48 protein-coding genes and 31 pseudogenes (1 of these 79 only partly in view) are annotated in these 50,937 nt (G+C 72.2%); 36 read left to right on the forward strand and 43 right to left on the reverse strand.

Features of this window, described 5'->3' with window-relative positions:
* Positions 1-47, forward strand: a pseudogene (locus C7T91_RS23050) (TrmO family methyltransferase domain-containing protein); its annotated part reaches 130 nt to the left of the window's first position; the annotation flags it as partial.
* 21 nt (positions 48-68) lie between these two features.
* The gene (locus C7T91_RS23055) at positions 69-614 is read left to right on the forward strand and encodes a substrate-binding domain-containing protein (protein WP_108261751.1); all 546 of its coding nucleotides are present in this window, start codon (positions 69-71) and stop codon (positions 612-614) included.
* Between the two features lie 172 nt (positions 615-786).
* Here C7T91_RS23055 and C7T91_RS38645 read toward each other — a convergent pair.
* Positions 787-1,278 (reverse strand): annotated as a pseudogene (locus C7T91_RS38645) (sulfotransferase); the annotation flags it as partial.
* Here C7T91_RS38645 and C7T91_RS36650 point away from each other — a divergent pair.
* Positions 1,252-1,686: pseudogene (locus tag C7T91_RS36650) on the forward strand (IS5/IS1182 family transposase); the annotation flags it as partial. The pseudogenes C7T91_RS38645 and C7T91_RS36650 overlap by 27 nt on opposite strands.
* Positions 1,687-1,773: 87 nt before the next feature.
* On the opposite strand, the gene C7T91_RS23065 reads toward C7T91_RS36650, so the two are convergent.
* Both C7T91_RS23065 and C7T91_RS23070 read right to left on the reverse strand, forming a co-directional pair.
* Positions 1,774-2,295 (reverse strand): hypothetical protein, encoded by a 522-nt coding sequence (locus tag C7T91_RS23065; RefSeq protein WP_108261489.1) that lies wholly within the window; start codon positions 2,293-2,295, stop codon positions 1,774-1,776.
* A 310-nt stretch (positions 2,296-2,605) separates the two neighbouring features.
* Positions 2,606-3,070, reverse strand: a pseudogene (locus C7T91_RS23070) (4Fe-4S binding protein); the annotation flags it as partial.
* Between C7T91_RS23070 and C7T91_RS36655 the strand changes: the two are divergent.
* Positions 3,048-3,539, forward strand: a pseudogene (locus C7T91_RS36655) (heme/hemin ABC transporter substrate-binding protein); the annotation flags it as partial. The pseudogenes C7T91_RS23070 and C7T91_RS36655 overlap by 23 nt on opposite strands.
* A gap of 56 nt (positions 3,540-3,595) precedes the next feature.
* Here the strand turns inward: C7T91_RS36655 and C7T91_RS39865 are convergent.
* Both C7T91_RS39865 and C7T91_RS32845 read right to left on the reverse strand, forming a co-directional pair.
* A pseudogene (locus tag C7T91_RS39865) lies at positions 3,596-3,907 on the reverse strand (SAM-dependent methyltransferase); the annotation flags it as partial.
* A complete protein-coding gene (locus tag C7T91_RS32845; RefSeq protein WP_161556064.1) occupies positions 3,880-4,086 on the reverse strand; it encodes a hypothetical protein in 207 nt (68 codons plus the stop codon). The gene C7T91_RS32845 and the pseudogene C7T91_RS39865, both read right to left, overlap by 28 nt.
* A 70-nt stretch (positions 4,087-4,156) precedes the next feature.
* Here C7T91_RS32845 and C7T91_RS32850 point away from each other — a divergent pair, with 70 nt between their 5' ends.
* Positions 4,157-5,035, forward strand: coding sequence for a MipA/OmpV family protein (locus C7T91_RS32850; protein WP_161556065.1), 879 nt, complete (start codon positions 4,157-4,159; stop codon positions 5,033-5,035).
* 62 nt (positions 5,036-5,097) lie between these two features.
* On the opposite strand, the gene C7T91_RS23090 is transcribed toward C7T91_RS32850, so the two are convergent.
* On the reverse strand, positions 5,098-5,667 hold the full coding sequence (locus tag C7T91_RS23090) for a GntR family transcriptional regulator (RefSeq protein ID WP_108261493.1): 570 nt from the start codon (positions 5,665-5,667) through the stop codon (positions 5,098-5,100).
* Positions 5,668-5,852: 185 nt separating this feature from the next.
* Here C7T91_RS23090 and C7T91_RS36660 point away from each other — a divergent pair.
* Together C7T91_RS36660 and C7T91_RS36665 are read left to right on the forward strand one after the other, a co-directional pair.
* Positions 5,853-6,317: pseudogene (locus C7T91_RS36660) on the forward strand (hypothetical protein); the annotation flags it as partial.
* A 1,117-nt stretch (positions 6,318-7,434) separates the two neighbouring features.
* A pseudogene (locus C7T91_RS36665) lies at positions 7,435-7,575 on the forward strand (GntR family transcriptional regulator); the annotation flags it as partial.
* 165 nt (positions 7,576-7,740) lie between these two features.
* Here the strand turns inward: C7T91_RS36665 and C7T91_RS36670 are convergent.
* Positions 7,741-8,184 (reverse strand): annotated as a pseudogene (locus C7T91_RS36670) (FAD:protein FMN transferase); the annotation flags it as partial.
* Between the two features lie 8 nt (positions 8,185-8,192).
* Here C7T91_RS36670 and C7T91_RS23105 point away from each other — a divergent pair.
* The 3 genes from C7T91_RS23105 to C7T91_RS23120 all read left to right on the forward strand — a co-directional run bounded on the left by C7T91_RS23105 (position 8,193) and on the right by C7T91_RS23120 (position 10,937).
* On the forward strand, positions 8,193-8,750 hold the full coding sequence (locus C7T91_RS23105) for a molybdopterin cofactor-binding domain-containing protein (protein ID WP_108261499.1): 558 nt from the start codon (positions 8,193-8,195) through the stop codon (positions 8,748-8,750).
* A 425-nt stretch (positions 8,751-9,175) separates the two neighbouring features.
* Positions 9,176-9,808, forward strand: coding sequence for a hypothetical protein (locus C7T91_RS23110; protein ID WP_108261501.1), 633 nt, complete (start codon positions 9,176-9,178; stop codon positions 9,806-9,808).
* A 619-nt stretch (positions 9,809-10,427) separates the two neighbouring features.
* Complete coding sequence (locus C7T91_RS23120; protein WP_108261503.1) at positions 10,428-10,937, forward strand: hypothetical protein; 510 nt, start codon at positions 10,428-10,430, stop codon at positions 10,935-10,937.
* A gap of 20 nt (positions 10,938-10,957) precedes the next feature.
* Here the strand turns inward: C7T91_RS23120 and C7T91_RS23125 are convergent, their stop codons facing one another.
* Complete coding sequence (locus C7T91_RS23125) at positions 10,958-11,446, reverse strand: YeeE/YedE thiosulfate transporter family protein (protein WP_145962990.1); 489 nt, start codon at positions 11,444-11,446, stop codon at positions 10,958-10,960.
* Between the two features lie 287 nt (positions 11,447-11,733).
* Positions 11,734-12,489 carry a pyrroline-5-carboxylate reductase family protein gene (locus C7T91_RS23130; protein ID WP_108261507.1) on the reverse strand — a complete coding sequence of 252 codons (756 nt, stop codon included), beginning with the start codon at positions 12,487-12,489 and terminating at the stop codon, positions 11,734-11,736.
* Between C7T91_RS23130 and C7T91_RS32860 the strand changes: the two genes are divergently transcribed.
* Positions 12,470-12,640, forward strand: coding sequence for an ABC transporter ATP-binding protein (locus tag C7T91_RS32860; protein WP_236638425.1), 171 nt, complete (start codon positions 12,470-12,472; stop codon positions 12,638-12,640). The two genes, C7T91_RS23130 and C7T91_RS32860, sit on opposite strands and share 20 nt — an antisense overlap.
* A gap of 50 nt (positions 12,641-12,690) precedes the next feature.
* Positions 12,691-12,912: pseudogene (locus tag C7T91_RS23135) on the forward strand (amino acid ABC transporter ATP-binding/permease protein); the annotation flags it as partial.
* Between the two features lie 1,038 nt (positions 12,913-13,950).
* On the opposite strand, the gene C7T91_RS23140 reads toward C7T91_RS23135, so the two are convergent.
* From C7T91_RS23140 to C7T91_RS31820, 3 genes and pseudogenes are all read right to left on the reverse strand, one after another.
* On the reverse strand, positions 13,951-14,829 hold the full coding sequence (locus C7T91_RS23140) for an FCD domain-containing protein (RefSeq protein ID WP_108261509.1): 879 nt from the start codon (positions 14,827-14,829) through the stop codon (positions 13,951-13,953).
* A pseudogene (locus tag C7T91_RS23145) lies at positions 14,825-15,241 on the reverse strand (MBL fold metallo-hydrolase); the annotation flags it as partial. The gene C7T91_RS23140 and the pseudogene C7T91_RS23145, both read right to left, overlap by 5 nt.
* Entirely contained in the window at positions 15,238-15,450 is a 213-nt protein-coding gene (locus tag C7T91_RS31820) for a hypothetical protein (RefSeq protein WP_145962991.1), read from the reverse strand. The pseudogene C7T91_RS23145 and the gene C7T91_RS31820, both read right to left, overlap by 4 nt.
* A 150-nt stretch (positions 15,451-15,600) precedes the next feature.
* Between C7T91_RS31820 and C7T91_RS23150 the strand changes: the two genes are divergently transcribed.
* On the forward strand, positions 15,601-16,695 hold the full coding sequence (locus C7T91_RS23150; RefSeq protein ID WP_108261511.1) for a TOBE domain-containing protein: 1,095 nt from the start codon (positions 15,601-15,603) through the stop codon (positions 16,693-16,695).
* On the opposite strand, the gene C7T91_RS23155 is transcribed toward C7T91_RS23150, so the two are convergent.
* The 3 genes from C7T91_RS23155 to C7T91_RS33850 form a co-directional block, all read right to left on the reverse strand.
* The gene (locus C7T91_RS23155) at positions 16,604-17,242 is read right to left on the reverse strand and encodes a chorismate-binding protein (RefSeq protein WP_236638426.1); all 639 of its coding nucleotides are present in this window, start codon (positions 17,240-17,242) and stop codon (positions 16,604-16,606) included. The genes C7T91_RS23150 and C7T91_RS23155 overlap by 92 nt on opposite strands.
* A 381-nt stretch (positions 17,243-17,623) precedes the next feature.
* Positions 17,624-18,016 carry a hypothetical protein gene (locus C7T91_RS23160; RefSeq protein ID WP_108261515.1) on the reverse strand — a complete coding sequence of 131 codons (393 nt, stop codon included), beginning with the start codon at positions 18,014-18,016 and terminating at the stop codon, positions 17,624-17,626.
* 100 nt (positions 18,017-18,116) lie between these two features.
* Positions 18,117-18,572, reverse strand: a complete 456-nt coding sequence (locus C7T91_RS33850) for an efflux RND transporter permease subunit (RefSeq protein ID WP_201742214.1) — start codon at positions 18,570-18,572, stop codon at positions 18,117-18,119.
* A 125-nt stretch (positions 18,573-18,697) separates the two neighbouring features.
* Here C7T91_RS33850 and C7T91_RS23170 point away from each other — a divergent pair, with 125 nt between their 5' ends.
* Complete coding sequence (locus C7T91_RS23170; RefSeq protein ID WP_108261517.1) at positions 18,698-19,297, forward strand: hypothetical protein; 600 nt, start codon at positions 18,698-18,700, stop codon at positions 19,295-19,297.
* Here the strand turns inward: C7T91_RS23170 and C7T91_RS23175 are convergent.
* The 3 genes and pseudogenes from C7T91_RS23175 to C7T91_RS23185 all read right to left on the reverse strand — a co-directional run.
* Positions 19,294-19,704: a DUF2182 domain-containing protein gene (locus tag C7T91_RS23175; protein WP_108261519.1), complete on the reverse strand. Its 411-nt coding sequence runs from the start codon at positions 19,702-19,704 to the stop codon at positions 19,294-19,296. The genes C7T91_RS23170 and C7T91_RS23175 overlap by 4 nt on opposite strands.
* The gene (locus C7T91_RS33855; protein WP_201742215.1) at positions 19,653-19,865 is read right to left on the reverse strand and encodes an aminotransferase class IV; all 213 of its coding nucleotides are present in this window, start codon (positions 19,863-19,865) and stop codon (positions 19,653-19,655) included. Before C7T91_RS33855 ends, C7T91_RS23175 begins: the two co-directional genes overlap by 52 nt.
* Positions 19,849-20,133, reverse strand: a pseudogene (locus C7T91_RS23185) (glutamine amidotransferase-related protein); the annotation flags it as partial. The gene C7T91_RS33855 and the pseudogene C7T91_RS23185, both read right to left, overlap by 17 nt.
* Positions 20,134-21,123: 990 nt before the next feature.
* Here C7T91_RS23185 and C7T91_RS23190 point away from each other — a divergent pair.
* Positions 21,124-21,675, forward strand: a pseudogene (locus tag C7T91_RS23190) (DUF4159 domain-containing protein); the annotation flags it as partial.
* A gap of 259 nt (positions 21,676-21,934) precedes the next feature.
* Here C7T91_RS23190 and C7T91_RS39870 read toward each other — a convergent pair.
* Both C7T91_RS39870 and C7T91_RS23200 read right to left on the reverse strand, forming a co-directional pair.
* Positions 21,935-22,105 (reverse strand): annotated as a pseudogene (locus C7T91_RS39870) (hypothetical protein); the annotation flags it as partial.
* A gap of 38 nt (positions 22,106-22,143) precedes the next feature.
* Positions 22,144-22,599: pseudogene (locus C7T91_RS23200) on the reverse strand (DDE-type integrase/transposase/recombinase); the annotation flags it as partial.
* On the opposite strand from C7T91_RS23200, the pseudogene C7T91_RS23205 reads away from it, so the two are divergent.
* Positions 22,589-22,981, forward strand: a pseudogene (locus C7T91_RS23205) (S49 family peptidase); the annotation flags it as partial. The pseudogenes C7T91_RS23200 and C7T91_RS23205 overlap by 11 nt on opposite strands.
* A 142-nt stretch (positions 22,982-23,123) precedes the next feature.
* Positions 23,124-23,513, forward strand: a complete 390-nt coding sequence (locus tag C7T91_RS23210) for a C-terminal helicase domain-containing protein (RefSeq protein ID WP_236638459.1) — start codon at positions 23,124-23,126, stop codon at positions 23,511-23,513.
* A 68-nt stretch (positions 23,514-23,581) separates the two neighbouring features.
* Here the strand turns inward: C7T91_RS23210 and C7T91_RS36680 are convergent.
* A pseudogene (locus C7T91_RS36680) lies at positions 23,582-24,088 on the reverse strand (heavy metal translocating P-type ATPase); the annotation flags it as partial.
* Positions 24,089-24,126: 38 nt separating this feature from the next.
* On the reverse strand, positions 24,127-24,348 hold the full coding sequence (locus C7T91_RS23220) for a hypothetical protein (protein ID WP_108261525.1): 222 nt from the start codon (positions 24,346-24,348) through the stop codon (positions 24,127-24,129).
* Between the two features lie 777 nt (positions 24,349-25,125).
* Here C7T91_RS23220 and C7T91_RS36685 point away from each other — a divergent pair.
* The gene (locus C7T91_RS36685) at positions 25,126-25,662 is read left to right on the forward strand and encodes a hypothetical protein (protein ID WP_236638463.1); all 537 of its coding nucleotides are present in this window, start codon (positions 25,126-25,128) and stop codon (positions 25,660-25,662) included.
* Here C7T91_RS36685 and C7T91_RS36690 read toward each other — a convergent pair.
* Positions 25,577-25,948 (reverse strand): annotated as a pseudogene (locus C7T91_RS36690) (pseudouridine synthase); the annotation flags it as partial. The gene C7T91_RS36685 and the pseudogene C7T91_RS36690 overlap by 86 nt on opposite strands.
* 517 nt (positions 25,949-26,465) lie before the next feature.
* Between C7T91_RS36690 and C7T91_RS39875 the strand changes: the two are divergent.
* Positions 26,466-27,038, forward strand: a pseudogene (locus C7T91_RS39875) (SDR family NAD(P)-dependent oxidoreductase); the annotation flags it as partial.
* Here C7T91_RS39875 and C7T91_RS39880 read toward each other — a convergent pair.
* Positions 27,029-27,406 carry a transposase gene (locus C7T91_RS39880; protein WP_407943334.1) on the reverse strand — a complete coding sequence of 126 codons (378 nt, stop codon included), beginning with the start codon at positions 27,404-27,406 and terminating at the stop codon, positions 27,029-27,031. The pseudogene C7T91_RS39875 and the gene C7T91_RS39880 overlap by 10 nt on opposite strands.
* A gap of 158 nt (positions 27,407-27,564) precedes the next feature.
* On the opposite strand from C7T91_RS39880, the gene C7T91_RS23240 reads away from it, so the two are divergent.
* Positions 27,565-28,212, forward strand: coding sequence for a MoeA family protein (locus C7T91_RS23240; protein WP_161556068.1), 648 nt, complete (start codon positions 27,565-27,567; stop codon positions 28,210-28,212).
* Here C7T91_RS23240 and C7T91_RS36695 read toward each other — a convergent pair.
* Positions 28,152-28,538, reverse strand: a pseudogene (locus C7T91_RS36695) (lipid-A-disaccharide synthase); the annotation flags it as partial. The gene C7T91_RS23240 and the pseudogene C7T91_RS36695 sit on opposite strands and share 61 nt — an antisense overlap.
* 13 nt (positions 28,539-28,551) lie before the next feature.
* Between C7T91_RS36695 and C7T91_RS23250 the strand changes: the two are divergent.
* Positions 28,552-29,691 (forward strand): MFS transporter, encoded by a 1,140-nt coding sequence (locus C7T91_RS23250; RefSeq protein ID WP_108261531.1) that lies wholly within the window; start codon positions 28,552-28,554, stop codon positions 29,689-29,691.
* Between the two features lie 616 nt (positions 29,692-30,307).
* Here C7T91_RS23250 and C7T91_RS23255 read toward each other — a convergent pair.
* On the reverse strand, positions 30,308-30,625 hold the full coding sequence (locus tag C7T91_RS23255; RefSeq protein ID WP_108261533.1) for a hypothetical protein: 318 nt from the start codon (positions 30,623-30,625) through the stop codon (positions 30,308-30,310).
* Between C7T91_RS23255 and C7T91_RS23260 the strand changes: the two genes are divergently transcribed.
* The 3 genes and pseudogenes from C7T91_RS23260 to C7T91_RS38650 form a co-directional block, all read left to right on the forward strand.
* Complete coding sequence (locus C7T91_RS23260) at positions 30,624-30,923, forward strand: IclR family transcriptional regulator domain-containing protein (RefSeq protein WP_108261535.1); 300 nt, start codon at positions 30,624-30,626, stop codon at positions 30,921-30,923. The two genes, C7T91_RS23255 and C7T91_RS23260, sit on opposite strands and share 2 nt — an antisense overlap.
* A 67-nt stretch (positions 30,924-30,990) precedes the next feature.
* Positions 30,991-31,803 carry a hypothetical protein gene (locus C7T91_RS36700; RefSeq protein WP_236638428.1) on the forward strand — a complete coding sequence of 271 codons (813 nt, stop codon included), beginning with the start codon at positions 30,991-30,993 and terminating at the stop codon, positions 31,801-31,803.
* Positions 31,713-31,967: pseudogene (locus C7T91_RS38650) on the forward strand (MFS transporter); the annotation flags it as partial. The gene C7T91_RS36700 and the pseudogene C7T91_RS38650, both read left to right, overlap by 91 nt.
* Positions 31,968-32,045: 78 nt before the next feature.
* Here C7T91_RS38650 and C7T91_RS33860 read toward each other — a convergent pair.
* Together C7T91_RS33860 and C7T91_RS39885 are read right to left on the reverse strand one after the other, a co-directional pair.
* Positions 32,046-32,657, reverse strand: a complete 612-nt coding sequence (locus C7T91_RS33860; RefSeq protein WP_236638429.1) for a hypothetical protein — start codon at positions 32,655-32,657, stop codon at positions 32,046-32,048.
* A 139-nt stretch (positions 32,658-32,796) separates the two neighbouring features.
* Positions 32,797-33,378: pseudogene (locus tag C7T91_RS39885) on the reverse strand (sulfotransferase family protein); the annotation flags it as partial.
* Between C7T91_RS39885 and C7T91_RS38655 the strand changes: the two are divergent.
* The gene (locus tag C7T91_RS38655) at positions 33,361-33,732 is read left to right on the forward strand and encodes a multicopper oxidase domain-containing protein (RefSeq protein ID WP_330848880.1); all 372 of its coding nucleotides are present in this window, start codon (positions 33,361-33,363) and stop codon (positions 33,730-33,732) included. The pseudogene C7T91_RS39885 and the gene C7T91_RS38655 sit on opposite strands and share 18 nt — an antisense overlap.
* Here C7T91_RS38655 and C7T91_RS38660 read toward each other — a convergent pair.
* A pseudogene (locus C7T91_RS38660) lies at positions 33,725-34,036 on the reverse strand (ABC transporter permease); the annotation flags it as partial. The gene C7T91_RS38655 and the pseudogene C7T91_RS38660 overlap by 8 nt on opposite strands.
* 180 nt (positions 34,037-34,216) lie before the next feature.
* Positions 34,217-34,738: pseudogene (locus tag C7T91_RS33870) on the reverse strand (HAD-IC family P-type ATPase); the annotation flags it as partial.
* A gap of 65 nt (positions 34,739-34,803) precedes the next feature.
* Here C7T91_RS33870 and C7T91_RS23285 point away from each other — a divergent pair.
* A complete protein-coding gene (locus tag C7T91_RS23285) occupies positions 34,804-35,187 on the forward strand; it encodes a hypothetical protein (protein ID WP_108261539.1) in 384 nt (127 codons plus the stop codon).
* 50 nt (positions 35,188-35,237) lie between these two features.
* Here the strand turns inward: C7T91_RS23285 and C7T91_RS23290 are convergent.
* Positions 35,238-35,768, reverse strand: a pseudogene (locus C7T91_RS23290) (tRNA (adenosine(37)-N6)-threonylcarbamoyltransferase complex transferase subunit TsaD); the annotation flags it as partial.
* 15 nt (positions 35,769-35,783) lie between these two features.
* Between C7T91_RS23290 and C7T91_RS23295 the strand changes: the two are divergent.
* A pseudogene (locus C7T91_RS23295) lies at positions 35,784-36,224 on the forward strand (DUF4175 family protein); the annotation flags it as partial.
* A gap of 65 nt (positions 36,225-36,289) precedes the next feature.
* On the opposite strand, the pseudogene C7T91_RS36720 reads toward C7T91_RS23295, so the two are convergent.
* A pseudogene (locus C7T91_RS36720) lies at positions 36,290-36,709 on the reverse strand (hypothetical protein); the annotation flags it as partial.
* Between the two features lie 90 nt (positions 36,710-36,799).
* Positions 36,800-36,964, reverse strand: a complete 165-nt coding sequence (locus C7T91_RS23305) for a hypothetical protein (RefSeq protein WP_201742216.1) — start codon at positions 36,962-36,964, stop codon at positions 36,800-36,802.
* 40 nt (positions 36,965-37,004) lie between these two features.
* On the opposite strand from C7T91_RS23305, the pseudogene C7T91_RS23310 reads away from it, so the two are divergent.
* A pseudogene (locus tag C7T91_RS23310) lies at positions 37,005-37,286 on the forward strand (nicotinate-nucleotide--dimethylbenzimidazole phosphoribosyltransferase); the annotation flags it as partial.
* Here C7T91_RS23310 and cobA read toward each other — a convergent pair.
* Both cobA and C7T91_RS23320 read right to left on the reverse strand, forming a co-directional pair.
* Positions 37,286-37,813, reverse strand: coding sequence for a uroporphyrinogen-III C-methyltransferase (cobA, locus tag C7T91_RS23315; RefSeq protein WP_108261541.1), 528 nt, complete (start codon positions 37,811-37,813; stop codon positions 37,286-37,288). The pseudogene C7T91_RS23310 and the gene cobA sit on opposite strands and share 1 nt — an antisense overlap.
* Complete coding sequence (locus C7T91_RS23320) at positions 37,807-39,297, reverse strand: biotin/lipoyl-binding protein (protein ID WP_108261543.1); 1,491 nt, start codon at positions 39,295-39,297, stop codon at positions 37,807-37,809. Before C7T91_RS23320 ends, cobA begins: the two co-directional genes overlap by 7 nt.
* Before the next feature lie 140 nt (positions 39,298-39,437).
* Here C7T91_RS23320 and C7T91_RS23325 point away from each other — a divergent pair, with 140 nt between their 5' ends.
* Both C7T91_RS23325 and C7T91_RS32865 read left to right on the forward strand, forming a co-directional pair.
* The gene (locus C7T91_RS23325) at positions 39,438-39,959 is read left to right on the forward strand and encodes an ABC transporter permease (protein WP_236638431.1); all 522 of its coding nucleotides are present in this window, start codon (positions 39,438-39,440) and stop codon (positions 39,957-39,959) included.
* 250 nt (positions 39,960-40,209) lie between these two features.
* A pseudogene (locus C7T91_RS32865) lies at positions 40,210-40,549 on the forward strand (transposase); the annotation flags it as partial.
* Here the strand turns inward: C7T91_RS32865 and C7T91_RS23335 are convergent.
* Positions 40,492-40,896: pseudogene (locus C7T91_RS23335) on the reverse strand (NAD(P)/FAD-dependent oxidoreductase); the annotation flags it as partial. The pseudogenes C7T91_RS32865 and C7T91_RS23335 overlap by 58 nt on opposite strands.
* A 95-nt stretch (positions 40,897-40,991) precedes the next feature.
* Between C7T91_RS23335 and C7T91_RS23340 the strand changes: the two are divergent.
* On the forward strand, positions 40,992-41,831 hold the full coding sequence (locus C7T91_RS23340; protein ID WP_108261545.1) for a hypothetical protein: 840 nt from the start codon (positions 40,992-40,994) through the stop codon (positions 41,829-41,831).
* Here C7T91_RS23340 and C7T91_RS23345 read toward each other — a convergent pair.
* Positions 41,828-42,568 (reverse strand): hypothetical protein, encoded by a 741-nt coding sequence (locus C7T91_RS23345; RefSeq protein ID WP_108261547.1) that lies wholly within the window; start codon positions 42,566-42,568, stop codon positions 41,828-41,830. The two genes, C7T91_RS23340 and C7T91_RS23345, sit on opposite strands and share 4 nt — an antisense overlap.
* Before the next feature lie 582 nt (positions 42,569-43,150).
* On the opposite strand from C7T91_RS23345, the gene C7T91_RS23350 reads away from it, so the two are divergent.
* Complete coding sequence (locus C7T91_RS23350) at positions 43,151-43,885, forward strand: amidohydrolase family protein (protein ID WP_201742217.1); 735 nt, start codon at positions 43,151-43,153, stop codon at positions 43,883-43,885.
* A gap of 19 nt (positions 43,886-43,904) precedes the next feature.
* On the opposite strand, the gene C7T91_RS38665 is transcribed toward C7T91_RS23350, so the two are convergent.
* The 4 genes and pseudogenes from C7T91_RS38665 to C7T91_RS23375 all read right to left on the reverse strand — a co-directional run bounded on the left by C7T91_RS38665 (position 43,905) and on the right by C7T91_RS23375 (position 46,357).
* Positions 43,905-45,338, reverse strand: coding sequence for an inorganic phosphate transporter (locus C7T91_RS38665; RefSeq protein WP_330848875.1), 1,434 nt, complete (start codon positions 45,336-45,338; stop codon positions 43,905-43,907).
* Positions 45,289-45,738: pseudogene (locus C7T91_RS23365) on the reverse strand (bifunctional hydroxymethylpyrimidine kinase/phosphomethylpyrimidine kinase); the annotation flags it as partial. The pseudogene C7T91_RS23365 and the gene C7T91_RS38665, both read right to left, overlap by 50 nt.
* Positions 45,735-45,944 carry a hypothetical protein gene (locus tag C7T91_RS23370; RefSeq protein ID WP_108261553.1) on the reverse strand — a complete coding sequence of 70 codons (210 nt, stop codon included), beginning with the start codon at positions 45,942-45,944 and terminating at the stop codon, positions 45,735-45,737. The pseudogene C7T91_RS23365 and the gene C7T91_RS23370, both read right to left, overlap by 4 nt.
* Positions 45,938-46,357: an ABC transporter permease gene (locus tag C7T91_RS23375; protein WP_201742218.1), complete on the reverse strand. Its 420-nt coding sequence runs from the start codon at positions 46,355-46,357 to the stop codon at positions 45,938-45,940. The genes C7T91_RS23370 and C7T91_RS23375 overlap by 7 nt, the downstream gene beginning before the upstream one ends.
* A gap of 194 nt (positions 46,358-46,551) precedes the next feature.
* On the opposite strand from C7T91_RS23375, the gene C7T91_RS33875 reads away from it, so the two are divergent.
* Positions 46,552-47,346, forward strand: a complete 795-nt coding sequence (locus C7T91_RS33875; protein WP_201742219.1) for a hypothetical protein — start codon at positions 46,552-46,554, stop codon at positions 47,344-47,346.
* Positions 47,347-47,370: 24 nt separating this feature from the next.
* On the opposite strand, the gene C7T91_RS32870 is transcribed toward C7T91_RS33875, so the two are convergent.
* Complete coding sequence (locus C7T91_RS32870) at positions 47,371-47,646, reverse strand: hypothetical protein (protein WP_161556069.1); 276 nt, start codon at positions 47,644-47,646, stop codon at positions 47,371-47,373.
* 342 nt (positions 47,647-47,988) lie between these two features.
* On the opposite strand from C7T91_RS32870, the gene C7T91_RS23390 reads away from it, so the two are divergent.
* The 3 genes from C7T91_RS23390 to C7T91_RS23400 all read left to right on the forward strand — a co-directional run bounded on the left by C7T91_RS23390 (position 47,989) and on the right by C7T91_RS23400 (position 50,019).
* Positions 47,989-48,723: a LamG-like jellyroll fold domain-containing protein gene (locus C7T91_RS23390; protein ID WP_108261559.1), complete on the forward strand. Its 735-nt coding sequence runs from the start codon at positions 47,989-47,991 to the stop codon at positions 48,721-48,723.
* A 354-nt stretch (positions 48,724-49,077) separates the two neighbouring features.
* Positions 49,078-49,293, forward strand: coding sequence for a hypothetical protein (locus C7T91_RS23395; RefSeq protein WP_161556070.1), 216 nt, complete (start codon positions 49,078-49,080; stop codon positions 49,291-49,293).
* Positions 49,294-49,779: 486 nt separating this feature from the next.
* A complete protein-coding gene (locus tag C7T91_RS23400) occupies positions 49,780-50,019 on the forward strand; it encodes a hypothetical protein (protein ID WP_108261563.1) in 240 nt (79 codons plus the stop codon).
* 155 nt (positions 50,020-50,174) lie between these two features.
* Here C7T91_RS23400 and C7T91_RS23405 read toward each other — a convergent pair whose 3' ends face one another.
* Complete coding sequence (locus C7T91_RS23405) at positions 50,175-50,795, reverse strand: LysR substrate-binding domain-containing protein (RefSeq protein WP_108261758.1); 621 nt, start codon at positions 50,793-50,795, stop codon at positions 50,175-50,177.
* Between the last annotated feature and the right edge of the window lie 142 nt (positions 50,796-50,937).

Below are 50,937 nucleotides of genomic sequence, written 5' to 3' on the forward strand. Positions count from 1 at the left end.
TCGTCCCGAAAGCCCCGCCGAAGTCCGGCGACACCCAATTCCCCTGACGCGTGCCCGAAAGGACCATCATGCACCGATCCCTTGCGCTTGCCGCCGGCCTCGGCCTGGCTGCCGCCCCCGCTCTGGCCGACGAGGTCGCGCTGTTCGCCGCGGGCAGCCTCAAGGCCGCCCTTTCCGATGTCGCGGAGGACTTCGCGGAGACCTACGGAACGCCGGTTGCCGCCAGCTTCGGCCCCTCCGGGCTGATGCGCGAGCGGATCGAAGCCGGCGGCGGCGCCCATGTCTTCGCCTCGGCCAACATGCGCCATCCGCAGGTGCTGGCCGGGCGATCTGGCCGTCGCGGTTCAGCGCGAGGATGCCGCTGCGCGCCGTGTCGAGGATCGCGCCCAGCCGGTTCGACAGTCCCTCCATGCGTCGCGCCTGGTCCAGCGCCCTGCGCCTCGCCCGCAGGATCAGCCACACGAAGGCGGCCCCGAACAGGGCGGCGGCCGAGATCGCCGTGTTGCGGGCCTGGCGCAGACGGTCGGCGTTCCAGAAGGCCGGGGGGGTCAGCCAGGTGTCGCGCAGCACCTGGTAGCTTTCCGAGGACAGGTAGCCGGGGATCACCGCATTGAGGCGCTCGCGCACCGTGGCGAGGCCCGGGCGCAGGCCGATGGCGCGCTGCGACACATGGAACGGCGGATGGACGGCCTCGATCCCGGATGCGGCGCCCCGCTCCGCCGCGAGATCGCGCATGCTCGCCTCGGCATAGAGCGCGGCATCCGCCTGCCCGCCGAGCAGCGCGCGCTCGCCCGCGCCATGGACCTGTGGGTGGCTTGCCAGGATCTGCTCGGCCAGGGTCGTGCCCGAGCGCGGGAGGCCGGTGACGAAGACCGGGCGGCGGCGGGCCAGGGACGGCGGGTCGATCCGGGGAAAGCCCGCCCGGGCGATGTCCCGCGCCCGGGCGAATTCCGCCTCGTCCTGCGACAGGTCATAGCCCATCTCGGCCTTGCGCACGGCATTGCCCCGCGACCAGAGCCTGAAGGCTGCTTCATGCGCGCCCTGGCCATGGCGCTGCCTGCCGAGCGCGAATGTGAGGAGCACCTCCTCGCCGCGCGGCAGCGGCGGCCCGGCGAGCAGTGCCTCGATCCGTCCGAGCAGCGGGTCGTCCGGAGCCAGGTCCTGTTCCAGGCAGGCGAGGTGCAGGTAGCGCGGGCAGTCCGGCGCGATCTCCAGCGCGCGGCCGAGATCCCGGGCCGGACCGCGACCGTGACCGTGACCGAGAAGACGGCTGCCCATCCGACGGATGCCCGTCCCGGCGAGCGCGCCCGGGCGCAGCTGCTGGCCCTGGCGCAGGAAGCCGGGGCCAGCAGCTGCGACAATCCCATGCCCGGCTTGCCCCGCGCCTGTCCCGGCAGGTCGGCCGCCACGCCCATGCCCGGCAGGTCAAGCAGATGCGCAAGGTCCTGAAAAAGCTCAGGGATACACCGGCCGCCGTCGCAAGGCGCTCGAACCGGGGGCGCAGCCTGCTCAGTGCGCGACTTGGGCAGCATCCCCAACGGCACCCTGCGCGGCCGGGGGGCGGCGAAGATCCCGCTGGTGCTGCGGCCCTTGCAGCGGAAGCCGGAAGGCCGGGGCAAGATCCGCGCGCTGCACGGGCCCGCGGCGGATTGCATCTCGACGGGGAAGCCGCGCGTGCGCTGCGAGGTCAGCCTCCGATCCCGGCCGCCGCCAGTCCGATGACCGCTCCGGCCCGCAGCAGCGGCCGGGCGATGCCGTCTTCCGCCATGCCCGTCATTCCGCAGCCTCCCGCGCCATGCCGTCCGCAGCCGGTGCCCCGACCACGCCGATCGTCCGGCGCCGCACCGTCCCGATGATCTGCTCGCGCGGCGCGCAATGCTCGACCATGCCTTCCTTCATCATCAGGATCCGGTCCGCGAAGGAGGCGAGCACCGGCTTGTGCGAGATCACGATCACCGTCGTGCCGGCCTGCTTCAGCGCCCGGAGGGCGTTCAGAGCGGCAACCTCGCCCTCGGCATCCGCCAGCGAGGTCGGCTGGTCGAGGATGACCAGCGGAGGCTGCCCGAAGAGCGCGCGCGCCAGGGCGATCCGCTGGCGCAGGCCCGGGGGAATTGCCGTTCCGCCGGGCCCCGCCTGCGCGGCGAAGCCGCCTCCGGAAGCCCGGTGCCGCTCCAGGCCGCGCCGCTGCTGCTGGCGCAGGCCGCGGCGCCGCTGCCCGACTGGTGGCAGAGACTGCCCGGCGAGAGTTTCGTGAACACCTTCGACCCGGCGGTTCCGGGCGCCGAGGAATTCCACGAGGACACGCCGAACGCGCTGTCCTGGCCGCGCTACCAGCAGGGCTCCGTGCCGGGCTGGAGCTACCGGCTGTTTCCGGACGGCTCGGCGGTCGTCGTCCCGGACCGGCCGCAGGCCGCCGCCGAATACATCCTGAAATGCACTCCGGCGGTGTCCTGCGATATCATCCAGGGCGACCGCATCGTCGACAGCGTTCCGGCAACCGGCGCGCCGCGGCCGGACCTGCCGGAAGGTGCCGACGGGCTGGAGCTGTCGCGCTATCTCGCCCGCTGGATCCTCGCGGGCACCGGCGCTCCGGCGGCACGCGCCGTCCATGCGCGCCATGGACCAGCAGCCGCGGCGCGGTTCCGCCCGCCTCCAGATAGGCCTTGGCCAGCGTCTGCACCCGGCGCATCGTCAGGTCGACGGGCGGCGCGTCATAGGCGATCGCGCCCGAGGGACAGGCCGCCGAACAGGCGCCGCAGCCCGCGCAGATCATCGGATCGACCGTCACATGGTCGCCTGCGGGCTGGATCGCGCCGGTCGGGCAGAGGTCGAGGCAGGCGGTGCAGCCGGTCTGCCCGGCCCGCGAATGGGCGCAAAGCAGCGGCTCGGTGCGGACATAGAGCGGCTTTTCGAAAGTGCCGACCAGATGCGAGGCGGCCAGAACGGCGGCGGCCACGGCCTGCGGGCGGCCGGGATCCGCCCGCAGGTAGCCTTCGCGCTTCTCGTGCGCCGGGAAAAGCGGCGCGGCGCGGCGCAGGTCGAGGATGATGTCGCAGTCGGAGACCCCGCCAGGTTCCGGCGTGATCCGGCGCCGCCCTGCCCGCGGGCTTGCCGCGCTCGTGCTGGCCTGCACCGCCACCGGTGCCGCCGCGCAATCCTATCCCGACGCCTCCGCCATCGTTTCGATCGGCGGGCCGCTGACCGAGATCGTCTATGCGCTGGAGCAGGGCGACCGGCTCGCCGCGCGTGACACGACCTCGCTCTATCCGCCCGAGGCGCAGGCGTTGCCCGATGTCGGCTATATGCGCCAGCTCTCCGCCGAGGGGGTGCTCTCCGCCGGGCCCGACCTGATTCTGGCGCGCGACACCGCCGGTCCGCCCGAGGTTCTGGAGCAGCTTCAGGCAGCGTCGGTGCCGGTGGTCCTCGTCCATGACGGTTTCACCGCCGAGGCCGTGGCCGCCTCGATCCGCAGCGTCGGCCGGGCGCTGGGAGAAGAACCCGCGGCCGAGGCGCTGGCTTCCGGGACCGAGGCGGCGGGGGCGAAGGCGAAGAGGTCGGACTGCACGAATTCCGCGCCCGAGCGCGTGTCCTCGGCCACCTCGCGTGCACGGGCCAGCGCCCTGGCGCTGAAATCCACGCCTACGGCCCGGGCGCCGCAATGCAGCGCCAGCGCATTCGCCGCCCAGCCGGTGCCGCATCCGATCTCCAGCACCGAAAGGCCGGGTCCGGCCTCGGCGAGCGTCGCGTCGAGATCCGGATAGGCGGCCAGCGGATTGGCCCGCACGCGCGCTGCCGCGAGGGCGGGATCGGCGAAATGATTGTAGGGCAGCGCGTCGTAGAAGTCGCGCACCGCACGGTCCGTAGGGGCAAGCTCCGCCGTCACAGGAATTTCCTTTCCAGCCTCCATGCCGCTCCGCCGAGGCCGAGCCCGAGCGCGGCCATTTCGGCCCAGGGCGCGCCGCCCCCGGCCGCAAGCCCGCCGACCATCGCCAGCCGCCGAAGGCTGCCGGTCCGCCCCGCCACGCTGGCCTCGCGCCGCCGGATCGGGTTTGCTCGGCGCAGGGACAGATCGGGAGACGCCGCCATGAGACTTGCCGCCATCCTTGCCGCACTGGCCAGCCTGGCCGCCGCCGCTCCGGCGCTGGCCGAGGGACCGGTGCTCGACCTGCCGTCCTTTCCCGACTACGCCATTCTCGGCACCGGAGCCGGCCCCTCGCATATCGGCGCCGACGAAACGACCTGGGCTGTGGTTCCCGCCGCGCGCAAGAGCTTCGGCCGCCGCTATCTGAGCCTCGAGGCGAACTACCTGTCCGCCAACCTGCTCGGACACCGCCACCTGCAGGCCGGGCCGGCGGGCCTGCTGCGCTTCGGGCGGCGCGATGCCGAAGACGACCGCGGCGATCCGCTGCCCGACATCGGCATGTCGGCCGATCTCGGCGGCTTCCTCGCCTGGGAGACAGAAGACGGCACCGGCCGATCCGGATTTTCCGGCCTCGCCGCCAGCGTCTCGACCCCGGGGCCGGACCGGCAGCCGCCCGCCAAGATGCCGGGGGCGTCGCCGATGACGTCGACCCGGAAGATCCGGAGCTGCGCGCCATTTCCGCCAGATCGCACTGCCGCCGTTCGCCGTCGCCCATCGGACTCGGACCGATGGCGCCGCGACGGGCAACGCCCGAAGGCATGGCGAGCTGATGGCTTACCTTTGCAGCGCCGTCCTCACCTGGCCCCGCACCGGCTGGCGGACATGGATCACCGCCTGGCGCTTGAGCAGCTCCGGCGGAAAGCCCGCCATCCCCTTGACATGCACCGCCCTGTCCTCACGGAGCTGCCGCCGCGGCCGGACGGAGCTGCGCAGGCGCCGTCACGGCCGGCTGGCGATCCGGCCGGCTCAGCGACGCCGTCATTCCCGGCCGGAACGGCAAAGCCGGTTTCGGCAGCATCCGGCTGCGCGGCGTGCCCATCCGCGACCCGTATTCCGGCGATGCCGCGCAGAGGCCCGGTCCTGTCGTCCATGCGGCCCATCTCGCCGCCGTGACGGACCGGATCACGCCCGCCACCACCGGCATCGTGCTGCCGGCCGGCGGAGCGAGGGACGCTTCACCCTCGGGCTCCCGACCGGCAACCGTCCCGCCGGGCATCCTGCCTTCGATGTCGATCTCGAGGGTCGCGGCGAGGGCTGCCGCGGGGCGGCGGAGGTGATCCGAACGCTGTCCGAAGGGCGCTTGCCAAGGCCGGGACGATGCGTTCCGGCACCTTCCCGGGCAATCCCGGCTGCATCCGAAGCCGGTGACCGGCGCGAAATGTCCATGCCTGGAACCGGGCGGCGGAGGGCGGCAGCGGGATCCCCGCCGCACTGGATGCGGCCGCAGGCGACGGCACGCCGCCCCCCGGCCGGTGCCAGGGCATCGCGGCGACATCGGTGGAGGCGGTCTTGACGAAGCTGCCGCGCCCGACCTCGCCCGAGACCAGATCGGCCCGGATCAGCTCTTCATAGGCGCGGCTGACGGTCTGCACCGACACGCCGAGGCGCCAGGCCATGTCGCGATGCGGCGGCAGGCGGTCGCCGGCACGCAGCCTGCCGGCTTCGATCGCGGCGGCGATGCCCTGGGCGAGACTGCGATAGGCGGGACGGGCGATGTCGTCTTTGGTAAGCGGCCAATGGGACATGCCCGCCAGTGTCGCGCAGGCGCCGCCGCATGTCCAGTTTCCCGGCCCGGACCTTCCCGCGCAGGCGGGTCCGCGCTATCTGGAGGGCCATGCAAGACCGTCCCGACACCGGCCTTTCCGGCGAGATCGCCGCCTGCCGCCTCTGCGCCGCACGCTTCGCCGCGACCGCCACACGGCACGCGCCCACCGCACCGGACAGGCTGGACCGGCGGCGGAGGGGCAGTCGCAGGCAACCGTGGCGCCAGTGGCGCCGCGAAAGTGCCGGAGACCGACGACGTCGATGCCGAAAGCGCAGCCCATGCCGCCCATGCGGAACGCAGCACGGTGACCGCGGCGGGATGGCCGGAAGCCTCCGCGTCCTCAGGGTCTGCCGGAGCGAGGCGGTGCAGACATCCGTCCGGGGGACGGATGTCCCGCCGAACCGCCATCCAGGCACGGCGCACCGCCCCGGCTCGATGATCCGGGCGGCGATCGCCTGCGCCCCGGACAAGCTGCGGGACCCGCTGCGCCGGATGGCCCGGATGCAGCTGATCCGCACCCTCGCGGCCTGGCGCCCGGACCTGTCCGCCTATCGCGGGGCGGACGTGGCGTATCGCATCTCCCCCAAGGTCCTGGCCCGGCGGTGCCTGGAGCTGCATGACGAGGTCGCCGCCACGGGTCCCGAACCCGTGCAGGCGCCGTGGCGTCTGCACGGACGGGGGCGGCTCAGGGTCGGCCGTTCGGGGGCTTCCGCTCCGCTCCGGGCGGTCCGCGCTCCGGGCGCACCGTCACCGGTGCAGATGCGGCAGGCGGGCAACTTGGTCGCCGGGGGTGCGGTGCCATTTTGCAAAAGGAAGAAACGGGATTCCCGTCGCGAGCCGGATGGCATGTCCAGGCCTCCGAAGTCGGCCTGCAAGGCCACCAGCTGGCACGCGCGACGAGCCGGTGCAGTGCCGCTGGTCCGAGCGCAACTGCGGGCATGGCGCTGTGGCGGCACGGCTTTCTGGCCGTCTGGGCCGATCCCTCGACGAAGCGGGAAGGCGCGCCTTCCGGGCGGCGCGGCCGCTGGCAAGCGTTCAGCGGCAAAGAGGATCGGGAGACGTTCCGGGGAGTCCGGGCCGGCCCGCGCCGGCGGCGCAACGGCGCCGGGGCCGGAGCACGGAGGCGGCGTTTCTTCCGGGTGTCGCCGCGCCATTGCCCGCCGGTACCCGGGCCGGTCCCGGCCATGGCGGGCGACTTCGACGGCGGGACGTCGGGAAGCCGGGAGCGCGCGGCCTCCGGATCGTCAGCGGCTGAATTCGGCCGGTTTTCCGATTGAAATACTCATCTATTGACCGGACCCGGCGCGGCTTGTATCTCCGGCTCATCCGCGCGCCCCGTGCCAGGAGCGCTGCCGATGATCTTCCTGCCAGCCGTGTGCGAGCCTCCCGAGCAACCGTCCCGCGGGCAGAACGCCCCGCGGCCTGTCATGGGGTGACCCGATGATTTCCCTGCAGCATCAAGCCCCGGCATCCCTGCCGGAGACTGCCGCCTGCGCCTTTGCCTTCCATGGCGCTGGCCGCACCCTGGCCGCCGGAGAGGGCGCGCGGCGCGTGCCGCCCGGCCCCGGCCACTGACCCGCTGCGTCCCCATGCGCACCCTGCCCTGCGGAGGGCTGGCCCGACCCGGCTGCCCTCCGCTCTCCGCACCGCGGTCCGCCGGGTCGGGCCTTCCTGCCGTGCGGAGCGGCGGCGCAGGAGGCCGCCCTTGCAATTGCCTTCCCCCTTCCCAGCCTCTAGATCAGTGCCGATGTCGATCACGACCGAACAGAAGATCATCCACCATGTCCTCGATGCCATCGCGGACCAGAAACTGCGCGCCGGCACGAAGCTCGGCGAACAGGAGCTCGTCGACATCTTTGCCTGCAACCGCGCCACGATCCGCCGCGCGCTGGCGATGCTGACCGGCTACGGGGTGATCGAGCTGGTGCGCAACCGCGGCGCCTTCGTTGCCGTGCCCGGCGAGGAGGAGGCGCGCCAGGTCTTCGAGGCGCGCCGCGCCATCGAGGAGCGCCTCTGCCGCAGCGCCGCGGAACACGGCGCCCTCCGCGAGGGTCCGGTAGCCCATCAGCCCCTGCTCCGGATCGGCGAGGCCCAGCCGCCAGGGGCCGCCGCGGGCGCGGAACTCGCCCAGATCGGCCAGCGTATCGGCGAAGCCATGCCGGGCAAGCAGCGCACTGATCCGGTCGGCGGCATAGCCTTGGGCGATGCCGTTCAGCGTCAGGCTCTGACCGGGGGCGAGCTGCACCGCGTCGCGGCCAAGGCGGACCCGCTCCCAGCCCGAGGGACCCGGGGGCGCGGTCCAGAGCGACTGCACCGTCGGGTCGAAGCGGCCCTGCGTGAGCCGGTGGATCTTGCCGCAGGCCGCCAGCAGTTCCGCCATCCAGGGATGCAGCCGGTCGAGCCGCCCTGCCGCGTTGAGCCGCGACAGATCCGAGCCGGGATTGTAGAGGCTGAACCGCGCTTCGAGCGCGCGGATCATCGCCTCGGCCTCCCGCAGGGCCGCCGGTGCAGCCCGGCGACCGGGTCGATTTCCGCGGCCAGCCGGTCGCGGTGGTGGTCGCCGACAGCTTCGAGACCGCCCGCGACGCCGCCGCGCGGCTGGCGATCCGCTACGAAGAGGAGGCTGCCGTCACCGATCCCGCCGCGGCGGAGACCGAGACCAAGGCCGACGACGCGGCGGAGGAAGCAGTCAACGACGCGATGGCCGAAGCCGCCCATGCGCTAGACGCCACCTATTCGACCGCATCCCATGCCGCCGCCGCGATGGAGCCGCATGCCGCCATCGCCGACTGGCAGGACGGCCATCTGACGCTGTACAGCGCGCTGCAGATGCTGCGCTTCAACGCGCTGGAGCTGGCCGATGCGCTGGGGCTGGAGCGGGACCGGGTCCGCATTCTGGCGCCCTATGTCGGCGGCGGCTTCGGCTCCAAGCTGGGGCTCGGCCCCGAGGCGGTGGCCGCCGCCGTCGCGGACGGCAGACCGGGGCGGCCGCTGGCGGCTGGGAGGCCGCGGACCCGGGCCGGAGCCGGACAGTTCGCGGCGGGCGTTGCGGCATGTGTCTAACTGGTCCCCGCGGGTTCCGGGATGCCGGCTCTCTTGCGGCAAGCGTCTCCGCCCGGTGGCGATGCGGGACGGCGGCAGGGCTGCCGTGCCTCCTGCGCTGCACTGATGTTCTGTTCCCGGCAGTTCTGCCAAGGCTCGAAACGATGTCCTGCAAGGTTGTGCAGACCGACGGGGCGGGTCTTCCGAATTCGCGCAGCGACATCCTCGATCCGCGGCCGTTTCCGGGATTTGATCGCCTTCTCCCATCCGGTCCGCCACGGAGCGCCGCCGGCCATCCGGGCCGGCGACCTGCCGGGATGTCTCTGCCTGCACGGCCGCAGGACAAGGCCGGTGGGCCCGGTGCCGTCCGGAGCGGCGGCGGAGCCTGCGGCCGGTCTACGGGCACCGGCACGGCGCTGGCGGAGGCTGGGCTCGGCGCGCCGCGCTTGGCCGGGGGCGACATCATTCCGGCGCGCCAGGCGACGCTCGGCGCGCTCGATGAAACTTCCGGCGCACCGGTCATCGGCTATGTCGAGGAGGATCACATGATGTCCGACAGCAGCGCTGCGGCGGGGACCTTCCGTCCGGCGGGCGTGTTCGGCGTGCGGCTCGGCGAGGCGCTTGTCACCGAGGGAAGCTACACCTTCCACGCGCGGGCGCGGCTGCAATCGGGCGATTGCACGCTGACCCGGGAGGTGCAGTGGAGCCATCACGTTGCCGTCGGCATCGACCCGGAGGCGACGCCGGTGACCGTGACGCCCTCGGGCGATGGCGACGGCGCGGTGGTCGTGACCTTCACGCCGCAGGACCGCTACGGCAACCTCGTCGGCCCGGGCGCGGCGGACAGCTTCGAGGTGGCGCCGCTGCCCGGGCCGACCGCCTGGCAGGCCGCCGCGCCGAGCCCCCCGGCCGGCAGCAGGCACGGCAAGGCCAGCCTCGCGTTCGATGCCGGCAATCTCGCCGTCGCAACGGTTGAACGTCCGGAACACCGTGACATCCGGCCCGAACCCGGCGTGCCACCGGCACCGGACATGGCAGCGCTGACCGGCATGGGCAGAATGACCGGGAGACGGCGCTGAACCGCAAGAACGCGCTCCTTGCAGGCCAAGGCGAGGGCGGCCGGTCCAGCGCGCGCATCGCCTCGCCGATCGAGACGGCGCAGATCAGCGGCGTCGAGCCCTCCGCCTGCCTGAAGCCACGCCGGAAGCGATCGCGGCCGCGCATCCGCAGAAGCGGATCGGCGAACGCCTGCAGTGGAACTCCAGGCCGCCAACCCGAGACCCCGCGCGCCAAAAGGCAGCGATTGCGAAGAGAGGGCGGACGCAAAATGTGAGCAGATCCGGGCCGCCGCGCCGGGCCATGTCGGGCAGCCGTCACGAGGGCCGAGCCCTGCTTTGCGGGGCTGCTCCGGTGCCGGGCATCGCCGCGCGGTCCCGGTCGTCCGGCTCTGCCCGGAGTGTCCGGACGGGCGCATGGCCAAGCCCTTCTGCTGCGTCTTCAGCCGGATCGGTGCCGGGAGCGCGAAAGCTCGCTGCGGCGGTGCAATGGTCATCCGGAGTTCTGGGCACCGGCCTCCGACCACGGGACGGCCTGACTAGACCCCGTGAACGCGGGGTGAGCCGACCGGGTAGGCGGCCCGTTTTAAGGATATGCGCGGCCTGCAAGCCGCCTGACGTTGCCTGTCTGAGCGATCCCTTCATGGGCCGGTGCGGGACCCGTTCGGGCGGACGTGCCATCGGCGCCCTGGCGCCGGCCAGCACGCCCTCGAACCGGTGCCAGCGACTGGCAGCCGCGGCCGATGCCCGCCGCACCCCGGCCCCCGCCAAGGTCGAGACCGCCGCGCTGGCGATCGCGCCGGAGACCATGGAACGCCCGGCCCCGCGCCCGGCGGTGACCTTCTCCACCTCCGACATGGGGCTGCAGGACAGCCAGCCCGAAGAGGCCCGCCCGGTCACCGTTTCCACCCGCCAGGGCTCCGACAGCTGGGGCATCAGCGTCGGCCGCTATTCGACCCGCTGGCAGGCCGAGCGCGTCCTGCTGCGCACCGCGCTGCAGCAGGTCGACCTGCTCGGCAAGGCCAAGCGCGCCGTGGTGTCGAAACCGACCGGCTTCGAGGTCCAGTTCGTCGGCCTCAGCGAATCCGAGGCGCAGCAGACCTGCCTGCGGCTGAGCGCCCGCGACGAGCGCTGCGCCGCCTTCGGCTCCTGACCCGGCACCCGCGATGGTTTTCAAGGTTGTTGTCGCCGGCGTCCATTTTCCGGCTGCGCATTCTCCCGCCCCGGCGCCCGCTCGGCCCGCCGGTCGAGCACAAGCTCTGCCGCCGCCGCGCCGTCCCGCATCGCGCAGGCGCGACCAGCGAAGTCAGCGCGCAGTCTGGGGGCGCAGTCTCCGGCCAGCATCGCCGCGAAGCCCGCCAGTGCTGGTCCGGTGATGGATCGCCGCATCTGGCTCTCGCCCGAAAGTCTCCGGAATCCCGGCTCTCCGGCGATGGCGGGGACGGGAATGGCGCCGGGGACCACGCCGGGCACCGGGCCGATATCGAAGCCCGGCCCGTTGCCGCGGTCGAGGAAGACCATCAGCGAACCCGCCGAAGGACCGGAAAAGGTCAGCGAGGTGACGCTGACCGGGTCGAAGCCGCGCTGCGCCAGCTGCCAGGTCAGCACCCAGCCCATCGTTGCGGCGAAGCACGCTCCCGAGCCGGGGACCGGCACCCGCATCCCGACGCTGTTGCGCCGCGCCGGCCCCAGCGCGGCGGCCCGCCACCCGGCGATGCGCCAGCCGCCCCGCGGCGGGACGCGAGACCAGCACGGCCAGCACGGCCGCGGCTGCGAGCACCGCCATCTGCCACAGCGTGCCGGGCACCAGAAGCCGGGTCAGCACCCAGAACTCCGCCCGCATCTGCAGGTTCTCCAGCGCGATGACGTCGATCAGTCGCTGATAGCTTTCCATGGCCGTCCCGATCCGCTTGCCCCGGTCCCAGTATCCGCAGCGGGGGACCGGAAAATCAACAGTTTGGCCCAGGGCTTTTGCGTCGCGGCCCGGGCGGTGTAGTCTCGCCGGGCAAACGTGCAATTTCCGGGCAAGGGAGAGCCAGATGCCATCGGGACGCAACCTGGGACGCCTGCGGAGATGGGCCGCGCTGGCCGGCCTCGCCGCCCTGCAGGCAGGGCCGCTCCACGCGCAGGCTCCGGGACAGGAGCAGCGGCTGGCGGCCATTGCCACCGCCTCGCAGCCCCGCCCGCAGCGCCGCCGTGCTGAGCGCATTTGCCAGAAGCGCGCTCCAGGCCGGGCCCGATCCGGCCAGCGCCGTCAGAACGTCGAGCTGGTCCTCGCTGTCGATCTCGTCCTCGCCCCCGGTGGCGCCGAGGATGCGCGCGGCGATCTCCTTGTCCTTTGCCGTCACCGCTTCGCCCGCGACCCAGGGCGCATAGCTGCGGCCGATCTCGACGGCGGCATTCGGCATGGCGCGGACGATCCGGTCCGATCCGGTGCGGGCGGCGATCTCGCCGGACGGCACCCCCGCCATGAGCGAAATCACCAGCGCATCGGGGCAGCGCCAGGACCCGCTGCGGAAATCCTGCGGCCGCACCGACAGGATCACCACGTCGGCTGCGGCGGGCAGGGCGGTGTCCCAGCGCAGCTCCGGCCAGGCGGCATAGTCCGGCGTGGGGCCCGAGCGGTTGAGGCAGGCCATCTGCCCGGCCCAGGCGCGGCGGCTGCTGCTGGCCCGGGCGATCGCGATGCAGGCAGACCTGATCATCGCCGACGAGCCGACCGCCGATCTCGACGCCGAAACCGCTGCCGTGGTGACCGCGGCGCTGCGCGATCTCGCCGCCGAGGGCCGCACGGTGATCGCCGCCAGCCACGATCCGGCGCTGATTGCCGCTGCAGACCGGGAGGTGGCGCTGTGAAACCGCTTTTCCGGGTGATCCGCCTGATCTGGGCCGCCGCGCCTGGCACGATGGCCAAGGGCGCGGCGCTGTCGCTGGTGACACTCCTGGCCGGGGTCGCGCTTCTGGGGCTCTCGGGCTGGTTCATCACCGCTGCCGGGATTGCCGGGCTGGCCGGGATCGGCATTGCCTTCGACGTGTTCCGCCCCTCGGCGGGGGTGCGGATGCTGGCGCTCGGCCGCGCCGCCTCGCGCTATGGCGAGCGGCTTCTGACCCATGACGCCACGCTGCGATGGCGATCTGCCCGGGAAAAATCCCCCGGCGGCGACGGTGATCACGCGGACCTTCCATCCGTCCACGATCTCGTCCCTGTCGCCCGGCTCGTCCCCGACCTGCACGGTTATCACGGTGTTGTCGAGCATCATCGTGACCTTCCGCTGGCCATCCGCCGCCACGCTCAGAAGCTCCTCGGGGCTTATGCGGCTGGTCCGCGTCACCCCATGCACCTTGCCGCAATGCTTGCTCGGCTCCCGTCCTGCACTCTCTCCCATAGCCTTCTCCTCAAATTCAGCCACCAGTCCTTTCAGTGTCCATTTTAACACCCCAGGTTGGGTGGAACATTTGAGACAAGAGAAAACTACCGTCGCCCTCCGGCAAATTTGCCCGCGCCTCAGTGACCGGCGGCTTCCGCTTGATTCTCGTGGGGCAAATCACGGGCAAAATCTGCCCATCCCTGGAGTGCGCCCCTGCGGGCGGACATTATCAGGCGCCCGGGATGGCCCGGCGCGGCAGGCACGGCGATCCGGTCACCGGGCCTTGGCATCCGCGTGCACGTCCCCGTCCGGCCGGTCGGACGCACGATTTCCCGAGGCCGACCGCAATGCGGGCAGAGGCGCTTGGCTGCCGCAGTCCCGGCAGACAGGTCGGGGCGCCGGAGGGCCCTGCCGATCCTCGGTCACCGGGTCCGCACAGCCTGCCGGAAGCGGCGGAAGGACAGCGCATCCTGCCTTGTCTCCGCACGGCAACTCATTGCCCCCCAAGAAAAGCAAATCCTGCTCCAACCGCGCCCATTCCATCCGCGTGGTCCGCATTGAAGCTGCCCGGCGGTCCGTTTTCCGGCGCAGCCGAATTCGTGGAAACTGCGCGCAACGGCTCCTTTGCGGCGGCCGGCGCTGACCGGCCCGGCGATGAACAAGAGCGCCGGCCGCCTCGAGGCGCGGCGCGGCACCGCGCTCTTGCACCGCAGCGCGGGCCGCGGGGCCGCCGGGCTGGCCCATGTTCCGGGCAGACTGCTGCCGCCCGGCAGGGCAGGCCGCATGGCCCGGCGGCCGTCAGTCTCCGCCGTCCTCGAAGATGCTTGCCAGGGCGTTGGCGGGGGCGCGGCGGTTGCCGAATTCGACCTCCTCCTCCAGATGCCGCAGGTGCTGTCCGAGCAGCGCGCAGGCCCGGTCTGCATCGCCCGCCTCGATCGCCCCGACGATATCGCCATGTTCGCCGGAGGCGCAGAGCCGGGTCTGCCGCCGGCCGTAGCAGCCGAGGATCAGGGAACTCCGCAGGGTCAGCTCCTCGAGGTATTTCGCCAGCACCAGGTTGCCGCCGATCTCGGCCAGGATCATGTGGAAGCGGCGCGACAGCCGCAGTGCCTGGGCGCGGCTGGCCTGGCCCGCCGCGGCTTCCTCGGCCAGATGGGCCCGCAGCCGGGCGATGTCCGGCGGTCCGGCCCGTTCCAGCACCCCGCCCTGTTCCATCGTCGCCAAGGCCGGCGCGGGATCGGGCGCGGCGAGGAGCTTCTTCATCTCCTGGCCCTTGCGCTCGGCGGCGATGCGCTCGAGCCCCTCGGCCAGCGCGGCACACGCGGCCAGCCCGTCGGCATCGGGACCGTCGCTGCCGTACCAGGCGGTGAAGCGGAAGAAGCGCAGGATGCGCAGGTAGTCCTCGGCGATGCGCTGCTCGGCGCTGCCGATGAAGCGCACCCGGCCCGCCCGCAGATCCGGCAGGCCGCCGAGCGGATCGACCACGCTGCCATCGGCCTCGGCATAGAGCGCGTTCATGGTGAAATCGCGCCGCGCGGCATCGTCCTCGATCCGGTGCGAGAAGCTGACCACGGCGCGGCGGCCGTCGGTTTCCACGTCGCGGCGCAGCGTCGTGACCTCGAACCCCTCGCCGCCCGCGACCACGGTGATCGTGCCGTGCTCGGCCCCGGTCGGCAAGCGTCTCGGGCGGCGGGACGTCCTGCTCGTCGAGCCGCAGCATCCGCGCCAGCAGCCAGGCGGTGCGCGTCATGATCAGCTCGGCGCCCTGGGTCTCGCGGAACCAGCCCGCCAGGCCGACATGGTCGGGATGGTGATGGGTGGCGAAGACCCGCGCCACGCGGCGCCCGGCCAGCGGCCCGGCCAGGAGCTCCAGCCAGGTCTCGCGGGTCAGCCTTGTATCCATGCCGGTATCGACGATGGTCCAGCCGTCATCGTCGGCGATGGCATAGACATTGACATGGTCGAGCGCGATCGGCAGCGGCAGGCGCATCCACAGGATGCCCTCGGCCACCTCCACCGCCGCGCCGGGGCCGGGCGGCTCGGGAAACGGATGGCGCAGCGGCGCCGATGTCGTGTCGGGTGCAGTCATGGCCTGGGCCTCCGGGTTGCCCCGTCCCTGCCCCGGATCGCCGCGCAGTTCAACGCCGCAGGCGCGCCCAGGAACCGGTGCAGCCGCAGCCCCGGCGGCGGCGCCTCCCAGAGGAGCGGCGCAGAGAGCTCCTGCACCGGCTGGGCGCGGGCAATGGCGGGCAGGCAGAGGCCGAGGGCCATGGCACGGCGGCGGGTCAGGACGGTCATGCCCGGCAGGTCCGGGACGGAACAGGATGGCAACGGGGATGTCGGGGCATCGGAGGCTCCTTGCAGGGCGGCATATGACTGAGTATTCTTGTCGGGTTATCGGCTGTCCCCGCGCCGGAGGCCAGCCGCAGATCTTTGCAGGAGCGCCAGATGGCTTTGCCGGAGCACCGCCCCGACAGCATGACCGCCCCGCCCGCCGCGCGGTTCGCCGACCGCTTCGACGGCACGATGGCGGCGGTCAACTTCGCGCCCGGATTCTCGCTGACAGTGCTCGACGCCGTCGCGCGCGGCAGCTTCGAGTCGCGCGCGATGCGGGCGCCGGGGGTGATCCTGCATTGCGCCGGCCATGCGCTGATCGCCGGCTTCGCGCGGCTGCAGGAGGCGCTCGACGGCGCCGCGCGGCGGCTGGAGCGCAGTCTCGCCGATCTGCCCCACGCACCCGCCCCCCTGCTGAGGCACCTGATGATGCAGACAAGCACGCGCAATGCCTGGCGCTGCACGGTCACGACGGTCACCGAGGGGCCGGTCCATTCCCTCGTCGAGATGGCACTGGCCGACAGCCAGGTCCTGACCGCCGCGATCACCGCCAAAAGCGCCGCCGAGATGCGCCTCGCGCCCGGCTGCGCGGTCCATGCCCTGGTCAAGGCGTCCTTCATCCTGCTGGTTCCGGGCCGTCCCTCCGGCCCGGTCTCGGCGCGGAACCAGCTGGCCGGCACCGTCGCCGCGCGCCATGACGGCGCGGTCAGCAGCGAGATCGTCCTCGATATCGGCGGCGGCAAGACCGTCACCGCGATCGTCACCGCCGACGGCGCGGAGCGGCTCCGGCCTGCCGCGGGTCCTCCCATCGCCGCCCCGCCTCCGCGGGGCATGCCGGATGCCCGCCGGTTTCCGGCCGGACCGGCCCCGGGGCCGAGCGGGATCGTTCGCCCTGTCTTTCCGATTTGCGCGATCGCGACTCTGGGGAGCAGAGCCCGTTCCGTCTTCGGGGCCGAGCCCGTGCGGGAGCAAGGGTCCCCTCCGCTCCGCCTCCAACCTGAACCGCCACCTGGGCCGCCAAGAGGCCGCAAGACACGGACGCGTGCATCGCCCGTCCGCAGGCCATCATCGGCTGCAGCCCTGCGCCCCGGCACAGCTCCGGACACCGTCGGCATGTTCAGGTCCTTGCCCGCAGATGTCCTGGCCGTCCCCGCAGCTGCGCGCGGCTGCAATGCAGCCCTTGCCGACTGCGGCTGGCCATGTGCCTAGGTGAATCCCCGCCCGGCCCGGCAGGTCGCCCGCGCCGTTGGCCTTCCAGCCGCCGGCCCCCGGTCTCGGCGACTTCGGCCTCCGGGTCAGACCCGGGCACGATCCCCGCCCCGGCATAGAGCCGCGCCTCCGCGCCGCAGATCTCGGCACAGCGGATCGCCACATGCCAGGCGCCGTCGCCATGCGCATCCGTCCAGCCCACCGCGCCCGCGTAATAGTCCCGTGGCACCGGCTCCAGCTTGCGGATCAGCTCCTCGGCCCGGTTGCAGGGCAGCCCGCAGACCGCGGGCGTGGGATGCAGCCTGGCGGCCAGCACCGCCGAGGGCAGCCCCTCGTCCTTCAGCACGCCCTCGATCGGCGTGCCGAGATGCCACATGCTGCGCGTCGAGGTCAGCCGCGTGCCCTCCGGGGTTCCGAGGCTGCGGCAGAACGGCGCCAGCGTGTCGAGGATGTATTCCACGACGATCGCGTGTTCGCGCCGGTCCTTGTCCGACCCGGCCAGCCCGGCCGCCGCGGCGGCATCTGCAACCGGATCGGCCTGCCGCACGGCTGGCAAGCGCAGCGGCGCGGAAGGCAAGGGCCAGCCGGACCCGCTCGCTGCCGGCGCCTGCCGGAACGAGGGCGTTGCCGAATTTGGCGGCAGCCAGCAGGAGCCCCGAAGCCAGCGCCAGGACGAGATTGCCGTAGCTGGCCAGGGACAGGGCCAGAGCGGTGGCACCGCCCCCCGACAGCAGGTCCCCCAGCCGCGTCAGGCGGGCATCCGGCGGCGCCGGTGCCGTCCAGGCCCGTTGATAGACTTCGCCGGAGATCAGGAAGATGGCCACGGCCAGCGTCAGCCAGCTCGCGCCCGGACTGCCGATGAAATAGTCCCGCACAGCCCCTGCGGCGGACCCTTCCGCCCCGCCCGCCGCAGCGGAGATCTGGGCGGTCAGCCCGGCGGCCAGGGCAAGGAGGTTTCCCGCGTTGTAGAGTCCGCCCGGTCCCTGCAGGCGCGCGGCAAGCGCGCCGCGCATGGGGCGGAGGCGAAGGCCAGTTCCGCCACCACCACGCCGAAGCTGGTCGAGAGGATCAGCGCGACCGGCCCCAGCCCCTCGGGCGCGAGAATGGCCAGCGCCAGCGCGGTGACGGTGCCGTAGAGCGAGGGCGGCTGCGCGCGGGCCAGCATCCAGACGACATGCCAGGCGCCCGCCACGGCAAGGAAGACGGCGAGGCGCAGCAACCCGCCCGCGCCTTCGAGCCCCAGCCAGACCGCGCCGATCGGCAGAAGCGCCAGGATCAGCAGTTCCGCCACGGTCTCGCGGTCCCAGATGCCCCGGATCATGCCGCCTCCTCCGCCTCGATGCGCGCGAGCAGCCCGGCGAGAAGCCCCGAGAGCCGCGGTTCGGCGCAGGTCACGTAATCGGCCAGCGCCAGATCCTCCTCTAGGAAGGACAGCACCCCCAGCCGCGCCGCGGTCTCGGCATCGCCCGCGGAGAGCGCGCGCAGGAGCGGCATTGCGGGCACCGCGCCATGCGGGCCTCGGGGAAGGCGCGGTTCAGCCGCTCCTGCAGCGGCACCAGCAGGCGCGCAGTGGCCGCGGGCGAGGCGGTGGTGACCAGCGCCTGGGCAAAGCCCGGCGCGTCCTCGCGGTAGCCGACGATGTTGTAGTAGAAGGCCGGGGCGCTTTCGCCGATGGTCCAGGCGGTATGGGTGACCTCCGGCTCGGCGCGCAGGAGCGCGTCCATCTCGCCGGCCAGCGCGCGGGTGCGCGGGATGGCGGTGCCCTTGGGCAGTTCCACCTCGATATGGAACTGGTCGCGGTCGGTGCCGGGGAAGAACTGCGCGGTCAGCCCGCCGAGCGAGACGAAGCCGGTGACCGGAAGGACCAGCGCCAGCATCGCCGAGCGCAGCGGGTTCCTGACGCTCCACAGGATCGAGGCGTGGAACAGCCGCCCCAGGCGGCCGCCGGACAGGCCGTGGCCGCGGTCGCGCTCGGGCAGGACCCAGCCGGCGACAGGGGCCGGTGCTCGACGAGGCGGGCGAGAGCCATGCCATCGTGTCAGGCGTGCGCGGCGGGCTGCGCTACCGCAACGCGCGGATCCACGGCGTCTGGGCGCATTCGGGCGGCGCCCCCCGCGACAGCCGCGCCGATGCCGTCTTCGCCTTTGCAGATCTGGTCCAGGCGCTCGATGCCGACTGGGCGGAGGTGCTGGACGGCGGCGAGGATCTGGCCGTGACCTTCGGCCGGGTCGATGCCGCCGGGCCGCTCCATGCCATGGCCAAGGTGCCCGGGCAGCTGGAATTCTGCCTCGACCTGCGCTCCGAGGACAACGCGGTGCTCGACCGGATGGATGCCATGCTGAAGTCGCGCATCGCGGCGATCGAGGCCGCCCGACCCGGCATCCGCTTCGAGCTCGGCGCGCAGAGCCGGTCGCAGCCGATGCAGCTTTCGCCGCGGCTGGGCGACTGGCTGGAAGCGGGCGCCGCCAGCCTCGGCGCCCAGAGCCCCGCGATGGCAAACCAGCTCGCGGGCCGGACGCCGACTGGCACGGCACGCCCGCAACAGGGGCGGCGCGCTTCGGGACCGTTTCGATGGCCCGGACCGATCCTTCCGGCGCGCTAGACCGCCGACCAGAGCGCGGCCAGCCCCCAGGCCATGAACCCCGCTCCCGCGATGCGCGATGCCGCGACGCCATGGGCCGAGAGCTTTTCCAGCGCGACGAGGGCGGCAAGCCCGGTGATCCAGTAGAGATTCATGATCCCGCCGAAGAAAAGCAGCGCCATCAGCGCCCAGCAGCACCCGATGCAATAGCTGCCATGCTCCAGCCCCATGCGGAACGCGCCGCCCGTCCCCGGCCGTCCGCGCGCGGCGAGGAACGCCGCCGGGGCGCGGCAATGCACCAGGCAGGCGGTCTTCAGCGCGGTGAACTGGAACAGCCCCGCGGCGATAAGCAGGAGCGCGCCGGGCACCGAGCCGGTCAGGCGGCCTCGGCGCGGGCGCGCTCGAAGGGCATGCCCAAGGTGGCGCATGCCGCTTCCAGCCGGTCGAGATGCGCGGCGCCGAAGGCCACGCGGCCGCCGCGGACCATCGCGGTGTCGAAGAGCCCGTCGCCCAGGAGAAGCCCGCGATCGGTCAGATCGAAGGGCATCTCGGGCGAGGCCGACAGGGTGCCGTCAGCCCACCAGCGCATCTGCGCCTCCGCGGGCGAGCGCGAGCACGTTGCCGATCATCCGGTGGCCATGCTCGGAGAGCACGGATTCGGGGTGGAACTGGATGCCGAAGGTCGGGTGGCGGCGATGCGCCAGCGCCATGACCTCGCCGGTCTCGGAGCGCGCGGTGACGCGCAGCTCGGCCTTCATTTCGGGGGTCGGCGCGACGATCAGCGAGTGGTAGCGGCCGACGGTCACGGCCGCGGGCAGCCCGGCGAAGGGGCCGGTGCCGTCATGGCTGACGGTCGAGGCGCGGCCNACGGCTGCGCGACCCGGCCTTCTACGTGCATCGCGCCGCCGGGCGCGACCTGTCGGTGATCGTGCTCGACCGCTGTTTCAAGCGCATCTCGGGCGACTGGGCGGAGGGCTGTCATTTCGTCATGGCCGCGACCCTGCCTGCGCACCGCCACGAAGGCATTGCCGGGCGGCTGGCCGGGCTGGTGCGCGCCGATTGCGAGGCGCGGCTGCCGGGGGCGGGGTTCGGCTTTGCCTATGTCGAGGCGGGCACGGTGTTTTCGCTGCATATCTCCGACCGGATCGGCCATGCCTTCGAGGCGGAGTTTCCGGTCACGCTGCTCGGGCGGCTGCTGCCGCGGGATGACCGCCGCGCGGAGGCATTGCGGCCTGCGGAGGCGGCGGAGGTCACCGGGCGGCTCGGGGCGCTCTACGCGGATCACGAGCTGACCGATTTCGGCCGCTCGCTGCGGGTGGCGGAGTATCTGGTGCTGCGCCGGGACGGCGGGATCGCGCGCGCAGGTGCTGCTGGGCATCGGCACCGGGCCCCGCACGATCAAGGTGCCCGCGCTGCAGGATGCCTCGGTGCAGATCCGCGCGGTCAACGAGATCGGGGCCGGGCCCTGGTCGATCGACAAGACCGCCACCCCGGCCGAGGCGCCGGAAGCGCCAACCGTGCTGAGTGCTCCGGCCATCTCCGGCACGGCAACGCAGGGCCAGACCCTGACGGCGACGGCGGGCAGCTACGACGGAAATCCGGCGCCCACCGTCACCCGGCAATGGCTGCGCGACGGGGCGCCGATCAGCGGCGCGACCGGCCTGAGCTACCAGCTGCAGGCCGCCGATGTCGGCGCGACGGTCACGCTGCGCGAAACGGCAACCAACGGGGTCGGGTCGTCCATTCAGGCGGTGTCGAACGGCATCGGGCCTGTTGTCGCCCCGCTGTCCGCTCCGTCGGTCCTCTCGGCCCCGGCGGTCTCCGGCGAGGCGACCAGCGGCCAGACCCGCGCGACCGGCGCCTTCGCCGCGGGCGAGACCGGAGCCGTGGCCGAGCTGAGCCTGCCCGCGGAACTGAGGAACCGCGTCACCCGCTTCGAGATCGAGGGGCTGCGCTCCGCCGGGGCGGTCAGCCTGACCGATGACAGCCTGCGCCGCCGCGAGATCGCGCTCCTCTCGGGGCAGGGCGAGGGCGAGGGCTTCGAGCTCTTGTCGCCGCTGCATTACCTGCGCCAGGCGCTGGCGCCGAATGCAGACCTGCTGGAGACCGACCTGAACGACATGCTGCTGGCCAATCCCGACGTGCTGATCCTCGCCGATGTCGCGCGGCTCTCGCCTGCCGAGGAAGGCCGGATCGAGGACTGGGTGGAAAAGGGCGGGCTGCTGCTGCGCTTTGCCGGTCCGCGGATGGCGGCCTCCGATGTCAGCCGCGCCGCCGAGGACCCGCTGATGCCGGTGCGGCTGCGCGAAGGCGGCCGCTCGGTGGGCGGCGCGATGACTGGCGCAGCGACAGCGGCAGCGCCAGCAGCGCCGCGTTCAGCCGGTCCATTGCCTCGGGGGCGAAGATGCCGTCCCACTGCTCGCGCTCCGGGCCGAAGACGGTGCCTTCGGCGCCGGTCTGCACCGCGCGCAGCCGCGCCGTGGCCTCGGCATCGAGCCGGCCGTCAATGAGCGCCACGCCATAGGCGGATTTCGCATGCTCGGGGGTGACGAAGCCTGCCTCGATATCGGCCAGGACGGCGTCGATATCGCGGTCGAGCGGGTTGCCCCAGCCGCCTGCGCCGGGCGTGCGGAAGGTGACGATGTCGCCCGCTTCGACCTCGAGCACGTCGATCTTGCCGAGGCGGCGTTCGCGCGGGCATCCCTCGTTCACGGTCAGCGAGCCGGGCAGGCCGGGCTGGCCGCCCGCCTGGCCCCAGGGCCGGAACAGCAGCCGTTCCATGCCGCGGCCGAGCACGTGGGAGCCTGGGGTGAGGATGCGGAAGCTCATGAACCGCACTGGGTTTGCCGGAGGCTAATTTTCGTTAGTTACGCGGCGACGGCATCGGTTTCCAGAGCTGCGTAGTATTCTTCTTCGGCTTCAGCGGGTGGGATGTTCCCGATGGGCTCGAGCAGGCGGCGGGTATTGAACCAGTCTACCCATTCGAGCGTCGCGTATTCGACGGCCTCGAAACTGCGCCAAGGGCCGCGGCGGTGAATGACCTCCGCCTTGAACAGGCCATTGATTGTCTCAGCCAAAGCATTGTCATAGCTGTCACCGACGCTCCCGACAGATGGCTCGATGCCGGCCTCACCGAGGCGCTCGGAATACTTGATGGACAGGTATTGGGACCCGCGATCCGAGTGGTGGACCAGTCCCATGCCCTTCGCCGGCCGACGCTCGTGGACGGCCTGCTCCAGCGCATCGAGAACAAAGCCCGCGTGGGCCGAGGTGCTCACCCTCCAGCCCACAATCCGTCTGGCGTAAGCATCGATGACGAAGGCCGTGGCGGCGCTGGCCGCGGCCAAGCCGGTGCATGCGCTGGTCAACCCGCTGGCGGCCTCGGCCGCCTATTGGGTCGCCTCGCAGGCCAGCGAGATCGTCGCCACGCCCGGCAGCGAGCTCGGCAGCATCGGCATCGCGGTCATGACCGGGGCCTATGTCGGCCCGGGCAGCTCTGGCGGGCAGCTCTTCGAATTCACCTCGTCCCATGCCCGCGCCAAGCGGCCGGACCCGACCTCCGACGAGGGGCGGGCCGAGATCCAGCGGATCCTCGATGACCTCGAGGCGCGCTTCCATGGCGCCGTGCAGGCAGGCCGCGGCATCGCGCGGGATGCGTATCTTGCGCAGGTGAGCGCGACGGACGATCCGCGCGACGGCGGGGCGACATTCGCTCCGGAGGATGCCGTCCGGCGCGGTCTCGCCGACCGCATCATGACCCGCGCGGCCTTCTACGGCGACCTCTTCGAGGCCAGCCGCCCGGTGTCTGCGCCAGGAGGTCGCGGCGATCGCCGATGCCATCGCGCGGCTGCTCGGGGGCACATGGCAGGACCGCGACGGCAGCCGCCGCGCGATGGCGGCGGGGGACATCATCGTGGTCGCGCCCTACAATGCCCAGGTCAACGCGCTGCGCGACGCGCTGCCCGCGGCGGTCCGGGTCGGCACGGTGGACAAGTTCCAGGGCCAGGAGGCGCCGGTCTGCCTGGTGTCGATGACCGCCTCCTCGGCGGAGGAGACCGCGCGCGGCATGGAATTCCTGTTCTCGCGCAACCGGATGAATGTCGCGGTCTCGCGCGCCAAGGCGCTGGCGCTGGTCTTCGGCGCGCCGCGGCTGCGCGATGCGGGCTGCGCCACGCTCGAGCAGATGCGGCTGGTGAACACCCTCTGCGCCCTGCCGGACCTGCCGTCGTCCGGCTGACGGCACGTCCGGTTCGCCGAAGGATGGCGCGGTCCGCCTGCCGGGGCTGGATGCCATTGCGTCTCTCCGAGCTCGGTCAGCCGCGCAATGGCCGCGCCTGTGCGCCCCTTGGCGCGCGCCTCCAGCCAGCGGCCGAGCAGGATCAGCGTGACGATCACCGCTGCGGCCTCGAAATAGACCTCGCGCGACCCTTCGGGCAGCAGCCCCGGCAGAAGCAGCGCAACCGTCGAATAGGCCCAGGCCGCGGTGGTGCCGAGCGCGACCAGCGCATTCATGTCCGGCGCCCCCTTCAGGAGCCCGGGCCAGCCGCGCCGGTGGAAGCGCCGTCCCGGTCCGACCAGCACCGCGGTGGTCAGGACAAACTGGATGCCCCAGCTGGCCGGGATGCCGATCGTGTCCGCGATCCAGCGATGGACCGCCGGGACCATGTGCCCGCCCATCGCCAGCAGGAAGACCGGCAGGGTCAGCGCGCCGGCGAGGATAAGGTCGCGCCGCAGACCGGCCGCCTCGCCGTCCTGCTTCGGCGCGGGCGCGTCGAAACTGGCGGGGCGCGCAGGGAAGCCCGCATCAGCCACTTACGCGTCTAGCTGTCGAACTAGGGCTGCCCGGGGCGTCATGGACGTTGAAGGGCGCGAGTTCGGTGCAGGTCTCCAAGCCGGAGCCCGGTCTCGGCCACCGCGATAATGATTCGCGCGACGTGCTCCGGCGTTCTCTCGATGAACTTACCGATCTCGTTGTCTAGCCAGATGATTTCCGCCTGGCCGGAGTGGTGAAGGCTTTTGATGCCGCGAAGCCGATGCTCGGTCAGGTCGCTGCGGTCGAAAGCCCATGTCACGATTTCGGGCCTTTCTGCGCAACTGCGGCTGGGAGCCACGGGCGGCTCCGGAAGGGTGGCCGGCGGCCATGAGCAGACCGGCGAAGACCGCGTGCACGGCCGCCAGCTGGCACAGCTGGCGCAGCGTTGCGCGACACCGGTCCGAGCGCAACGGCGAGCGAGGCTCGGACGCATGTCAACGCCGAGTCAAAATGCCCCAGAAGTGCCGAAGTAAAATTCCCCACTTCGGACGCCGCCGCTGAAAGGTCCGCTGCCGGGCCGCCCGCGAGGCGCCATCGGCCCGTCGGCGTTGCGGGACCGCCATCCTTGCGGGGCAACGGCCGGGGCTCTGCGAAAGCCGAGCCACCCGGTGCAAGGCGCGGACCTGGACTGCAACATGGGAGCGGTCTGCGCAGGGCACGATCCCGGCTGGCGACGGCGGGCATGCCGCAAACCCCGGAGGCTGGTCTTCCATCCTTGGTCCCGCCGAGATCAGCTGGGGCGCGGCAGGGAGGTGCGCGCTGCATCGAACCCCTGAGCTTGCGCCTGCTCCGGGACGGGGCGTTGCGCATGTCCGTTCCGAGGTCGGGCATGGCCGGCGCGCCGCGCCGGAAAGGCGCTGCCGCGGTTAAGGAACAGGCCGTTCCCGCCCGCTCCGCAGGCTGTCGTGGCGGCGGGTTCGCGCGGGTGGCCGCCGGGATGGGGTCAGCGGCAGCATCGGTCGGAGCAATCCGCCTGCAGCAGGCGCCCCCGGACCAGGTCGCGGCGGCGGCAGAAGCGCTGCAGCAGCCCAGGGCTGTGCTTTTCGTGAACGGTCCCGCGCTTCACGGCGCGCTGGCGGAACTGGCCGGGCAGATTGCGGCGCGGACCGGCTGCCGGCTGATGACCGACCTCTTTGTGCCGCGGATCGAGCGCGGCGCCGGCGCGGTGGAAATCGAGTGCCTGCACTACCCTGTGCTGGAGAACGCAGCGATCCTGGCAGAAGCCCGCAACATGGTGCTGGTCGGGTCAGGGGAGCCCGTCGCCTTCTTCGCCTATCCGGACAAGCCGTCGACCCCCGCTCCGGCAGGGTGCCGCCTTCTCGCGCTCTGCGATCCGGGAATGGACATTGCCTGGACGCTCGCCGCGCTGGCGGAGGCAACCGGGGCAGCCGGGGCAATCCCGGCGCGCGTGCCGCACGGACTGCCGGACCTGCCCTGTGGTCCGCTGACGCCTGCCGCGATCGGGCAGGCCCTGGCGGCGCTGATGCCACCGGCGGGTCGCGCGGCCACAATCCTTCGGGCTCGCCGATGGCGCGGGCCTCGGCGCGGCGGGTCGGGCCGTCCTTCAGCGTGACGCCGGAGGCCAGCGCGGCGATCGCTGCGGCATCCGGGACGCCTTCCACCTGCACCCAGTAGGTCTTCGGCGTCTTGTGCTTCGGATCGGCCAGCCGCGCCTGCAGGCGCCCGTCATCGGTCAGCACCATCAGCCCCTCGCTGTCCTTGTCGAGCCGTCCGGCCGGATAGACGCCGGGCAGGTCGATATAGGCCGAGAGCGTCGGCGAGGGCGAGGCGGCGGTGGAGCTGTCGGTGAATTGCGACAGCACGCCGAAGGGCTTGTTGAACAGGATTGTACGGGCCATGGCGCAGCCGCTAGCAGCTTCGCGTCCGCCGCTCAAGCCGGGCCCGCCCGGCCGTCGCCCGGAAACGCCGCTCCGGCGCTGCGCAGGAAGGCTGCCGCCAGTGCCGCCGGATAGGGCGGGTCGCGGGGAAGGCCTCGCTGATGGCCGATATCGGCGAGCGCCGCGGCGTCGAGTTCCCGGCCCTCGGCCCGGCCCAGTCCGAAGGGCTGCGCGCCGCGCTCGGCCCCAAGGTCGCGCTGGCCAATCCGCTCGACTACAACACCTATATCTGGGGCGACGAGGCGGCGCTGGCGGCCTGCTTCACGGCGCTCTGCCAGGGCGACATCGCGCTCGGCTGCGTGGTGGTCGACTTCCCGCGCAGCGACCGGTTCGAGGCGCCCGACTACGACATGGTGATCCGCGCCGCGAAACTGGCGGGCGAGGTGGCCGGCAAGCCGATGGCACTGGTCTCGCTCCTGGCGGAGGGATTGTCCGAAGACGTGGCTGATCGGGCCATTTCGGCAGGGGTCGTCCCGCTTTGCGGCATGGGCGAAGCGCTCGGCGCGATCCGGGCCGCCGCCGATGTGGCCACCGCGCGCAATTCGGGCCCTGCTGCAGCGCCATCGCGGCCGATCCTGCTGCCCGGCCCGGACGGGCGGAGTTCGCAGCGGACGCGGCGCGGTTCCGCGCCATCGACTGCGATGTCGGCGATCCGGACAGCGTCGCTGCGGCGGCGGCAGAGGTGGCGGATGCCTTCGGCGGGGCGGATATCCTGGTCAACAATGCCGGCATCCTGCGGCCCGGGCCGCTGCGGGACCTGCCGCTGGCCGACTGGAAGGCGATGCTGGCGGTGAACCTCGAGGGCGTGCTGCTGGCCAGCCAGGCCTTCGCCCGGCAGATGGAGGCGCGGGGCGGCGGCGCTCTGGTGCATGTCTCCTCGATCGCGGCCAGCCAGCCGCAGCCCTTCTCCGGCGCCTACAGCCCCGGCAAGGCGGCGGTGTCGATGCTGTCGCGGCAGCTGGCCTACGAGATGGCGCCGCTGGCGATCCGTTCGAACGTGGTCAGCCCGGGGCTGGTGCTGACGCCGCTGAGCCAGGCTTTCTATGCCGACGCGGCGGTGCGCGAAGCGCGCGAGCGGCATGTGCCGGCCGGGCGCCAGCCTGCCAGCTGCGGCGGCGCAACGCCGCGTCTCCGGGCAAAGCTCGTCTTCGAGGGGCCCGGCTCGGACAGGCCCGCGACGGCCTGCTCCCTGACCTCGGCAGTGAAGCGGCGGGGGCTGTCTGCTTGTCGTGGTTCCTTTTCCCCGAGAGCAATTGAACTCCCGGTCCGGGAAGCGGGGGAAAAGTCATCGCGCAAGGTGCCGTTGCAGCCGATCGCATCGGGGCAGCAGGGCTTCCGGGCAATCCCACATCCGCTCGCGGCGGTGATCGGTGACGCGTCGCGCCGGGGATGCAGACCCGGAGGCCGGAGGCTGATCATCCTGATGCGGAAAACATCTCGGGGCGCCGAGGTCGGCCGCGCCGCCGGAGCCTCCAGACGGTGCCGTGTTCGTGCCTGTCGCCCGTGACGGCGGAGATCAACTCGGGCTTGCTGCTTCCGGAAGGCCCCTCGCTGGCGCAGCGCCCGCGGAGCCGGGCATGGGTCCGCGGAGCCGGGCACAAGTGGTCGGCGAAGCGGCGGCAGGCGGCGGCCATCCCGAGGCGGTGCAGCCCGGCCAGGCCGTGCGCATCTTCACCGGCGCCCCGGTTCCCGCGGGCGCCGACTGCATCGTCATCCAGGAAGACACCGAGCGCGACGGCGACCGGATCACCCTGACCGACCGGCTGGGCGATGGCAGCCATATCCGCCCTGCCGGCGGCGATTTTGCCGAAGGCACCGAGATGCTCGCCGCAGGACAGCGGCTCGGCCCGGCCGAGATCGCGCTCCTGGCCGCGATGAACATTCCCGCCGTCCTGGCGGCGAAGAAGCCCGAGGTCGCGCTGATCTGCACCGGCGACGAGCTGGTGATGCCCGGCGAGACCCCCGGCCCCTCGCAGATCGTCGCCTCGAACGCTTTCGGGCTGGCCGCGATGATCGAGGCGGCGGGCGGCACGGCGCGGATGCTGCCGATCGCCCGCGACACCGCGGAAAGCCTCGCCCAGTGCCTCGATCTCGCCGCCGGAGCCGCCTCCGGCGGGATGCCGTGGCTCGCGCGGAAGCGGCGCGCCGCCTCCGGACCGGGCTGCTGCTCGGCCGCGACCGGGTGGCCGACGAAATCGCAGCGCATCCCCTCGGCCTCCATGTAGGGCGGCTCGAATGGCAGGAGCGACAGCACCTGGTCGATCATCTTCGCCATCTTCTTCGCCCGGCCCGGGCGCCAGGCCCAGACCGAGGGGGCGACATAATGGATCGTGCGGATCCCGGGCGCCTTCGCCTTGACGAGCTTCGCCACGCGCAGCGAGAAATCCGGCGCATCGATCGTGATCAGGGCATCCGGTTTCGAGGCGATCACATGCTCGGCCGTCTGGTGCAGGCGCCGCCGCAGGTCCATGTAGCGCGGCAGCACCTCGGCAAGGCCCATCACGCTGAGCTCGTCCATCGGGAACAGGCTTGGCACGCCCGCCGCCTGCATCAGCGGACCGGCGATGCCGTCGAATCCCACGCCCGGCGCCAGATCGCGCAGCCCGGCCGCCCTGCTGATGCGCGACCCGGACCCTGCCCCGGCAGCCGCCCCCGCGGCGGCAGAGACCGCGGGACCGGAGCTGCCGCTGGTGCCGGTCACCGTGCTCCTGAGCCTCGCGGTGATCTGCTGCTGCGCGCTGATGTCGGTGCCGCTGATGCATCTGGTGCCGCTGGTGCAGGGCTGCGGCATCTCCGGACCCGAGGCCGGGCAGGTGATGCTGCTGATGATGCTCTCGGCGATCGCCGGGCGGATCGCCTTCGGACGGCTGGCGGACCGGGCCGGGGCCGTCCCCGCCTACCTGATCGCCAGCGCCTGGCAGACGCTCCTGGTCGCGGGGTTCGCGCAGCTCGGCGATCTCGGGCAGTTCCGGCTCTTCGCGCCGATCTACGGCTTCGGCTATGCCGGGGTGATGACCGGCGTGCTGACCACGATCCGCGCGCTGGTCCCGGCCCGGCACCGCGCGGGCGCCAGCGGGGTGATCATCGCCTTCGCCTGGCTCGGCCACGGACTCGGCGGCTCCGGGCAGGACCGCCGCGCCGCCTGCGCACGCCGGAAGGCCCGGCGCACGGACAGGGTCTCCGGACCAAGCAGCCGCCGTGCTATCATCCGAGCGCCGGTCCGCTGGCCGGGGAAGCGCGGCGCCTGCAGGACGCAAGCCCCCGGGGCCCCGGGAACCGCAACAGGGAAAGGGATGCGCATCATGGACACTCCTCTTTCGGGCAGCCTCGGACAGCTGCGGCGCGCGGCGGAACAGATCGACCGGCTCTCCGGCTGGGCGGGCCATGCCGCGCTCCTGCTGCTGCTGCCCGTCTCGGCCTATTTCGGCAATGTCGCCATCGACCTGAAGCTCCTGTCGCTGCCGCTGGCGGTGCATCTGGGGCGCCGCTTCGGGCGGCAGGGCGTGATCCTGGCCGCCGCGGGCCTGCTGCCGCTCGCGGTCCCGATCTCGGCCGAATTTGGCTGGATCGCCTACGGCACCAGCCCGCCGATCTACCTTGCCGCCCTGCTGGCCGCAGCGGCGGCGGCCCCTCGCGCCCGTCGCGGAGTCGGCGGTCGGCTGCCGGTCGATGTGCAGAGCCATGGCCGGACCGACGGCGGATGATCCGGGGGGCTCCGTGCCGCAGCGGCATTTCGCGGGGGCCGCGGCGCCTGCTCCGGGGATCGGCATCGTGGGCCATGATCCGGTGCTGGTCCCGCCTGGCGATGAGCGAGGATGCGGCTCTGGTCTCTGCGGGCGCCCGGGGCAGGTCAGCGGGCGTTTCGGACCGGGCTGGCAGCTGCGGCAAGATCGTGCATCGGCCTGCACCGCATCGTGACATCAGGTTCTTCACGGGTTTCCGCAGTTGCCGCCCGGTCTGCCGGATGGTGCCGACGCGCCGATCGCGGCACAGGCCCGGCAGTCCCTTCCCCGGCGGTGGAGACGGCGCATCGGCATGGCGGGTCGTGGCCTCTGCCGGGCCGCCCCCTCTCCGGGGAAGAGCTGCCACGGGGCTTGCCCTGCCGCGGGCTGGCCGGAATGGGACGGCTGCAAGCCGCTCGATCGCGCCGCGGATCAGCGGATCGCGGTGCGGCTCCACCGCCACGGCAGCGGCCAGGACCGCGGCGGGCGGTGCTGCGACCAGCCGGTCGTGGCGCTCGCGGAATTGGAAGTCCGGAAGGAAGGTGTCGATCAGCATGGCGCGGTCTCCGCAGGGGATCGGCGGCACCGTGGCAGCGGCTCAGCCCTTCGGCAAGCCGAGGATCACCGCCGCGGCAATCAGCACATAGGCGCTGCGCCGGTAGAGCGTCTCGCGCGCCGGATCGAACAGCGCCTGGCCCAGCCGCGAGCCCGCCGCATAGGGCAGCAGCTGCAGCAGCCCGAGCCCGATCGCAGGCCCCGAGAGCAGCCCCTGAAGCGCCAGCTGCGGCAGCAGGAGCAGCGACAGGAGCGTCAGGAAGACCAGCGTATTGGCACGGTTGGCCGCCGCGCTGCCCTGCCCGCCGAGATGGAACAGGATCACCACCGGCCCGGTCAGCCCGGTCGCGCCGCCGACCATGCCGGTGGCCGTGGTCGAGGCCTCGGACCTGACGCCGCGCACCGCCTTCAGCCTGACCGAGCCCGAGGCCGTCATGGCCCGCATCGCCGAGACCCGCAGCCGCGGCTATGCGATCATCGACCAGGAGGTGGAGACAGGGCTGCGTTCGATCGCGGTGCCGGTGATGAATGCCCGCGGCACGGTGGTCGCGGCGCTGAATACCGGCATGGCCGCGACGCAGGAGGCCGCATCGGCGCTGGCCGAGACCTACCTGCCCGCGCTCCTCCGGGTCCAGGCCGGGCTGCGCCGGGTGCTCTGAGCCCCGCATCGTTGCCTGGCGCGATGTGTTGCGCTATGTGTAGCCCATCCGGCAGAGAGGACCCGCCATGGCCACCGCCCTGAACATCCGCGACATCGGCGAAGCCCGCAAGGCGGCGCTGGAGCTCGAGGCCCGCTCCCGCGGCATCTCGGTGGCCGAGCTGGTGCGCAGCTTCATCGATGACGGCATCGGCCAGGCCCAGGCCGGCCGCGACCGCGCCGCCGAGGAGGAGACCGATGGCGGGATGGGCGGCACCGGTATCCTCGGCGTGATCACCGCCGCGGGCGAGCTCCGGGTCGACGGGCGCAGCTTCCTCTACCGGCCCGAGGCGCGGGTCGGCTCGCAGCTGGGCGACTTCCCGGTCTCCGACCTGCGCCGCGGCGACACGGTGATGCTGGCGGCGATCAAATCCGCCTCGGCCAGCTGCGCTGTCTCGGTGATGCATTACCTGCCGGTGGTCGGCCAGGTCGCCGGGCTCTCCGGCAATGGCCGGGGCTTCACGGTGCTCGGCGCCGAGGTGGAACTGGCCCGCGGCGGCAGCATCGAGGATGGCGACGGCCGCCCGGTCCCGGTCTCCGCGCTGGAGGAGGGCAGCAAGGTGGCGGTGTCCGGGCTGTGGGAGGGGACGCGCATCCGCGCCACCCATGTGCGGATCGTCGATGGCCGGCCGCGGCTGCGCGACTCGATCACCGGGCCGCTGCGGGTGGACGGCAACGGCGACTCCTATATCGGCGCCTCGCCGCGCGCCGCCGCAAGCCCGCCCCCGCCGTCACCCTGCCGCGCCGCCGCGTGCAGCTGGCGATCGGCGTCCTCTTGGTGCTGCTCTTCTCCAAGCAGGTCTACATGGCCGCGATGTCGAGCTACTACACCTTCTTCCTGATCGACCGCTTCGGGCTCGGCACGACCGGGGCGCAGCGGATGCTGTTCCTGTTCCTCGCCGCAGTGGCCCTCGGCACGGTGATCGGCGGGCCGGTCGGCGACCGGATCGGGCGGCGCACGGTGATCTGGATCTCGATCCTCGGCGCGCTGCCCTTCACGCTGGCGCTGCCCTTCGCCTCGCTGTTCTGGACCGGCGTGCTGTCGGTGATCATCGGCGTGATCATCGCCTCGCCCTGCCCGCGATCATCGTGCTGGCGCAGGAGCTGGTCCCGGCCCGGGTCGGCACCATGGCGGGACTGTTCTTCGGCGCGGCCTTCGGCGTCGCCGGGATCGCGGCGGCGGCGCTCGGGGTGCTGGCCGACGCCCGGCCGGGAGCGGCCAGAGCTCGGGCAGCGTCACCCGCAGGAGCGCTCCGGCGGCGAGCAGGGCCAGCCCGGTGCCGAAGGGCGAGCCCGAGAGCCAGCGCCGCATCGGCGCCGGACGGAACAGCAGCACCAGAAGCAGGCAGATCTGCACATAGGCTTCGACGAACCAATAGAGATAGGGCAGCATCAGATGGGTCTCGGGCACGGTCACCGCGAAATTGCCGATCAGCGCCACCGAGGCCCAGGGCACCTGCTGCCAGACCAGCGCATAGCCCGCCAGCACCAGGCCATAGGGCACCAGCACCCGGCCGAGCGGCGCGAGAAAGCCAGCCGCATCGCCTTCGGCGAGGAAGCGCGCGCGGTCCTGCGCGACGCTCATGCCGAGCAGAACCATCATCGCCGCCGCGCCGCCATAGACCGGCCAGAAGGTCTGGTGCGCAACCACCACGGCGAGGATCGCCAGCGCCCGCGCCAGAAGCGGCATCGGCACCTGCGGCGACGTCGCCGAGGCCCGCGGCCGTGTGCACCGGCGCGCCGCTGTCGCCGGTGCCGAAGCAGGCCGGATCGGGCGAGAGGCCGCAGAACCCGAGCAGCGACGCGATCGCAGGTCCCGGCGCCGCGGCGAGTTCCTCGAAAAGACAGTCATGGATGCGCTCCGGGAAAGCGGCCTGCCAGCGGCGCATCGCGGCTTCGGTGGCGCGGAACTCGGCGGCGATGTCGGCGAGCCGGTAGGACCAGGGCTGCTTCGCGCCGAAATGGGTGCGGAAGCAGGAGAAGCCGACCGCCATCGGGTGGCGGCGCATCCAGATCACCCGGGCTTCGGGCAGGGCAGCGAGCGCGTGGCCCGCCAGATAGGCATTCGCGGGCATCTTGTCGGTTGCCGCAGCGGCGCCTTGCGCGGCCGCGGCCATCGCGGCGCGGTAGCGTTCCGCGAAACCGGCGGTTGTCTCTGCCGGCCAGGGCGGCTGGCTGCGCATAAGGGGAGCGAAGGCAGCCTCCAGCGCGGTCTTCTCGCCGCCGGCCAGCGCCGCTGGCGCCGCGGCAGCTGGCCCTTCGCCGCGCGGTGACGCCCGGCGGGTCGATGCACCCCTATGCCTGGACCATCGGCGGCGCGGTCTGGGACGGGCATGTTCCGGCCGGCGTGACCCGCGGGACGAGATGCGTTCCGCAACATGTCGATGATGGCCCATCCGATGCATCTGCACGGCCATGCCTTCCAGGTGACTGCGATCGGCGGCCAACCGGTCTCCGGGGCGTTGCGCGACACGGTCCCCGTTCCGGAGACGGGCTCGGTCACGGTGGCTTTCGAAGCCGGGGAGGTGGTGCGCTGGATGATGCATTGCCGCCGGACGGGGCATCTTGCGAGCGGCATGATGGCCGAACTCGAGCTCCGCCTGATCGCGTGGCGCCCGGGCGGCGCCCGCAGGATGGCTTGGCCGGGAGCGGCTTCCCGCGGCAGGCGCCATGCGTTTCCGGACATTTGCGGTGCCGCCGTCCGCGGATGGCGGCTGCACGAGGGGGCGGTGCGGTTTCGCGCAGCCGCCCGGCCAGATCCGGCGGGATGATCAGCGCGGCGCGGACCCGGCCCGCGCGGATCGCGCGCTCGGCCTCCTCGGGGGTGGCGTAGGCCGCCGTGAAATCCACGATCTGCGTCGCTTCGACCATCTGCACCAGCGCGCGGCTGAGCCCGGACTGCGCCTGGTCGACCAGCGCGGCGGGGATGTGGCGCAGGTTGGTCTCGATCGCATAGCCGAACAGCAGCAGCTGGATCACCGGGATCATCACGATCATGCCGAAGGTCATGCGGTCGCGGTGGAGCTGCAGCAGCTCCTTCCTCAGCACGGCGATCATGCGGAAGGGCGAGATCATGCCGCCTCGTCCCGGGTGGCGGAGACGAAGACGTCTTCCAGGTTCGGGCGGGCCGGGGCGATCGCCGCTTCGGGCGGCAGATCGGCGGCGGCGCGCAGCCGGGCTTCTGGATCGGCGATGCTGCCTTCGACCAGCACCCGCAGCCGCGTGCCGATCTGCGCCGCCGACAGGATGCCCGCCCAGCGTGCCGGTCTTGTCGAAAACGGCCGTGTCGGTCTCGGCGAGCCGCTCCAGCGCGGTCGCGTCCTTGATCAGCAGCCCGCGGCGGAACAGCCGCCCCGACGCCGCCGTCGTCACCGCCGGAACCGCGAGGCCGAGCGCGCAGGGACAGGTGATGATCAGCACCGCCGCCGCGATGTTGAGCGCGACGCGCAGGTCGCCGGTGCCCGCGAACCAGCCGAGGAAGGCCAGCCCCGAGAGGATATGCACCCCGGGCGCGTAGAGCTTCGCCGCCTTGTCGGCCAGCGAGGAATATTGCGACCGGCCGCTTTCGGCGATCGCCACCAGGTCGGTCAGCGCATGCAGCGAGGTGTCCGCCCCCACCGCGGTCGCCCGCAGCACGAGCGGCCCGGTCAGGTTCACCTCGCCGGCCGAGACCTGCATCCCCGGCCCCGCCTGCACCGGCAGGGTCTCGCCGGTCAGCAGCGCGCGGTCGAGTTCCGACATGCCCTCGGCGATCTCGCCATCGACCGGGACCGCACCGGAAATTGAACCGCCGCGCTTCTTGGCACGACCGAAGGGCATGAGACCTATGAGGAGATGCCCCGATGGCCTTCCACGACACCCTGTACAGCATCGAGAACATGATCGGCTTCACCGGCAAGCTGCATGAATTGCCGACCGTCTATTTCATGGATGGCGAATATGCCGGGCACATCACCCAGCAGCACCCGGTCGCCGAGAATGTCGGCCGCGAGGAGGTCATCCCGGCCGGCGCCTACCGCTACGCCAACGAGCCCGTGCCCGGGCGCGGCGAGGTACTGCACGAATACCGCAACGACCGCCTCATCCATGTCAGCCGCAACAAGCTGATCCTGCTGGCACGGCTGAACATCACGGCCATCGACATCTGCGCCCAGTCGATCTGGCGCCACCCCGACGCCAAGCCGGTCGCCATGCGCAGGCGGCACCGCGGCGTGCGCTTCGGCTGACGGGGAGCACAGCGGGCGCGCCATCTCCGGCGCCGCCGCCATCCACCTGACCGGAAACGGGCGGTCTTCAGCCCGGAGAAGCTCAGGTCGCAGCCGGGCCGGTCAAGCAGCGGCCGCGGGAAGCGGAACCGTGCCGGATCGCCCTTCGCCGCCTCGCGCTCGACCGCCGGGCCGCCGGGCTGTTCCAGCCCGAGGAGCTTCGCGGTCTTGTCGAAGGCTTCGCCGGGGGCGTCGTCGATCGTGCCGCCGAGCCGGGTGAAGCTGTCGGGGCCCTCGGCCACCAGGAACTGGCAATGCCCGCCCGAGACCAGCAGCATCAGATAGGGAAAGCCGATCCCGTCGGTCAGCCGCGGGGTCAGTGCGTGGCCCGCCAGATGGTTGACCCCGACCAGCGGCTTGCCCGCGCCGAGGGCGATGCCCTTGGCGCACATCACGCCCGCCAGCACCCCGCCGATCAGCCCGGGACCGGAGGTCACCGCCACGACATCCACCGCCGAGAGCGGCAGCCCGGCCTCGGCCAGCGCCTGTTCGACCGCCAGGTCCATCTTCTCGGCATGGGCGCGGGCGGCAAGCTCCGGGAGGCGCACCGCGCCCGCATGGCCGACCGCCTGGCGGGCGCGAAGCCGGTCCGGCCCGACACCAACCTGAACCGCTTCGACCCGTTCGGGCTGCGCTATGTCGCGCTGATGCTCTTTGCCACCGGGCTGCTCTTCGGCTCGATCTGGAAGGCCGACACGATCGCGGGCATGGCGCCGGGCCGCGCCGATGCGCTGGCTGCCGGGCCGACCTGGGAGGGCTGGGTCGAGCCGCCGCGCTATACCGGCCAGCCGAGCCTCTATCTCGCCGACCTGCCGGAAGACGGCGTCGCCGTGCCGAAAGGCTCCAAGGTGATGGTCCGGCTCTATGGCGATGTCGGCGCGCTGACCCTGTCCGAGACCGTCTCGGGGCGCACCGGCGAGATCGGCAGCGCCGCCGACCCGGTGCAGGATTTCGAGGTGGCGCAGTCCGGCACGCTGGCCATCGAGGGGCCGGGCGGCCGCAGCTGGGAGCTGGAGGTGATGCCCGACAGCGCGCCGCAGGTCTCGGTGCAGGGCGAGCGGACGGTGATCTGCTGGCTCTCCCCGGTGGAGCCGGGGATGCGGATGACATGGGCGCCGGGCTTGATCGCGATGAAGCTCAGCTCCACCGTGCCGGCCTTGTCGAATTCGATCGAGTCGACCGCCATCGGGCGGATCTCGATCTTGTTGATGACGATCTCGTTCATCCAGATCGCCCGGAAGAAGGACGGCCCCTCGATCGCCAGCTCCGCCGAGCCGTCGGCCGTGATCATCATCTTGTAGTAGGCGCCGGATTGCAGGACGACATCCTCGCCCAGCGGCTCGCCCGAAGCCAGCGTCAGCTCGATCGGCGCGCCGCGGTTGCACGAGGCCAGCAGGCCCGCGAAGCCCAAGTCGTCGCAGAGCGGCGCGGCGGCCGCGGGCGCGGCCAGCGCCAGGGCGGCCAGGGTGGTCAGGATACGCATTTTCGCCTCACATGTCCGGTTGCACGACGACGCCCCAGGGCTGCTCGCCGACCTGGATCGAGCGCAGCGCCTTCTGCTGGGCGACGTCGATCACGGTGCCGCCACGGCCAGCCCGGCCAGCGGCCAGGCCCAGGCGGCGGCGGCCCCGCGTGTTAGCGCGAACGCGGTGTTGACCTTCACCGGCAAGCGCGTCAGCAAGCCGAGGGCGGCAGAAATGTCGCGCAGATCGAAAAGCGGTCCGGGGCGGGCAGGCATGGCACGTCCTTGGCTGGAACAGGCGGAAGGCAGGGCATCCATGTTCAAGACCATCGAGGAATTCAAGGCCGAGTTCGCGCGCTTTCCCGAGGCGGATGCCGGGATCCGGGCGGCGGCGCAGGCCCGGAATTCCGCCCTGACCAAGCCCGAGGGCGCGCTCGGACGGCTCGAGGCGCTGGCGCTGTGGTATGCCTCCTGGCGGGGCGATGCGCGGCCCGCGCTCGACAAGGTGCAGATCGCGGTCTTCGCGGGCAATCACGGCGTCGCTGCCAAGGGCGTCTCGGCCTATCCCGCCGAAGTGACCGCGCAGATGGTCGCCAATTACGAGGCGGGCGGCGCGGCGATCAACCAGCTGGCGCGCGCCGCCCGGCAGACGCCGGTGGTGACCGCGAAGCTGTCGGTCTCGCCGCGCTCGGTCAGCGGCACCATGATCGAGGCCGCGGCGGCGGAGGCGGCGGTGATGCCCGGCACGATCTCCACCTCGATCCCGGCGGCGCGGGCGGCGGCGATTTCCTCGGCGGCGCGGCCGAAGATCGACGGATCGCCGGATTTCAGCCGCACCACGCGGCGGCCCTTCAGCGCCTCGGCGGTGATCACCCGGTCGATCTTCTCCTGCGGCCAGGCATGCTGCCCGACTTCCTTGCCGACATAGATGCGGTCGGCATCGCGGCGGGCGAGTTCCAGCACCTCGGGCTCGACCAGCCGGTCGTGGAAGATCACGTCCGCCTCCTGCAGCCGCCGCACTGCCCGCAGCGTCAGCAGGTCGCGCGCGCCGGGTCCGGCGCCCACGAGCGAGATATGGCCCCTGGCCCCGGGCATTTCGCCGGTTTCCAGCGCGGCCTTCAGCATGTCGGCGGCGGCGCTTTCCCGGCCCGCCTCATGCGCGCGGAACTCGACGGGCTGGAACCGGTCGGCACCAGATCGCTCGACGCGCATCTGGCGGATCTGCGCGCGCGCGTCGAGCTCTTGGCCCGCGGCGCCTTCGCCGATAGCGGCGTGCCGCTCTGGGACGGGCGCGACGGCGAGGCCGCCGAGAAGGCGATGAACGCGCTCGCGGAAGATGCCGGCCATGGCGGCGAGCTGGACGTGGTCACCTTCAATTCGGTGCTGCGCGGCTCGATGTCCGAAGAGGTCCGCGACCCGACCCTGCCGCACCCGGGCGTGATGATCTGGGGCACGCTCGAGGCCCGCGTCCAGGGCGCCGAGCTGGTGATCCTCGCAGGTCTCAATGACGGCGTCTGGCCCGAGCAGCCCGAGCCCGACCCCTGGCTGAACCGCGCGATGAGGAAGGCCGCCGGGCTGCTTCTCCCGGAACGGCGGATCGGCCTCGCGGCGCATGACTTCCAGCAGGCAGCGGGGGCGCCGCAGGTGGTTCTGGCCCGCGCCAAGCGCTCGGCCGAGGCCGATGCCGTGCCGAAATCGCCCTCGAGCCCGTGGCCGACCGCCTCGTGCAGCATCACGCCCGGCCAGCCGGCGCCGAGCACGACATCCATCTGGCCCGCAGGCGCGGGGACGGCCTCGAGATTCACCAGCGCGATGCGCAGCGCTTCCTTCACCGAGGACTGCCACAGCGCCGGGTCGAGCAGCCCGGTCAGCGCGGTGCGGCCGCCGCCGCCGGCATTGCCGCTCTCGCGGCGGCCGTCCTGCTCGACGATCACCGAGACCGACAGCCGGGTCATCGGGCGGGTGTCCTCGACCATGTGTCCGTCGGCGCGCAGGATCACCACCTGCTGCAGAGAGGCCGCGATGGTCGCCGAGACCTGCACCACGCGCTTGTCGAGGTCGCGGGCGAAGGCGTCGATCTCGCGCAGCGTCTCGACCTTCACCGGGAAGGCGGCATCCTCGATCGGGTCGAATGCCTTGTAGAGATGCCGGTTGGTGCCCTGCGGCGCATCCGCCATCACGCCGCCGCCATCGCCGACGGCGAGCCGCGCGGTCGCCAGCTGCGCCCGGTCGACGGCCAGGTCGGGCGACCGGCTCTGCGCCTCGGCCTCTTCCAGCGCGGCCTGGCTGGCGAAGCACGAGGACTTCAGGTTGCGGATCCGCCCCGCGGTCGATTGCGCGTTCTTCAGCGCCGCCGCGGCGGAACGCTGCGTCGCCTCGGCCTGGGCGACGGCGGCTCTGGCGGCCTCGATCTGGGCGCCGATCCGGGCGAGCGTCTGCGTCTGCGTCTGCGTCTGCGTCTGCGTCTGGGTGGCGACCTGCGCCTTGGCCTGGTCGAGCGCGATGCGGTAGTCGCCGTCATCGATGCGGAACAGCACGTCGCCCGCAGCCACCGCCTGGTTGTCTGCCACCGCGACCTCGGTCACCGTGCCGGTCACCTGCGGGAACATCTCGGAAATGTCGGCCTGCAGTTAGGCATCGTCGGTGGTTTCCGTGAACCGGCCGCTGCTCCACCAGCACCAGCCCTCGTAGCCGTCCGCGCCGGGCGCCGCCAGGAGGACAGGGCCGAAGCCGAACCGGCGCAGCCGCCGTGCTCGGCGGCTGGCCCGACCAGGCGATGAGCCGCACCGTCGATCTCTTCATGGCGCTGCCGCCGCTGATCCTGGCGCTGCTGGCGCTCTCGGTCACCGGCACCTCGTTGGTCACGCTGACCCTGGTCGCCGCCTTCCTCGCCGCGCTGCGGGTGTTCCGGCTGTCGCGCGCGCTGGGGCTCGACCTTGCCACCCGCGATTTCGTCGACATCGCGCGGCTCCGCGGCGAAGGCACGCTCCGGATCGCCGCCTGCGAGATCCTGCCCAATGCCGCCGGGCCGCTGATTGCCGAGGCCGGGCTGCGCTTCGTCTTCGCCTTCCTTTTCGTCGCTTCGCTCAGCTTCCTCGGGCTCGGCGTGCAGCCGCCGATGGCCGACTGGGGCGGGATGGTGCGCGAGAATGCCGGCGCGCTGAACTACGGCGGCATCGCGCCGCTGGTCCCGGCCGCGGCCATCGCGCTCCTGGCCATTTCAGTGAACCTGCTCGGCGACCGGGCGGCAGGCGGGAGGACGGGCCGATGAAGGTTCCACGGAGCGCATTGCCACGGCGGCGGCCGGGATCAGCCCCGCGGCGCGATTACCCCGTTCGAACTCGCGGCGATTGCCCCATCCCCGGAATTGGGCCGGTCACCCTGGCTGATGGCGGCCCTTGGCGCGCCTTCCGGCACGGAGATGCCGCGGCATCAGGTCCGGGACGGCGATGCGCCTGGGACCTGCCACGGGATTTTTCCTCCACCGCCGATTAGAGACCGGCCCAACTTGAGGACGGACAATGAGGCAAACGCGGTTCACGGACGAGCGGATCATCGGCATCCTGGCCGCGCGCGCGGCCGGTGCGACGTGTGCGGATCTGTGCCGCAGACACGGCATGTCGGAAGACCTTTTATGATTGGAATGCCAAGTCCGGCGGCATGACCGTGTCCGAGGCGAAGCGGCTGAAGACGCTCGAAGACGGGAACGCCAAGCTGGAGAATCTGCTTGCCCCGCAAATGCCAGCTCTCGCCGCGATGAAGGAGCTTGCTTCAAAAAGTGGTGAAGTGGTGACGCCTGCCGTCCAGCGGGTCTCCAGCCGCACGCCGCGTTCCGCGAGCCGGCCCAGCCAGGCGCGCAGCAAGGGCGAGGCCTTCATTTCCTTGGGGAACACCCGGCCGGTCGAGCCGGCGAAAACCTCGCGCCCGAGCCCGCGCATCCAGTCCTGCACCTCGGCGGGCCCGAACTCGGCCAGCATCGGCGTGAGCCGGCCCGCACCCTCGCCATAGGCGGCAAGGAAGCGTTCCGGCGGCTCGTCCTTCGTGATGTTCAGACCGGATTTCCCGGCCATCAGCAGCTTGCGGGCCGGCGTCGGCATGGCCTCGGCGACCAGCACGGCATGCCCGGCTGCCGACAGCATCTCGGCCGCCATCAGCCCGGCCGGGCCGGCGCCGATCACCAGCGCGTCTGTGCGCAAGGGCTCTGCCATGCTGCCTCCTTGATCCTCGCCCCCGTCTTACCGCGGGGGCGGCGGAGGCTCCAGAGGCCGGCTCAGCCGTTGAAGGTCAGCGGGATCCGAAAGCGGTGGCTCGGCGCCTCGAAGCCGCGCGGGGCGCGGGCGGGCTGGTGATCAATGCCGACAGCGCGGTGCCGGGCCGGATCGGCGAGCTGACCGTGCGCGACGCGGCGGCGGAGACGGCCGCTCCGGCCGTGGTCCGCGGGACGCCCTCGATCGAGGCGGATCAGTTCCGTGCCATCCTGCTGCAGAAAGACAGCGTGATTTCCGCCCGCGACCAGCTGATCAGCACGCGCACGGCGGAACTCGTGCAGGCCAATGCCCGCGCCGAGAGCCTCGAGGTGCAGCTCGGCACTGCCACCGAGCGCGCCGAGTCGGCCGAGGACGAGGTCGCCCGGATCAAGGCGGCGCAGTCGGAACCGGCCGAGGTCACCAAGGTGATCGGCGGGCTCGGCTCGAAGCTGGCCGAGGCGAACGAGGCGCTGCAGGGCAGCGCGCTGCCCTTCCGGCTGGGTGCGGTGAAGGTCGATCTGCGCGGACGGATGACCAATGACGGCACCGGCATCGTGCTGGGCGAGGCGGCCCGCGACGGCTCGGGCTTCTCGGCCGAGCTGTTCGTCGACCGCCCCGGCCTGCTGGCGGGCAGCTCGGCCATGGAGGCGATGCGCAGGGCGCTGCAGACCCTGCGGTCGGCGCCGCGGCTCATCTGTCATTCTGGCCGCGGAGGCCAGTGCGCGGCCGATTGCGGACGGCTGCCGGCGCCTTGGAACGCCGCGGCCTCGATGAGCGGAAAGGGGGATTGCCGCGAGTTCGAGCTGGTTCGCGCGACCATTCGAAGGTGCGGAACGCGCCGATGGAGAGCGCCTTCGGCTCCTCGAAGAGCGGGCCGGTCCGCCGCACCCGGCTAGGGCCGCGCGGCGACGCCAAGATGGCCCCGTTCGGGTGCACCGCGATTCGGGCATTTCAGGCCGGATGTCGGAGCAGGCAAGGACCGACATGGCCGCCATGGTGGCCGCATCGCGAATATCGGCCCGGTCTGGGCGCCGGGGAAATGTCGCAGTGCCCGGGCGGCTTCGGGCCGTGGTCGGCCTTTGGGGCAGGGCAGCGCCCCTGCGGTGCGGAGGGGTGGCGCCGGTCGCGGTGTCGGGCCTCCTGCGGACGCCGTGGCCTCGGCGCGGGCCGCGACCTCGAGCGGCGCATCGCGGTCCGAGGTGTCGGACTTGCCGATCCGCCCGGCGGAAATCTCCACGGCGCCGCCATCGGGCGCGGTCATGCCCGCACTGTCGAGCGCCACCGCCAGCTGATGGTCCTGCAGCGAGAAGAAGCCCCCGGCATTCTCGACCTCGGGCAGGCCCGGCACCGGCAGCGCCCGGCCATCGGCAAAGCGGAAGGTCAGCCCGATTTCGGGCTTGCCCGTCGCATCGAGCCGGAGCGACAGGCGCGCGTCGCGGATATCGCCCTGCAGGACATTCTCCAGCGCCCATTTGCGCGAAGGCGGCGCCACGCCCGGCGGCCAGAGCGCACGGACATCCTCCACCGCCAGCGCATCGGCGCGCGCGTCGAGCTGCATCCGCCAGCAATCGGGCAGGAACTTCCGGCTGGGCGCCGCAGCAGCGGTGCAGCGCAGCGGATCGGGAAGCTGCACCCCGCCCGAGACCTCGACCGCTGCCGTGTCCGTGACCAGCCAGCTCTCGCGCAGCGCCCCGACCGCTTGGCCCGACGGCAGGCCCCTGACCCTCCGGGCACACGGTACCGCAACGCCCGGCGGCCTGCCTCTCGGTGCCCGGGGAGGAATTGCGGGGGCGGATTGGAGAGTTCCCGCCCCGCTGGCACGGAGGCCCGTCGGGCGGCAGGATCCGTCCGCTCGCCGCGCCGTCCCGTGCAAGCCTCCGGTGCCGTCCCCGCATCGGAAGCCACGATGCGACCCGTCGCGCGCAATCTGCGCCGGAGACCTCGGACGATCCGACTGACTGCTGAAGGGAAGCTGCCGCAGAACGCCTGCCGGGACACCCCGCGGCAGCGCCATGCCGTCTCCCTCAGGCCCGCAGCATGGCATCGCCATCGACAGGGAGAGCGGCCTTGGCGACCTGGCCCGTCTCGTCCGGCGGCGGGACCTTCGCCGCCACCGGCAAGTCACATGCGCAGCCGAGCTTGCCGGGCGGAATGCCGAGACCTCCGGCGTGCCAACCGCCTGCGGCAGGCAGGCTGGTGCCGGACGCCTGCCGAGGTGGCCCTGCCCGGGTGCACCGTGCTGCCGGGGATCATCGACCTGCATGGCGACGGCTTCGAGCGGCATCTGGCGCCGCGGCGCGGGCTGGTCTCCGATCTGGGGCGCGGCCTGGCGGCGCTTGACGCGGAACTGGCGGCGAGCGGCATCACCACGGCGGTGCTGGCGCAGTTCTGGTCCTGGGAAGGCGGCATGCGCAGCCCGGATTTCGCGAAGAAGCTGGCCGTGGCGCTGGAGGAAGCGCGGCCGCATCTGCTGACCGACATGGTGATCCAGCTCCGGCTGGAAACGCATCTGACCGACCAGTTCGGCGAGGTGGCGGCGTTCGTCGAACGCCACGGCATCGGCTATGTCGTCTATAACGACCATCTGCCGCACGAGGCGCTGAAGAAGGGCCGCAATCCGCCGCGGCTGACCGGGCAGGCGCTGAAAAGCGGACGCAGCCCAGAGGCGCATCTCGCGCTCATCCGCGAGCTGGCGGCGCGCGACGCGGAGGTGCCGGGCGCGCTGGCGGAGCTGTCGCGGCGCTCATGCGGCGCCGCCGCCCGGCTGGAAATCCGACAGCCGGTACCGGCTGCCGCTCGAAGGCGCCGAAAGCCTGACGGAGGCCGGCGCCCGCGTCGCGGCGCATCTGCGGCAAACCATGGCCGAACAGGGCGCGCCCGGGCAGCTGACCGTCTTCGCCGGCCATGGTGCGTCCTTCCGCCACGCTGCGCACCATCTCGGGCTGCTTAAATCTGACGAAATCGCTCAGCTATCCATGCACCACGCCAAAGCGTTGCTGTTCTGTTACACGCGCCATGATAGGTGGCATCACCTTGTCGGCGACTGGAAGGTCCGGCCTGCGGCGCAGCAGCCGCGCGACTGACCGGCCCGGCCCAACCGAAAGGCCCGAACGTGGACTCTCTCGCCCGCCCGTCCCGTCCCGCTGCCGGGCTTCTTCCGCCGGTCTTCGACACCGCCGCGGACCTACCGGACCTGCCGAGGGTGACCGAACCCTGGCCCTGCGCCGCGGATCCGGGCTTGGGCCCCTGCCTCGCAAGGGTCCGCCGCCATGGCGGCTGGCCTTGCGCAGTCGGTGGGCGGCGGCGGCGGCACCGGCGGCGACAACTCCGTGCTGCCCGACGGCTCGACGGCCGACGAGCAGGACCCGGAGAATGACTACACCCCGCCCAGCCTGACGCTCGGCGCGAACCTGACCTCGATCAGCGCCAATGGCAGCGCCGGGAATGGCGGGCGCGTCGCGCTGTCCTCGGCCGAGGCTCTGGAGGGGAGACAGATCGTGGCGACGCAGGGCGGACAGGCCCATGCCGTCGCGCTCCAGTCGGTGGGCGGGGGCGGCGGGCTCTTGGCCCGCGGCGGCTCGGTCGATGTCGCGAATGACGACAGCGACATCTATCCGACCGCAACGGTCCGCCTCGGCAACCAGGGGCTCTCGGCCGGCAATGGCGGCGCCATCGACACGACCGGTCTGACCGCGGAGACGCCGCTGGCGCTCTCCACGTCCGGGACCGGGTCCTTCGGCCTGCTGGCCCAGTCGGTCGGCGGCGGCGGCGGCCTGCTCTCGGCCTCGAACGGGCATGTCCTGACCTCGCTCCATCCCCGCGGCGATGCCGGCGCCGATCAGCGCGCCCAGCACCGCATGGGTGGTGGAGATCGGCGCGCCGATCCAGGTGGCGAGGTTCAGCCAGAGCGCGGCGCCCAGCACCGCCGCCATCAGCGCGCGGACATGCATGGCGCGTTCGCTGTAGCCGGGCGGGTCGATGATGCCGGTCGAGACGGTGGTGATCACTTCCTTGCCGCCGATCAGCGCGCCCGCGCTTTCGAAGATCGCGGCGATCGCGATGGCGCCGCCCATGGTCAGCGCCTTGGCGCCGACCGCCGGGCCCATGTTGTTGGCCACGTCGTTGGCGCCGATGTTCAGCGCCATGTAGGCGGCGAAGACCGTGGCGGTGATGATCAGCATGTCCTCGGGTGCCGTGCCGACCGCGATGGCGGCGGCGATCCCGGCGAGCGCGAGGAACACGAGGCCCAGCCCGGCCGCAGCCAGCGGGCGGACGGCATAGATGCTGGCAGCTTCGAGCGTGGTGACGCGGCGGAGGTCCGTTCTGGTCGCGCTCGACGCGGAGACCGGCGAACTCGGGCGCATCGAGCAGCACCGCCGCCTCGGGCAGGTTCGGCGTGACATGGGTGGCGACGGGCAGCAGATGCGTGCGCAGCGCGGCGACCGCTTCGGCGGCCAGCAGCGAGGCGCCGCCCTTGGCCACCATCACCGGGTCGAGCACCACCGGAATGCCCGCATGCGGCTTCAGCGCATCGGCCACGGCTTCGGCAATCTCCGCGGTGGCGATCATGCCGATCTTCACGGCATCGACCCGCACATCGGCGAAGACGGCCGCGATCTGGGCGGCGACGAATTCGGCGGGCACCATGTGCACGCCGGTGACGCCTTGGGTGTTCTGCGCGGTCAGCGCGGTCAGCGCCGCCATGCCGTAGCAGCCGCGCGCCGAGATCGCCTTCAGGTCGGCCTGGATGCCGGCGCCGCCCGAGGGGTCGGAGCCGGCGATGCTGAGCACGTTGCGGATCATGCGTCCCTCGCTTTCTTAATGGCATGGGCCAGCACGCGGGCGGCGCGGGCCGGATCGGGGCGGCCGCAGATCGCCGAGACGACGGCCGCCAGCACCTCGCCCGGCCGGAGATCGAGCGTCAGCCCCGAGAGCCGCGTCACCTCCTCGCGGCGCAGCAGTCCGGCATAGCGGCGGAAGCCGACGGAAAGGCCGCGCAGGCTCAGCATTGCGCCTCGCGCGGGCTGGCAAGGCGGCGCGCCGCGCTGCCCAGCATCTCGAAGGCCAGCACCATCGCCATCAGCATCGCGCCCGGAAACAGCCCGAGCCACCAGCGCCCGGCGCTGAGATGCCGCATCGCCTCGGACAGCATCACCCCGATCGCCGGGCGCGAGGGTTCCAGCCCGAAGCCGAGGAAGGTCAGCCCCGCCTCGTGCAGGATCGCATGCGGGAACATCAGGAGCCCGCCGACCAGGATCTGCGGCGCCAGATGCGGCAGGATGTGGTGCCTCGCGACATGCAGGCGCGAGCGGCCGAGCGCCAGCGAGGTCTCGACGAAGGGCGCGGCCTGCACCTGCTTCAGCTCGGCGCGCAGGATGCGGGCGAGGCGCGGCCAGTGGCTCACCGCGACCGCGAGGATCACCGCCGCCAGAAGCCGCCGCCTGGCGCGACCTGACCGGCCGCGGCGAGCGGCTGGCCCTCGGCGACGAAGGCAGCCAGCGGATCGACCTGCCCTTCGCCGTCACCTTCTTCGGCCGCAGCTTCGACACGCTCACCGTCACCGCGAACGGGCTGGCGAGCTTCGGCACGCCGCGCGGCACCTATGACATCCGCAGCATGGAGGGCGCCCCCGCCTGGTCGATCGCGCCGCTCTGGGCCGACCTGACCACGGAGTATGGCGGCCAGGTCATCTGGCTGGCCGAGGAGGACCGGGTCACGGTGCAATATGCCGGGGTGCGCAGCTTCTCGGGCGAGATCCGCGCGAGCTTTTCGATGGAGCTGCGCCGCGACGGCGACATCGCCTTCTCCTATGGCGACAGGACCGGCCTGCCCGGCGACTTCGCCATCGGCCTGCGCGGCGGCACCCGCGGCGACAGCCTGTCGCTGGAGGCCCCGCCCGGGGCCGGAAGCCTGCGGTTCTCGTTCCGGCCGCCCTCCGTGGCCGGGGCAGATGTCGATGCCGGGCCGGGCCAGCTGCTGCGCATCGCCGAAGGCCTGCTGCGCGGGCAGGGCGGCGATTACGGCGCGCCGGACATCCGCGGCATGATGGCGAAATCCCGCGCGCTCTTCGTCTCCGACTTCCTCGGGCCGATGGACCGGGTGGAGGCGGCGCTGACCCAGGCCGCGGACCGCGGCGTGCGCGGCGCGCTCCTGCAGGTGCTCGATCCCGAGGAGGAGGCCTTCCCCTTCGACGGCCGCACCGTCTTCGAGAGCATGGGCGGCGGGATCGCCCATGAGACGCTGCAGGCTGCCAGCCTGCGCGGCCGCTACCTGGAGCGGCTGGCCGAGCGCAAGGCGCGGCTGGCCGATCTGGCGCGGTTGACCGGCTGGCAATTCGCCTGCCACCATACCGGCGAGAGCGCGCAATCGGCGCTGCTCTGGCTCTACGGCGCGATGGAGAAGACCCGCTGATGCTGACCCTCGGCCCCCTGGGATTCACCGCCCCGGCGCTGCTCGCGGCGCTCCTGGCGCTGCCGGTGCTCTGGGTGATCCTGCGCGCGGTGCCGCCCGGGCATCGTCGCGCAGGACCTCGAGCAGCGCGTCGAGCTCGCTGCCGGCGGCGGCGCCGTCAGCCTGGCTGCCACCGCTGTCCTGCGCGGTTTCCTGCTGGCTGGCTTGCGGCAGTCCCGGCAGCAGCGACTGCGCCGGGGCCTGGGTGACATGGAGGGCGATCAGAAGGACCGGCAGCAGCCGCAGGAGCATCGGTCTCATGCGGCGGCTCCCGGACGGCGGCAGGAAAGAGGGACGGGGGGAACGGCTGCTGCCGGAGCTTCCCGGCAGGACATGCCGAACAATGGAATCATCTTCAGGTCTTCTCTTGCGTCAGGCTCTGGTTCAGGTCTGGCGGATCGTCTGGGCGACGGGCCCGCGGGAAAACGCCGGGCGCGGGAAAAGGTTCCGCAGCGCAGCGTGCTTTGCCCCTTCTCGGAAGGCCGCGCCGCCAAGTCAACTGCGCGATGCCGGACCGGCAGGCTCCTGCCCATGGTGCCGCGGCAGCAGGCAGGCGCCCGGCCGGGACCGGCGCGCGGGTGAGGGTCCGGGAGAGGGCGGGCCGTGACGACCGCGGCGGCGGCGGGCCTCGGGGAACCGGGCCGCCCGGTGCTGCAGTTCGATGCGGCGGATGCGGCGGGCGGGCATGTCGTGGATCCGGGCCTTGCGGCCGCGGCGACGAGCTTCACGCTGGTCTACGATCTGCTGATCCCGGCAGGCCAGTCGGGCTATGGCGGCCTGGCCCAGTTCGGTACGCAGAACGGCGACGATGCCGAGCTGTTCCTGAACGGCGACGGCAGCTTCGGCATCGGCATCTCGGGCCAGTATGACGGCGCGGTCGCCGCCGATGCCTGGGTGCGGCTGGCCTTCGCCGTCGAGGACCGGGGCGACGGCAGCTCGGTCCTGTCGAAATACATCGACGGCGCCCTTGCCGGCACGCAGGTCGTCGAGACCGGACGGTTCACCGTGGGGCCCGAGGGCTTCCTGATCCTCGCCGACAATGACGGCGAGACCTTCGGCGGCTACCTCGCCAATTTCGCCTTTGCCGCGACCGCGCTCGACGCGGCGGCGGTGGCCGCGCTCGGCGGCGCGACCGCCGAGGCGATCCCAGGCCGCGGCGGCCGAGAAACTCGCCGATCGCGGCGGCAATGGCCGCCGCCGCGGCCGGATCGAGATGGAAATGATGGTCTCCGGCGATCTCCAGCCGTTCGAGATCCGGCACCAGCGCCTGGCCGAGCCGCGCCAGCTCCGCCACGGCGGGCCGGGAGGCCAGAATGCCGCGCTCCGCCCAGATGTTGAGAACCGGGCAGCCGATCGCGCGCAGGACCGCCTCGATCTGGGGCCGTGTCAGCTTGACCGCCGAACTTGCGAAGAGGCGCCGGTCGCCGCGCATCCGCACGCCCTCCGGGAGCGTCTCGAGCGCGCGTTCGGCCAGAGCTTCGGCGGTGCGGCGCGAATTTCCCTGTCCGCAGCGCCGCCGGATGTAGTCCTGCGGCCCGGCAAAGGTCCTCGGTGGCCGGGCGGTTTGCTTGCGGGTGTCCTCGATGAAGGCCCGCAGGGTTGCGGCGACATCCTCGCCCGCAGGCTCCGGCACCAGCGAGTCGAGGGCCACCAAGCCGCGCACCCGCTCCGGCTGGGCCGCGGCCAGGAGCGGTGACGGCCGGGCTTTGGCACGAGCGCAGCGGCACGGAATGGCCGCTCGATGTGCGGTCGCTCGGCGGCGGGCTCTACGAGGTCAGCATGACGGCCGCGGCCACCGCCGCGCTGCCGCTCGGCGTCTTCACTGCCCGCACCACCGCATCGGACGCCGCCAGCGGCGAGGTCTTCCGCAAGCGGGCCAACTACATCTTCATGGGGGACGACGCATGAGCGGCGAACATTTCGGGGGCGGCCCGGCGGGCAAGAGCTTTGCCGAGACCTGGAACGAGGTCCACGGGACCGATCTGGACGAGGCGGGCGCCATCGCGGCGCTGAAGGACGAGATCCTCGCCGCGCTCGCGGGCGACGGCGTGCTGCCGCCGACCGTGCCGGAGGCCTTCGGCACCGCCGACTGGACCCTGGCTGGCACGGAATCCGATGCGGGCGACGCGCTGATCCTCGAGATCCTCTATCTGCCCGAGGACGGCCGGTCGCCGGTCACGCGGCTCGAATGGCGGGTCGGCGGCGGCGCCGCGCAGGTGCTGCTGGGCATCGGCACCCCGCGCCGTGATGCGGCGAGGGCTGCGCCAGGCGGCGGAGCTGGCCTATGGCCGCGTCATCGCGCCCCTGGTCTACCGCCGCCACCTGAGGCGCAAGCGGCTGGCCAGCCGCCCTGGCCCGCGCTAGCCTCAAGGGGACAAACAGGAGGCCAAGCCCATGTTCACCATCGAGCACGAATTCGACGCCACCGTGGTCACCCTGGTCGACGAAGGCCACAAGCACCTGCAGGAGGACGTGATCGTCAGCGCGCTCGACGATTGCGTGACCATCGCCCAGTACGACCCGGTGCGGCGGCAGGAGAACCTGATCACCCTGTCGATGGAGCAGATCTCGGACCTGCGCGCCGCGCTCGACCTGCCCGAAGGCATGTACCGCGTCGTCGAGAAGAAGGTCTAGCAAGGTGCTGAAATAGTCTGACTGGAGGAACCGTTTCCGCCTTTCTGGGCGGGTCGGCGATATTTTCCGGCCGCTCCTGGCCTTTTGGCGTGGGTGGCGCGGCTGCCGCCGACCTCAGATGGCCAGCAACCGCGGCAGCCGGGCAAGGTTGCCGCTCAGTCGCGGCGGAGCCAGCCGCCGGCCTCGGCGGTCTGGGCGCGGACGAACTCCACCACCGCCTGCACCCGGCGCAGCGCGCGCTGGCTTTCGTGATAGGCCAGCCAGTAGGAGCGGGTGACCGACATGGCTGGCAGCACCCGCACCAGCGCGGGATCGTCGCCGACGATGAAATCATGCAGCACGCCGATCCCGGCGCCGCCGCGCACCGCCTCGAGCTGGCCGAAGGCGGTGGAGATCGCGATGGCCGGGCGGGTCTCGCCGAAGAACTCGGTGACGTAGTCGAGCCCGGGCGCGGCGACCAGATCCTCGACATTGCCGACCAGCCGGTGGCCTTTCAGGTCGGCGGCGGAGCCGGGCGTTCCGGCGGCGGCGAGATAGCGGTGCGAGGCATAGAGGCCGAGGCTGTAATCGGTCAGCTTCGTGGCCACGGCGCGGCCGCGTTCGGGCCGGCCGACCAGGATCGCGACATCGGCCTCGCGCTGCGACAGCGAGAAGGCGCGCGGCACCGGCACCAGCTCGACGCGCAGCCCGGGATGCAGCCCGGCATCGCCCGCGCCGGTCAGGCGGGCGCGGTTCCGGAACGGGTCCGGGGACGGGGCGGGATGGGCCGGGGGCATCGCGGTCTCCTTGCGGTCGCCGGGACCTTGACACAGATTGGCGACAATCGGCAATCGACAATCCTGCCGCAACCGGCTAGGCCTGCGGAGGGGCGGCAAGCGCCCGCCCGGACGCGCCGCGGGGACGGCGCCGGTATCGCGG

Source organism: Mangrovicoccus ximenensis (assembly GCF_003056725.1).
Classification (GTDB): Bacteria; Pseudomonadota; Alphaproteobacteria; order Rhodobacterales; family Rhodobacteraceae; genus Mangrovicoccus; species Mangrovicoccus ximenensis.

Bases quoted from the DNA above. Each gene is read 5' to 3' on its own strand.
- C7T91_RS23055 (WP_108261751.1), top strand. From the start codon at position 69: ATGCACCGATCCCTTGCGCTTGCCGCCGGCCTCGGCCTGGCTGCCGCC.
- C7T91_RS32845 (WP_161556064.1), bottom strand. From the start codon at position 4,086: ATGGCGGCGTCTCCCGATCTGTCCCTGCGCCGAGCAAACCCGATCCGG.
- C7T91_RS23090 (WP_108261493.1), bottom strand. From the start codon at position 5,667: ATGTCCCATTGGCCGCTTACCAAAGACGACATCGCCCGTCCCGCCTAT.
- C7T91_RS23120 (WP_108261503.1), top strand. From the start codon at position 10,428: ATGGGCCGGTGCGGGACCCGTTCGGGCGGACGTGCCATCGGCGCCCTG.
- C7T91_RS23125 (WP_145962990.1), bottom strand. From the start codon at position 11,446: ATGCGGGTGCCGGTCCCCGGCTCGGGAGCGTGCTTCGCCGCAACGATG.
- C7T91_RS32860 (WP_236638425.1), top strand. From the start codon at position 12,470: ATGCAGGCAGACCTGATCATCGCCGACGAGCCGACCGCCGATCTCGAC.
- C7T91_RS23130 (WP_108261507.1), bottom strand. From the start codon at position 12,489: ATGATCAGGTCTGCCTGCATCGCGATCGCCCGGGCCAGCAGCAGCCGC.
- C7T91_RS31820 (WP_145962991.1), bottom strand. From the start codon at position 15,450: ATGACCGTCCTGACCCGCCGCCGTGCCATGGCCCTCGGCCTCTGCCTG.
- C7T91_RS23150 (WP_108261511.1), top strand. From the start codon at position 15,601: ATGGCTTTGCCGGAGCACCGCCCCGACAGCATGACCGCCCCGCCCGCC.
- C7T91_RS23160 (WP_108261515.1), bottom strand. From the start codon at position 18,016: ATGATCCGGGGCATCTGGGACCGCGAGACCGTGGCGGAACTGCTGATC.
- C7T91_RS33850 (WP_201742214.1), bottom strand. From the start codon at position 18,572: ATGCTGGCGCTGGTCCTTCCGGTCACCGGCTTCGTCTCGCTCGGCGGG.
- C7T91_RS23175 (WP_108261519.1), bottom strand. From the start codon at position 19,704: ATGCGCCACCTTGGGCATGCCCTTCGAGCGCGCCCGCGCCGAGGCCGC.
- C7T91_RS33855 (WP_201742215.1), bottom strand. From the start codon at position 19,865: ATGCGCTGGTGGGCTGACGGCACCCTGTCGGCCTCGCCCGAGATGCCC.
- C7T91_RS39880 (WP_407943334.1), bottom strand. From the start codon at position 27,406: ATGATCAGCCTCCGGCCTCCGGGTCTGCATCCCCGGCGCGACGCGTCA.
- C7T91_RS23240 (WP_161556068.1), top strand. From the start codon at position 27,565: ATGGGTCCGCGGAGCCGGGCACAAGTGGTCGGCGAAGCGGCGGCAGGC.
- C7T91_RS23250 (WP_108261531.1), top strand. From the start codon at position 28,552: ATGCCGTCGAATCCCACGCCCGGCGCCAGATCGCGCAGCCCGGCCGCC.
- C7T91_RS23260 (WP_108261535.1), top strand. From the start codon at position 30,624: ATGCCGGTGGCCGTGGTCGAGGCCTCGGACCTGACGCCGCGCACCGCC.
- C7T91_RS23255 (WP_108261533.1), bottom strand. From the start codon at position 30,625: ATGGTCGGCGGCGCGACCGGGCTGACCGGGCCGGTGGTGATCCTGTTC.
- C7T91_RS36700 (WP_236638428.1), top strand. From the start codon at position 30,991: ATGGCCACCGCCCTGAACATCCGCGACATCGGCGAAGCCCGCAAGGCG.
- C7T91_RS38655 (WP_330848880.1), top strand. From the start codon at position 33,361: ATGCATCTGCACGGCCATGCCTTCCAGGTGACTGCGATCGGCGGCCAA.
- C7T91_RS23285 (WP_108261539.1), top strand. From the start codon at position 34,804: ATGGCCTTCCACGACACCCTGTACAGCATCGAGAACATGATCGGCTTC.
- C7T91_RS23305 (WP_201742216.1), bottom strand. From the start codon at position 36,964: ATGCCTGCCCGCCCCGGACCGCTTTTCGATCTGCGCGACATTTCTGCC.
- cobA (WP_108261541.1), bottom strand. From the start codon at position 37,813: ATGCTGAAGGCCGCGCTGGAAACCGGCGAAATGCCCGGGGCCAGGGGC.
- C7T91_RS23320 (WP_108261543.1), bottom strand. From the start codon at position 39,297: ATGTTCCCGCAGGTGACCGGCACGGTGACCGAGGTCGCGGTGGCAGAC.
- C7T91_RS38665 (WP_330848875.1), bottom strand. From the start codon at position 45,338: ATGTCACGCCGAACCTGCCCGAGGCGGCGGTGCTGCTCGATGCGCCCG.
- C7T91_RS23370 (WP_108261553.1), bottom strand. From the start codon at position 45,944: ATGCTGAGCCTGCGCGGCCTTTCCGTCGGCTTCCGCCGCTATGCCGGA.
- C7T91_RS33875 (WP_201742219.1), top strand. From the start codon at position 46,552: ATGGAGGGCGCCCCCGCCTGGTCGATCGCGCCGCTCTGGGCCGACCTG.
- C7T91_RS32870 (WP_161556069.1), bottom strand. From the start codon at position 47,646: ATGAGACCGATGCTCCTGCGGCTGCTGCCGGTCCTTCTGATCGCCCTC.
- C7T91_RS23400 (WP_108261563.1), top strand. From the start codon at position 49,780: ATGTTCACCATCGAGCACGAATTCGACGCCACCGTGGTCACCCTGGTC.
- C7T91_RS23405 (WP_108261758.1), bottom strand. From the start codon at position 50,795: ATGCCCCCGGCCCATCCCGCCCCGTCCCCGGACCCGTTCCGGAACCGC.